This is a genomic window from Bradyrhizobium quebecense (assembly GCF_013373795.3).
GTDB classification, from domain to species: domain Bacteria; phylum Pseudomonadota; class Alphaproteobacteria; order Rhizobiales; family Xanthobacteraceae; genus Bradyrhizobium; species Bradyrhizobium quebecense.
In genome coordinates this window covers 1,365,710-1,421,701 of sequence record NZ_CP088022.1, presented here as the reverse complement: position 1 = coordinate 1,421,701, position 55,992 = coordinate 1,365,710, and the positions used below count along the sequence as shown (strand labels likewise).

Genomic DNA, 55,992 nt, shown 5'->3' with positions numbered 1-55,992 from the left:
CCTGCGATCGACCCCGGCTCAAAGGGTTTGGCCATCTGATGTCGGGCAACGGCGAGTGACCGTTCAAAATGAGCTTTGGCTTGCGGGACGTTCGGCGGTTCAAGGGCCAGCGTCACCTCTCCGGCTATGCGGTGGGCTTCCGCCTCCTGCCAAGCCTCGCCGCTTTCCCTGACTTTCAGCAAAGCGTCTTCGGTGCATCGCCGTGCATCATCGAGCCGTCCGATCCGCGCAAATGCCGCACCCAGAATGCTGAGATACCAAGGAGCGTACGCTGTTGCTCCGGTGGATCGCATCGCCGAAATACCTGCCTCAATCATCTCTGCGGCAGCGTGGTCCTGTCCCTCGAGTGAGAGCACCCGGCCGCGCAACAGGACGCCATAGGAATTCCAGAACACGGATCCCTTGTCGCCTGCCAGCCGTATGAGCTCGTCAGCGAGCCCGGCTGCCGCGGCGAGCTCACCCCTGTAGATCAACGTAAGCGAAACGTGAGAGAGCGCATACATCAACGTAGCGGCATGGCCGAACTCGCGGGCTTCGCGGAGCGCGCGTTCCGCGTCAGCCGCCGCGGCCTCGCTGCGACCAAGCGCCCACTGCGAAAAGGCTCGCCATGACAACGCAGACACAAGAACATCATGGCCAAATCGCATCGCGAGCGGGCGGTGCTCGACGCCATCATACAGGGCAACGGCGCGATCGAGTTCGACGGAGCCGACGGCGAGGTCCCCGGCGAGGACCAGGGAAATTCCCATCAATAGATGCCCGATCATGACGGGCGTTTTTTCCTGCCGCTGGCTGGCGAGTGCCTGGAATTGCGCGGCGAGCTCTCGCGTCACATCGGCGCGGAATGACATGCGACTTGCAACCCAGAAGCCATAGAGCACAGCAAACAGCAGCAGAGGATCGTCCGTCGTCTCTCCCAACTTCTCCGCATGCTCCATCAAGGCGCGCGCCTGATCGAATGCCGCCCTTGTCTCGGCGGCTGCGTGGCCTTTGGTGTGGATCAGAGCATTGGCGAGCTCGATTTGCAGCGTGATCTGTTCGCGGCGCAGCGCCGCGGTCACAGGCAACGCAGCCAGCGAGCTCAGCGCGCGAGCGAGTTGCTCCGCCGCTTCGACCAATGCCGATCGTGAAAGAGAGCGCCGCCCCGCCTTGCTCCACAGCCAGGCGGCCTTGTCGAACAGGCCGGCTTCGGTGCAATGCCGGGCCAGTACTTCCGGCCGGCTATCGGCCAGCTCTGCGAAATCAAGTTCGATGGACTGGGCAAGGGTGGCATGAAGAGCGCGACGCTTCTCGCGCAACAGCGTCCCATAGGCAGCTTCCTGAACCAGTGCGTGGTTGAAGAGGTAGTTTGCATCGGGTGGCTCGCCCTGGCGAAACAGCAAGCCCGCGCCGACGAGACGAGCAAGCGAATGGCTCAACTCCGGATCGGTCAACGGCACGATCGAGGCCAGCAACGCATGGCTGAATTCGCGGCCGATCACGGCCGCCATTTGCGCTACTTCCTTGGCCGGACCGAGCCGGTCCAGCCGGGCCATTAGCGATGCGTGCAGGGTAGCTGGCACCGAGCTCGCTGCGGCCGGTACCGCTCCGACGATTCCTGCTTCCGTGCCCGCCTCCAGCACCGCTTTGGTCATCTCTTGCACAAACAACGGTACCCTATCGGCACGATCGACGATTTCCTTGCGGATATGCGCAGGAAGGAGCCTTTCTCCGACCACGTCGTTGATGATCGCCTCTGTTTCCTGCGCACTTAGCCGTGCGATCGTCATCGCCGCGACGTGAGATCGCGAGGTCCAGGGCGGCACGAATTCGGTTCTAAATGTTGCAACCAGCAGCACTGGAAGCGCGGCAATTGCGTCAACGAGCCGGCCAAGCAATTCAAGGCTGGTCGGATCGATCCAGTGCAAGTCCTCGAAAACGATAAGGACGGGTCCGGAGCGCGCCAGACTCTGGATTTCCGTCACAATGGCTTCGAGCGTATTTTGACGGCGCTGCGGTGGCGTCAGGTCATGGGCGGGATAGCGGCCGTCATTGGCGAGTTCAAGCAGGTCGGCAAGCAGCGCCTTATGCAAGATGGACGCGGAGCCAAGCATGGCGCCGAGCTTGTCAAGCTTGGCCTCCAGACCATCATCGCGCATGAAGTTCGCGCGCCGCTCCGTCTGCCTGACGATCGGGTAAAGTTCAGTGCTGGTGTGCTGTGGAGAGCAGTAGTAGCGCAGCTGTGTTGGCGCGCCTGCGGCGACCTGCTCCAGAATGGCCGTTACCAGCCGCGATTTACCGATGCCCGCCTCACCGGAAACGAGAACGACTTGGCCCTGGCCTGTCCTCGCCTTGGACCAGCTCCGCTGCAGCGACGCGCATTCGGACTCACGTGCGATGAGGGCTCCCAGGCCGCGACCATGCAACGCTTCGAAGCGGCCATCGATCGCATTCCTGCCGTCGACGGCCCAGGCCTGGACCGGGCCGGCGAGGCCCTTGAGATGTTGTGCCCCGAGGCTGGTCAGCAGGAACAGGTCACCGACCAATCGCCGCGTCGCGTCGGCGATCACTACCATTCCGGGCCCGGCCACCGCCTGCAGGCGCGCCGCTAGGTTGGGAGTTTCGCCGACGACCCCGCGCTCTTGCGACTCTCCGGATCCGACAATATCCCCAACAACGACCAGTCCCGTTGCGATCCCGACGCGCACCTCCAACCGACCCGGCGCCGCCGTGTCGAGTTTCGCGACCGCGTCAACCAGGGCAAGTGCGGCCTGCACGGCGTGTTCGGCATCATGCTCGTGGGCATGTGGGTAGCCGAAATAGACCAGCACGCCATCGCCCATATATTTTGCGACGAACCCGCCGTTCTGTTCGACGACTGCTGCGCAGGTCCGGTGGTATGCGCCGATAATCTTCCGCAAGTCCTCCGGATCGAGCTGCGTGGATAGCGCCGTCGAGCCGACGAGATCGCAGAACATGACGGTCAACTGGCGCCGCTCGGCGGCATCGATGGGTTCCGGCGAGGCGGCAGGGGATACGAGGCTCCCAGGGACGTGGAGTTCGCGAATCGCACGCAGCATCTTCTTGCGATCGCCAAGGACGACGCCGAGCTCCCTGAGGTCTTGATCGTTCAGATCCCCCAAGACGGTGAGATCGATGCGATTGTCAAGAAACCGCTGGGCGTAGGCAGGCATGCCCAACTTCTCAAGCCATTCTTCGATGCGCTGCATTCGATCCTCAACCCGCGACACAGTTTGGCTTGGCGTTGCGGGGGGATCAAGCGGGGAGTGACGAAGGGCAAGTTGAGACTTTCAGCGAGGGAAGCCCACCGCTGCTCCCGCGAAAGCCACTGCTGGTTACGAGACTTCTGCCTTGGGGCCGCGAGTGGAAGGCGATCGCCCGGGAGGCCGGGATCGAGGTCAAATAGCGGGGTTCAGCCATGCGGTTCCGCGCTTGAATCCGCCTCCACGGGCGGGCATAAGGGCTGCCATCTCCCTTAAAAAGCGCCCGTAGCCCAAGGATTTGAGAAGGATTTACGATGCCCGCCTATCGCTCCCGCACAACCACCCACGGCCGCAACATGGCGGGTGCTCGCGGCCTGTGGCGCGCCACCGGCATGAAGAACGAGGATTTCGGCAAGCCGATCATCGCGGTGGTCAACTCCTTCACCCAGTTCGTACCCGGGCATGTGCATCTGCAGAACCTCGGCCAGCTCGTCGCGCGCGAGATCGAGAAGGCCGGCGGCGTCGCCAAGGAATTCAACACCATTGCGGTCGATGACGGCATCGCGATGGGCCATGACGGCATGCTCTACAGCCTCCCCTCGCGCGAATTGATCGCCGACAGCGTCGAATACATGGTCAACGCGCATTGCGCCGACGCGATGGTCTGTATCTCCAACTGCGACAAGATCACCCCCGGCATGCTGATGGCGACGCTGCGCCTCAACATCCCGACCGTGTTCGTCTCGGGCGGCCCGATGGAATCCGGCAAGATCCTGCTCAAGGGCAAGAAGCGGGCGGTCGACCTGATCGATGCGATGGTGGCCGCCGCCGACTCCAACGTGTCGGACGAAGAGGTCGAGGTGATCGAGCGCTCGGCCTGCCCGACCTGCGGCTCCTGCTCCGGCATGTTCACCGCGAATTCGATGAACTGCCTGACCGAGGCGCTCGGCCTCGCGCTGCCCGGCAACGGCTCGGTGCTGGCGACGCATGCCGACCGTAAGAGCCTGTTCGTTGAGGCCGGCCATCTGATCGTCGATCTCGCCCGCCGCTACTATGAGCAGGACGACGCCAAGGTGCTGCCGCGCAACATCGCGAACTTCAAGTCGTTCGAGAACGCGATGACGCTCGACATCGCGATGGGCGGCTCCACCAACACCGTGCTGCATCTGCTCGCCGCCGCGCGCGAGGGCGAGGTGCCGTTCACGATGGCCGATATCGACCGGCTGTCGCGCAAGGTCCCGGTGCTGTGCAAGGTGGCGCCGTCGGTGCAGGACGTCCACATGGAGGACGTGCATCACGCCGGCGGCATCATGGCGATCCTCGGCGAACTCGACCGCGCCAGGCTGCTCACGACCGACGGACCGACCGTGCATGCCGCGACGCTCGACGACGCGCTGAACCGCTGGGACGTGGTGCGGACATCAAGCGACAAGGTGCGCAACTTCTACCGCGCCGCGCCGGGCGGCGTGCCGACCCAGGAAGCCTTCAGCCAGGACCGCCGCTTCGACGACGTCGATGTCGATCGCGCCGAGGGCGTCATCCGCAACGCCGAGCACGCCTATTCCAAGGACGGCGGTCTCGCGGTGCTGTTCGGCAACCTCGCCGAGGACGGCTGCATCGTGAAGACCGCCGGCGTCGATCAGAGCATCCTGAAGTTCTCGGGCCCGGCCCGCATCTTCGAGAGCCAGGATGCTTCGGTCGAAGCCATCCTCGGCAACAAGGTCAAGGCCGGCGATGTCGTGCTGATCCGCTATGAAGGTCCGCGCGGCGGCCCGGGCATGCAGGAGATGCTCTATCCGACCAGCTATCTGAAGTCGAAGGGCCTCGGCAAGGCCTGCGCGCTGATCACCGACGGCCGCTTCTCCGGCGGATCGTCCGGCCTGTCGATTGGCCATGTCTCGCCGGAAGCCGCCGAAGGCGGCCTGATCGGCCTCGTCGAGGAAGGCGACATCATCGAGTTCGACATCCCGAACCGCAAAGTCAACCTCAAGGTCGACGATGCCGAGCTCAAGCGCCGCCGCGCGGAGATGGAAGCCAAGGGCAATGCGGCGTGGAAGCCGGCCGCGCCGCGCAAGCGCGCCGTCTCGACCGCGCTGAAGGCCTATGCGGCGTTCGCAAGCAGCGCGGCGAAGGGTGCCGTGCGCATCCTGCCGGAGTAGTCGGCCCAAGCGTTTTCGAGCGAAAACGCCTCAAAACAAAAGTCCAGAGTCCCGTTGCGATTCAACTGGAACGGGGCTCTGGACACATCAGGTCACTTGCAAGTCGGCCGCTTCGATCCGGATGCGGTCGGCGTGCAGTGACCAGTCGCAGAGCGCCTGTTCCTGACAGAATTTGAGCTTGGCCATTTCGGTGGCCTGGCCTTCGCTTGAGGCGTCGACCTCGAGTTCGCCCTGGCAAACCTCGCGCTGGCGGCCGTTGCCGCCGAGCACGTCCTTCATGAACTGAACGACGAAACGTGACATGGAACCCTCCCCTGCTGCGCCGGCAGAGCCTGGGGGTACCACGTTAGCACTAACGCGAAATGGGAGTGAGTTAATTTCGCGCGCACGGATGCGGCGCTTCGCTGCGGGTGGAAAACTACGCGCCGGCCTGCGGCAGGCTGGCGGCAGCGATCGCGACGATCTGCGCAAGACGGCGGCCGATCCGGGCGGGCGCGTTGCGGAGCAGTGACTGGACCTGTCGCATGACACTTCTTCCTTCCGTGCCCGGAATGGTCGGGCACACACGGAAGATGGCGATTTCGAGCTAAGCCGTCGATATCCCAGGGGAAATAACAACGGACGCGTTGCCGGACAGTCGCTTGGCAGTGGATTTGTTGCCGCAATCGGGCTGACGGCGAAGGAGATTTTCTTCGGTGTTTTTGCGCACGCAACAACACTCGCACAACTGGCCATTTGCGTGAGGCGCGCACCGGCGGACAGTTCCCTCCGCCCTTGCGGTATCTCTCCCCGCAAGGCCTGGCGCTTCCACGATTTCTGAATATTGGAAATGTACCCCTGAATTGCCCGACGCGTCAAGTTGCCTGGTCGAACCGCCGGCAAGCCGTCAGCTTCTTTGCATGGGGTTGTTTTCGATATTTTGGCCGCGCTCAGCCGCGGCCCCCGCAAGGGGGGCCTGACCAGCGTGCTCACCTCACCTGGCTGACTTCATCGTTGACAGCAATGATCGTCGACCTACCCCGGCATGAACCCGAACGCCCTCTCGAACCTTCTGGCGTAAACCGGCCAGACCTCGGGATTGATGATGCGCGGCGGGCGCCTGCCGTCGAGGGCGTCGAGGATCTGCTCGGCCGCGATCCGGCCCATGTTGATGCGCGCCTCGCGGGTGACGCCGGCGGTGTGCGGGCTCGCCAGCACGTTGTCGAACTGCAGCAGCGGATGATCCGGCGGCGGCGGTTCCTTGGCCCAGACATCGAGGCCGGCGCCGGCGATGCGTTTTTCGCGCAATGCCTCTTCCAATGCCTTCTCGTCGTGGATGAAGCCGCGCGCGGTGGTGACGAAATAGGCGTGCGGCTGCATCAGCGCGAATTCGCGTGCGCCGATCATGCCCCGGCTGTTGCCGTCCAGCGGACACGAGATCGAGACGAAGTCCGCGCGACGCAGGAGATCGTCGAGCTCGACCTTCTCCCCGCCCCGCTTCGCCATCTCCTCCGCCGTGAGATAGGGATCGTAGGCGATCACCTTCATGTGCAGGAGGCCCTTGCACAGCTCGGCGATGCGGCGGCCGACATTGCCGAGGCCGACGATGCCGACGGTCTTCTCGTTCAGCTCGTTGCCGATCAGGTCGTTGCGGTTGACGTTGGCCTCGCGCCGCAGCCTGCGATCGGACTAAATGATGCGTTTCGACAGCGTCAGCATCATGCCGAGCGCGTGCTCGGCGACCGAGTTGGCGTTGCCGCCGGACTGGTTGACCACGAGCACGCCCGCCGCCGTGCAGGCATCGACGTCGACCGGATCGAAGCCGGCACCGTTCGAGGAGACGATCAACAGGTTCGGCGCGCGCTTCAACAGCTCGGCATGGGCATGGAAATGCGGCGCCAGCTCATCGCGGGCGGCGCCGATCTGGTAGGCATGCGCATCGGCGAGAACCGGCGCGAACGCCGCTTCCGGCGTCTCGTTCTCCAGACGGTCGAGCCGGACATCCGGCCGTTTCTTCAGGATGTCGACGTAGATCTCGTGGGCGAGGTATTTGACGTAGAACACGCGCTTGTTGTTGACGGTCATGTCTTCGGGCAGCTTTCAGTTTGGGAAGCCATAGAGTCGTGCGGGATTGTCGACGAGGATGCGGTGGCGGGTCGCGGCGTCCGGCGTCCATTCCTGGAACAGTGTCAGCAGATGACCGGCGTCGGGCATTTCGCCCTCGACGCGCGGATGCGGCCAGTCGCCGCCCCACACCAGCTGTTCGGAGTTGGCTGATACCAGCGCCTCGTGGAACGGCCGCGCGTCCGGATAATCGGGCGCCCGCCGGCTCAGGCGATGCGCGCCCGAGAGCTTGGCCCAGCACCAGCCCTCGCCGACCGCGCGCAGCAGGCTCTGAAAGCCCGCGGTGTTGATCCCGGCGGCGGCATCCGTGCGGCCCATGTGGTCGACCACGATCGGCAGGCCCAGCGCCTTCAGTGTCGGGAGCGTGTCAGGCAAATCCTTCACGTCGATCCAGAGCTGCAGATGCCAGCCGAGTTCGGCCATCACGCCCGCGTGCGTCTCGGCGACGCCGAGCGGAATGCCGCCGCGATAGTGCAACTGTCCGCCGCGGAAGAAATGGTTGAAGCGCAAGCCGCGGACGCCGAGCACATGCCATTGCCGCAGCGTGCCCGCCGCCACATCGGCATCGGCCACCGCGACGCCGCGCAGCCGCGCCGGCTCGCGCTGCAACGCATCCAGCATCGCCGAATTGTCGTGGCCATGCGCACTGCCCTGCACCAGCACGCCGCGGGTGAAACCCAGCGCATCGAGCATGCCGAGATAGGTCGCGAGCGGCGCGTCCGGCGGCGTGTAGCTGCGATCGCCGGCATAGGGGAAGCGGTCCGCCGGGCCGAATACATGCGCATGCGTATCGCAGGCCTTTGGCGGCAGCTTCTCTCGCGGCGGCGTCACCGGACGCGGCGGCAGGCAGGCGGGGATCTCGGACGCAGCCATCTTCCTACTCCGCCTTCATGCCGGCGGCCTTGATGATCGGCCCCCATTTATCGTAGTCGGCCTTGATCTTGGCCGCGAACTGGTCCGGCGCTGAGCCGATCGGAATCGCGCCGAGCTTGCCGAGACGCTCCTTCACGGCATCCATATTCACCGCCGCGACGAAATCATGCGAGATCTTTGCGACGAGATCGGCGGGCATGTTGCCGGGTCCGAGCAGGCCCCACCACACCTCGGTGTCGTAGCCCGGCACGGCCTCCGACATGCTGGGCACGTCCGGCAAGAACGGCGCACGCGAGCCCGTCGTCACCGCCAGCGCGCGGACCGTGCCGGCCTGCAACTGCCCGACCGATTCCGGCCCGTTGTTGAACGACATCGGAATCTGTCCACCGAGCAGATCGTTGATCGCGGGCGCGCCGCCCTTGTAGGGGATGGCGTTGAGATCGATCTTCGCGAGGCTGTTGAGCAGCTCGCCGGCCAGATGGGTCGAGGTGCCGTTGCCAGCATGGGCGAACGACAGGCTGCCGGGTTTCGCCTTCGCCTCGGCGATGACGTCGCTGACCGACTTGTACGGCGAGTCCGCGCGCACCAGCAGCACGTTAGGCGATGACGCCAGCAGCGAGATCGGCGAAAAATCCTTGAACGTGTCGTACGGCAGCTTGGGATAGAGGAACGGATTGGTGGCGTGGCCGCTCGCCACCATGATCAGATTGTAGCCATCGGGCGCGGAGCTCACGATCGCCTGCGAGGCGATCACCCCGCCGGCGCCCGGCCGGTTCTCGACCACGATCGACTGCGTCCAGGCTTTCGACACGGCTTCGGCCAGCGTCCGCGTCAGCACGTCGACGCCGCCGCCGGGCGGATATGGGACGAGAATATGAACGGCCTTTGCCGGGTATGGCTGCGCGGACGCAAGGCCGGCCACGACCGTGGCCGCTGCCGCAATGGCGGTCCGCCAGACCCATCCGGCCATCGACGCCTCCCGTCCCTTGATCGTTCCGTCCCTCGATCGTTACCGCCTGTATCGCACGCCGGTTCGGCGCTGCGATGGCCGAATTGCGCAGATCGCGTTGCGGCCGCGACATGTTGACAATCACATGCACCGCGTCAAGTTTCATGGCGCAAGCGATCATCAGCGTCGCGCGAGAGGGAGAACAGGATGGCGGCCGCGGAACAAGCCTCGTCCAAGGATAAAGCCAAGGAAAAGTCCCAGGATGCGGCGACCACCTGGCACGGCATCGTGCTGCAGACGCTGAAGCGGAACGAGATCAAGCTGGTGCCCTATGTGCCCGACCGGGTGCTGACCACGCTGATCAAGGACCTGCACGCCGATCCGTATTTCACGACGTTTCCGACCGCGCGCGAGGAAGAGGCCGTCGGCATCGTCTCGGGCGCCTGGATGGCGGGCACGCGCGGCGCGGTGCTGATGCAGACCTCGGGCTTTGCCACGCTCGCCAACGTGCTGGCCTCGCTCGCGGTGCCCTACCAGATCCCGTTGATTATGTTCGTCTCCGAGCGCGGCACGCTCGGAGAGTTCAATTACGGCCAGGCGCTGGTCTGCCGCACCATGCGCCCGGTGCTGGATTCGCTGGCGATGGAACATCACACCATCACCCGGCTCGACGAGCTCGAATTCATCGCCGACCGCTCGATCAAGCAGGCGATCACCACCCAAGCGCCGGTGGCGCTGATCCTCTCGCCGCTGCTGACCGGCGGCAAGACCTTCGACAAGTGAGATCAGCCATGACCAGCACACAAGCGCGCAACACCAAGGTGATGAACCGCTTCGATCTCACCCAGCGCCTCGTCGCCGGGCTGAAGGACGAGGCCGTGATCGGCGGCATCGGCAACACCAATTTCGATCTCTGGGCCGCCGGCCACCGCCCGCAGAACTTCTACATGCTGGGCAGCATGGGGCTGGCGTTCCCGATCGCGCTCGGCGTCGCACTGGCGCAGCCGAAGCGCCGCGTGTTCGCGCTGGAAGGCGACGGCTCGCTGCTGATGCAGCTCGGCTGTCTCTCGACCATCGCGACCTTGGCGCCGAAGAATCTCACCATGGTGGTGATGGACAACGGCATCTACCAGATCACGGGCGCGCAGCCGACGCCGGCGGCTGTTCATACCGACATCGTCGCGGTCGCGCTCGCCAGCGGGATCGCGAACAGCTCATGGGCCGCCGACGAGGACGATTTCGAGCGGCTGATCGAGCAGTCGAAACAGGCCGCCGGCCCGACCCTGATCGGCGTCCGCATCGACGACAAGCCCGGCACCGGCACCACCCGCCGTGACCCCGTGCAGATCCGCGAGCGATTCATGCACGGGATGGGAGTCAGGCAGCTGCTATAGGGCAATCTGCCGCGACATCCCCGCCCGTCATTGCGAGCGTAGCGAAGCAATCCATCTCTCCGCATGCGCCGAAAGATGGATTGCTTCGTCGCTTCGCTCCTCGCAATGACGGCAATCGACCCTAAGGCGTTCGCCCTCAATTCAGCCGCAACTCGGTGATGTGCCGGGGATCCGGCGCAAGCTCGCCGCGCTCGACGCGCTTGACGATGTCGGTCAGCGCGGCGTTGGCATTGCAGGCGAGGCCGAGCTTCTGGCCCTCGCGCACCACAAAGCCGTTGAGGAATTCGATCTCGGTGCGGCGGCCCTTCTGCATGTCCTGGCCCATCGAGGGGCGCTGCGCCGATGAGGTGCGTTTGGCATCCTTGAAGCGCTGCTCGTCGCAGGCGCGCGCCGCGGCCTCGTCGCCCTCGCCGGCGCGCGCGATCGTCTCCGGCGGCAGATGCAGGATCTCTTCCAGCTGATAGCCCTGCGCCTGGCCGACGCGGATCGCCTCGCTGCCGAGCCGCGTCGAGAAGCGGCGCAGCGGTTCGCTTTGCAGCACCTCGCCGCCGGCTAGGCCCGTGCAGGCCGAGAGCCCGTTGCCTATCACGTTGGCGACGAGCTTGGACCAGCGCTCGCCCCAGAGATTGCCAGTCACCTTGGCGCTGTCGGAATAGCCGACGAGCCGGCAAACCTCCTCCGCCCGCGCGGTGATACGGCCATGCACCTCGCCGGCGCGAAACACGGTATGCGCCGCCCCACCCTTGCCGGCGCCGCGGTGGATATGGCCGGGCTCGGGCAGATTGACGGTGATGCTGCTCGCGATGCAGCCGAGCGTCTTGCCCCAGCCGACGATGCCGGCGATGGTTTCCTCATTCATGCAGTTCTGCAGCGACACGACGTAGCCGTCAGCCGCCAGATATTGCCGGATCAGCATGGTCGCCCAAGCCGTGTCGTAGGACTTCATGCAGACGAAGGCGATGTCGACCGGCTTCTCTTTCGCCAGCTGCTGCGCGTCGGTGACATCAAGCGCGCGCACCGGCACCGAGAACTCGGGGACATCCATCGCGTGCGTGACGCGCAATCCGTGCTTGCGCATGTGCGCGACATGCTCGGGCCAGGGATCGATGAAGGTGACGTCCTCACCCGCCTGCACCATATGCGCTCCGGCATAGCCGCCGACCGCACCCGCGCCGACGATCGCGATCTTCCGACCCATGTTTCCACCCTGCTCTTGATTGAGGCGGCCGCTGGCTGCGCCCGCTTATTGCGGACCAGTCTAGGGGATCGGGCCGGCAGGCCAACCAGGCACCTCATGAAAAAAGCGGGCCCGTGCCATGCGAAAATCCCCGCGAGCGATGAGCCCGCGAGGATTTTTGCAGTTGGAAATATCAGCGCGATTAGTCGATGATCTTGACGACCCGGCGGGTGCGCGGCTCGACGATCACGCGGCGATCATTGACGACCGCGTAGCGATATTCGGTGTAGCGCGGCACCGGACGAAGCACGACGGTGTCGGGCAGCGGCTCGCCGACCACGACGCGCTCGCGCACCACGACCGACGGCTCGTCGCGCGGGATCGACGTGATCACCGCGTTCGGAATCTCGAGGCCGGCGCCGACCGCAGCACCAACCGTGCCGCCGACGATCTCGCCAACCGGACCGGCGATCTCGCCACCGGTCCGCGCACCGTTCGCGGCGCCCGCCGCGGTCGTTGACTGCGCGAACGCCGAGCCGGACGCGAGCAGCGACGCAGCGGCGACAAGGGACACGGCAAAACGCTTGTTCATGATTCTCCTCCTCCGAGCTATGAGACGCCCCTTCAACATCGCAGGGAACGAGACGTTCCAGTTCCAACGCGGCAACTTGCGCGCAAATTCCAGTTCCGCAGCAACTCGCTGCGGTTCCAGCACAAGCGAAAACGCTGCTCCGGATCATGCCCGAAGTCGTATTCATCATTGGTTCAGATTCAGGGATGGTTCAGGGCAGGAGCGCGCTGCGCGCCGTTCATTCCGGCGGCTTTTGATCGGCTCGTCGTCTTGGCGTTCGCCGTCTTGGCGGCGGTGCAGCCACCTGCTTGATGCGGATTCGCGTCGTCCCGCCCTTGGGCTGTTCGATCTCGAACGCATTCGTCCTGCGCACCAGCTCGCTCAGGGTGCGGAAGCCGTACGTCCTTTGATCGAAATCCGACGCCAGATTGGCCAGCTGCCGTCCGACCTCGCCAAGCGTCACCCAGCCGTCCTCGCTGGCCATCTGGCCGATCACCTTCTTGAGGATGGGCGTGGCGGCGTCCGGCGGCTGCAACGGCTGGGCGCGTACCGCGGCGTCCTGATTGCTCGTCACCCCGCCGCGCAAATTCTCGGTATAGACGAACCTGCGGCAGGCCTGCCGAAAACTCTCCGGCGTCTTCTGCTCGCCGAACCCGAACACGTCGATGCCGTGCTCGCGGATGCGGGCGGCAAGCCGGGTGAAATCGCTGTCCGACGACACCAGGCAAAAGCCATCGAACCGGCCGCTGTGCAGCAGGTCCATCGCGTCGATCACCAGGGTGATGTCGGATGCATTCTTGCCGGTCGTATAGGCGAATTGCTGCTGCGGGATGATGGCGTGCTTGGACAGAATGTCGGCCCAGCCCTTGGACCTCGGATTGGAGAAGTCGCCATAGATGCGGCGTACGCTGGCCTCGCCGATCTTGGCGATCTCCTCGAACAGCCCATCGGCGATCCTTGCAGATGCATTGTCGGCGTCGATCAGGACCGCCAGACGGGGCGAACGGAGTTCGGAAGGCATGGCTTCTCTCTGCTGGGATGGGATGGATCAAGATTCCGCTGACGGCTCCGGAACCGACGCAGCCGTCGCATCGGAGCACATCGCGCGTCCCAAGCATAGGGTCGGTGGCATCGCCGGGACTTTCGCGGCGAAAGCACCCTCGGGCGGTGTGGTCAGAGCACCTCGCCCAAATCGATCGCGCGCCTCGCGAACTCGATGGCCTTCTCCGCGGTGATCGCATCCGCTGTCGTCGTTGCCTCGTCGCGCACCGACGGCGGAGACGCGATCCGGATCTTCTTGCCGTTCGACCGGCGGATGGTCGCGCGCCAGCGATCGACATCGCGCCGGTAGGCATCGATCACAAAATCCCGATAGGTGACGCCGCTCATGAGCGGCTGAAGGGACGCCGCTTCGAGACCGGCCGGCCGGCTTGCGACATCGCGCACCATCTCGACAATCATCTCGACGGCATGCTCACGCGCGGCACCGGTCGCGTCCCTGAGCAGATAGCTCACCGCCGCGCCGATCTGCGCCCGTGCGCGATCGTCGCTCGCAAAATCCAAATCGACCTGAACTGACATGATGGGGAAAACGCCTCCTCCGGACCCAATATCGGATACCTCCAGGCATCCGGTACGTCGCAACCAAAGACCTTTAGTCGGCCCCCATTAAAGCCGGATTATCGGACACGCCCCGATTTCTCGGATGCCGTTAACCGGGCTTTGATGCCGCTTCGGAAGATGTCCGAAGCGGCATCGAACGTCGATCGGATCACAGCAGGCCCGCGCCGCGCGCCGATTTGTCCCCGGCCCTGTCCGGCGCGGAGGCCGGCTCGCTCCCGCCAGTTCGCACGTGATCATCAATTGACATATCACTGCTATCCGTGTGACATTTTATGAAACAGGGCCGACAAGAGCCCGGCAACGTCCATCTGGGGAGGACAGCAATGACCATTTCCGACGTCACCGCAGCGGCCGGAAGCCGGGCTCCGGCCGCCGTCGCGCGCACCGCGCAGGCGCAGCAGGTCGCCGACATCGCGGCACGGCTCGAACGCCTGCCGCTGACCTCCTATCAGCGATGGATCTTCGGTATCATCGCAACCGCATGGTTCTTCGACAGCATGGACCTGGCCGCGCTGACTTTCGTGCTCGGCTCGATCCGCCAGACCTTCGGCCTGTCGACGGCGGAAGCCGGGCTGCTGTCCAGCATGAGCTTCCTCGGCATGTTCATAGGCGCCGCGTCCGCGGGCCTGCTGGCCGACCGTTTCGGCCGCGCCCGCGTCTTCCAGGTCAGCATGATCTTCTGGGGCTTGGGCAGCCTGTGCTGCGGTCTCTCGACGACGGCGACCGCGCTAGGCGCTTCCCGCCTACTGCTCGGCTTCGGCATGGGCATGGAGTTTCCTGTCGCGCAGTCGATGGTCTCGGAGATCATGCCGGCCCGCAACCGCGGCCGCTACATCGCGTTCCTCGAAGGGTTCTGGCCGCTCGGCTTCATCGCGTCGGGCCTGTTGACCTACTTCGTGCTGCAGGCCGCCGACTGGCGCTGGGTCTTCATCATGCAGGCGATCCCGGCCGTCTTCGTGCTCGTGGTGCGACGCTACGTTCCGGAATCGCCGCGCTGGCTCGCTTCCCACGGCTATTCCGAGCGGGCCGAAGCGACCGTGCGCGACATCGAAAGCAGGGTCCGCGATCGTCTCGGCAGCAAGGAGCTGCCGCCGGTGGTGCGCCAGGCGGCCGCACCCGCGTCGGAAGTGACCGGCCTGAGGACGCTGTTTTCGGGCATTTACGCCAAGCGGACCGCGATGTTGTGGACCTTGTGGTTCTTCGCCCTGCTCGGCTTCTACGGTCTGACCACCTGGCTCGGCGCGCTGCTGCAGGCCAAGGGATTCCCGATCACCAAGTCGGTGTTCTACACCATCCTGATCTCGCTCGCGGGCATCCCCAGCTTCCTGGTCTCGGCGTGGCTCGTCGAATCCTGGGGTCGAAAGGCGACGCTGGTGATGAACCTGCTCTGCGGCGCGATCGCCTGCCACTTCTACGGCTCGGCGGCGGACCAGACCCAGCTCATCATTGCCGGCCTCTGCATGCAGTTCTTCCTGTTCGGCATGTGGTCGGCGCTCTACGCCTATACGCCTGAACTGTACCCGACCCATGTCCGCGCCACCGGAACCGGTTTTGCCTCCGCGATCGGCCGAATCGGTTCGCTGATCGGCCCCTATGTGATCGGCGTGATCCTGCCTGCGGCAGGGCAGAGCGGCGTGTTCGCGCTGGGCGCCGGCGCGTTCGTGGTGGCGGCGCTGGCGGTGCTGTTGCTCGGCGAGGAAACCCGCGGCCGGACGCTGGAGAGCATTTCGCACTGATGATGCGCCGCTGTTCGCTGCACGCGGCCGGATTCGGTGTAGCGCCCGTCGAGCGGCCTTGTCACTGCCAGCGGGGCGTGTGAGATATCTGCTGTACAGCAGCACTCAAGATCCCGATGGCAGATTCGAACAAGCGATCCAGCACGGTGCGCGCCCGCGCAGCAGGAAACCGCCGGCCGGCGCGGCCATCGTCCGCCGCCGCCAAGCCGCGCGCTGCCGCGCAGGCCCGTCTCCCGCAAGGCGACGTCACCCTCACCGATCGCGCCTATGCCGAGCTGGAAGAGCTGATCGTGACGCTGCAACTGCCGCCCGGCACCGCGCTGTCCGAGCTCGTGCTCGCCAAGCGGCTCGACATCGGCCGCACCCCGATCCGCGAGGCGCTGCAGCGGCTGTCGCGCGATGGCCTCGTCAACATCCTGGCCCGTCGCGGCGTGCTGGTGTCCGAGATCGACCTGCGGGCCCAGCTCCGCCTGCTCGAAGTCCGCCGCGAGCTGGAACGGCTGATGGCGCGCGGCGCCGCCGAGCGCGCCACCAGCGAGCAGCGCGCGCAATTCTCCGAGATCGCCGCCGGCATGCGCCGCGCGGCGGAAAAATCCGACGATCTGCTGTTCATGCGGCTGGATCACCAGTTCAACACATTGATCTCGGCCGCGTCGCGCAACGAGTTCGCCACCCGCGCCATGGGCCTGATGCACGGCCTGTCGCGCCGATTCTGGTACCAGCATTACAAGGAGGCGGCCGACCTGCCGCTCGCGGCGCGGCTGCATGCCGACGTCGCCGAAGCCGTCGCGGAGCGCCGCGTCGACGCCGCCGGCGCGGCCTCCGACAGCCTGATCGACTACATCGAAAGCTTTGCGCGTTCGACGCTGTAATCCCTCAAAGTTCGACGACCGTGCGGATCGAGCGGCCGCCCCGCAACGCCTCGAAGCCGTCATTGATGCCGTCGAGGCTGCAGCGGCCGGTGATCAGCTCGTCGAGCTTGAGCTGGCCGTCGAGATAGGCCTGCGCCAGCAACGGGAAGTCGCGCCGTGGCCGCGCGCCGCCGTAGCTCGAGCGGCGAAATCGCTTCTCCCCCATCAACGCGCCCCAGCGGAAACCCACGTCCTGCGTGACGTCGATCTTGCCGAGCCAGATCACCTCGCCGCCCGGCCGCACCGCCTCCGCGGTCTGCCGAAACGCCTTGGGATGGCCCGCCGCCTCGAGGATGACGTCGGCGCCCCGCCCGCGCGTCGCCTCCTTGGCGAACTGGACCGGGTCCTCGCGCGCCGCGTTGACGACTTGCGTCGCGCCGACTTGCCGCGCCAGCGCAAGCTTTGCATCGTCGAGGTCGACCGCGATGATCGCACCGGCGCCAGCGAGCCGGGCGCCCTGCACCGCTGCCAGCCCAACCGCGCCGCAGCCGGTGACCATCACGGTATCGCCATGGCCGATGGCGGCGACGTTCAGCGCGGCCCCAACGCCGGTCATGACGCCGCAGCCGATCAGGCACGCACGATCGAACGGAATGTCCCTGGGCACGACGATCGCCTGCTGCGCCGGCAGCACGAGGTATTCCGAGAACGCGCCGAGGAACATCAGGTGGGCCAGGCTGCCGCCGCCCGCGAGCTGCGCCTTCGACGCGCCGTCGAAATGCACGCCCTCCGCGCCCCTGGCGAGATAGCTCTCGCACAGGATCGGCTGCGCGCGATCGCAGTGAAAGCAGTGCCCGCAATGCGGATTCCAGGACAGGATCACGTGGTCGCCGGCGCGCACGTCGTGCACCGCGCTGCCGACCTGCTCGACCACGCCGGCCGCCTCGTGCCCTAGGATCATCGGCAAGGGATAGCGCAGCGATCCGTCGATTACCTCCAGATCGGTGTGGCAGAGCCCCGCGGCACGCACCTTCACCACGACGTCGGTCGGCATCGGTGCAGCAAGCGAAATGCGCTCGATGGAGAGCGGCGTTCCGCTTCGATGCAGCACCGCCGCGCGACAGGTCAGGGTCATCTCAAAGAATTCTCCGGCGGAGAAATCCGCGTGGGGTCAGCCCGTTCGTCCGGATCGCAGTGCCGTGACCGCCTCGTCGAGATCGGCCGAGGAGAGCTCCCATTCATTGCCGAAATTGGCGACGATGCGCCGCATGAAGCTCTCGTACAGCGCCTTCGCCGCGGCCGCGTCGTGCAGATGATCATAGAGCAGCGCGAAGGCCAGTTGTGCCGGCTCGGGCCCCTCGTAGCTCCATTCAAAGCCGTGCTCGGTGAGCCGAAGCTGGTCGTAATGCGGTGACAGCGGCTCGCCGTCGACCAGCACGGAAATGCCGTCGATGGTGCGGTCCCCGGCATAGCTCGCCATCGGAGTCTCCCTGTGCTGCAGCATCATATCAGGATCCCGGCGGACGCATCTTGAGGTCCTTCTTGACGACCTCGGGGAAGATCCACATCGCGACCGTGGCGAATACGCCAAGGAAGGCGACCGCGTAGCTCGGTCCCTGCTGTCCGAGATAGACCATGAAAAAATATCCGCAGGCCGCCGTGGCGAGGCACGCCAGCGACAGCATGAGCTTGATGTGGCTTGGCATCGAGACCTCCCTTCAGGTCATCCAGATGTGAAACGACGGTGCAGCCACGCCGACCAGCAGCGCCAGCGCCGCGATCATGGCGCAGCAGGACAGCCGCAATCCCGCGCGTCCGTCGCGCCACCAGTCCGGCAGCGCTTGAAACAGCCCAGGCAGGAACAGGAACAGCACACCGCCCACCACAACGACGGTGGTCCAGCGCAGCTCGATCAGGGCGAATGCCAGCGTGCCGGCGAGCAACATCGCCCATAATGCGGTCGTCATCGTCACCGGCAGAACGGCGCGTCCGCGCAGCGGATACATCCCGGCCAGCTGCAGGAAGCCGATGCAGCACACGCTCCACAGCAGGCCGAACCAGGCGAGGCCGGCGAGATTGGGTTCAAGCTGCGGCATGCGGCACCGATTGCTCCTTCACCACGACCCGCGGCGTCCGCGCCGTGCGCCGCATGTCGGTCTTCACATAGCGCGTGCTGTAGCCGTTGAAGATGTGGCCAAGCAGGCCGCGATTGAGATCGGAGGTGCCGAACACATAGTCCATCACCGGAAAGGTCAGGTTCATGTTCCGCTCCATCATGATCGACTGGTTGTGATGGGCGCTATGATGCCGGCGGATGGTGTTGACGAACGGCATGTTGCGCACGAAGGCATTTTCCTCGACGTGGCAGCAGAAGTGCATGAATTCGTAGATCAGGTACATCGACGTCGTCGTGGTGATCAGCAGCCAGCCGGTATTGGCCGAGATCACGAGACCGGCGACGATCGCCGGCGGGATCGACATCAGGGTGAACACGACGAGCGCATAGGGCGGGAAGAAGGTGACGCGCCAGTCGTGATGGTCGGCGAAGCGCATTTCCTCCTCGGTGAAGAACTGATGGTGCATCAGGGTGTGGCGGCTGTAGATCGCGCGCAGCAAGGGCACGTTCGAGGGCCGGTGCATGACGAAGCGATGCACCGCCCATTCGAAGAAATTCGCAATCAGGAACACCGCCGGAATGGTGAGGTATTCCCACCATTTCACGTCGTGCACATTGGCCAGGTAGACGTACAGCGCCGTGAAGCCGATCGTGTAGATCAGCACGACGTGCAGCCAGCCATTGTACCAGCCCACCACGCGCTCGCGGTAGGTCGCGCGATATTTGCGCTGGCGGTCGGTCATCCCTGTTGCAGCCAACTCCATCGCAGCGTCCTCCGTCATTATCTGACATATCAGTAGCACATCAGTCGCGAAAGGCAAGCTGCCTTGACGGGCAAGACGCGGTCGAGAAAAAAGGGATGGCGCGCGGAACCGGCGCAAGGCGGAGCAGGAAAGCCCGGGCTGATTCCGAACGATCGGGCTGATGCCGCCCTTCCCCCTCCATCACCGGCAAAGGCCCAGATGGGAGCGCCCCAATAAAAAGCCGCCCCGGACAATGTCCGAGGCGGCCTCTGGTGTTCGGCAGATCAGACGATCAGAGCAGTCCCGCGCCGCGGGCCCATTTGTACTTGGCGCCCAGCACCTCGACCGGCAGCTCGGTCGAATAGGCGTAGGCCGGAATGCCGTTCTGGTAGAGATACTCGGCGGCTTCCTCGACCTCGACGTCGCCGGCGAGCGAGGCGACGATCGGCTTCACGAAGCCCTTGGCCTCCATCTCCTTCTTCACTTCGACCATGTTGCGCGCGAACACCATCGGCGGCGTCACGATGGTGTGCCAGTAGCCGAGGATCAGCGCGTGGATGCGCTCGTCGGAGAGACCGAGCTTCACGGTGTTGACGTAGGTGATCGGCGGCTCGCCGCCGGTGATATCCACAGGATTTCCAGCCGCGCCGAACGGCGGGATGAACTTGCGGAACGCCGCATCGAGATCCGGCGGCATCTGCATCAGCGACAGGCCGTTGTCGACGACAGAGTCGGAGAGCAGCACGCCGGAGCCGCCGGCGCCGGTGATGATCAGGACGTTCTCGCCCTTCGGCGTCGGCAGCACCGGCACGCCGCGGGCGAACTCGAGCAGCTGCCGGAGCGAGCGCGCGCGGATCACGCCGGACTGCTTGAACACGTCCTCGTAGATCTTGTCGTTGCCGGCGAGCGCGCCGGTGTGCGACGACGCCGCTTTCGCGCCGGCCGAAGTGCGGCCGGCCTTCAGCACGACCACCGGCTTCTTCTTGGAGACGCGTTTGGCGGCCTCGGCGAAGGCACGGCCGTCCTTCAGGTCCTCGCAGTGCTGTGCGATCAAATTGGTGTTGGGATCCTGCTCGAAGAAGGCGAGCAGATCGTCCTCGTCGATGTCGGACTTGTTGCCGAGGCCGACGATCGCCGACACGCCCATCTTGGCCGAGCGCGAGAAGCCGATGATCGCCATGCCGATGCCGCCCGACTGCGACGACAGCGCCGCGTGGCCCTTGACGTCATAGGCGGTGCAGAATGTGGCGCAGAGGTTGGCCGGGGTATAGTAGAAGCCGTAGATGTTCGGCCCCATCAGGCGGATGTTGTATTTCTTGCCGACCTCGACGATCTCGGCCTGCAATTCGGGCGCGCCGGCTTCGGCAAAGCCCGAGGGAATCAGCACCGCGCCGGGGATTTTCTTCTCGCCGCATTCGACGAGCGCGCCGGCGACGAATTTCGCCGGGATCGCAAACACCGCCGTGTCGATCACGCCGGGCACGTCCTTGACGCTCTTGTAGGCCTTGTAGCCGAGGATCTCCTCGGCCTTCGGGTGGATCGGATAGATCTCGCCCTTGTAGCCGCCGTTGATGAGGTTCTTCATCACGGAGTTGCCGATCTTGCCGTCCTCGGCGGAGGCGCCGATCACCGCAACGCCCTTCGGCTGCATGATGCGGCTCATTGCGGCGACGATTTCCTCGGTCGGGCGCGGGGCTGGACGCGGCTTGTAGTCGAAGTCGACGACGATTCGGACGTCGGCGGCGATCGCGTTCTTGCTGGTCGCGAACACCGGATTGAGGTCGAGCTCGACGATCTCGGGGAAATCGCTGACCAGCTGCGACACCTTGACGATGACATCGGCGAGCGCCTCGCGGTTGACCGGCTCGCCGCCGCGGACGCCCTTCAGCATCTCATGCGCCTGGATGCCGTCGAGCATCGACAGCGCATCGTCCTTGGTCGCGGGCGCGAGGCGGAAGGTGATGTCCTTGAGGATTTCGACCAGCACGCCGCCGAGGCCGAAGGCGACCAGCTTGCCGAACGAACCATCGGTGATCGAACCGACGATCACCTCGGTGCCGCCGCCCAGCATCTGCTGGACCTGGATGCCCTCGATCTTGGCATCGGCCTTGTACTTCTTGGCGTTGGCCAGAATCGTCTCGTAGCTCTTCTCGGCGTCCGCGGCGCTCTTGACGCCGACCACGACGCCGCCGGCCTCGGTCTTGTGGAGGATGTCGGGCGAGACGATCTTCATCACCACCGGGAAGCCCATGTCGGTGGCGATCCGGGCGGCCTCGGCGGCCGACTTGGCGACGCCTTCCTTCGGCACCGGAATGCCGTAGGCGTCGCAGACCACCTTGCCTTCGGGCGCGGTGAGGCTCGTGCGCTTGTCGGCCCTGACCGCATCGAGAATTTTGCGGACCGCATCCTTCGAATTTGACATTGGCTTCCTCCTGGGACAGATTTCGTGGCATTTGGTATGCCAAAAACGTAATTGTCAAGGTCGGTCGACGTGCAAAAATACCGAAAAATATGGGCAGCTTGACATTATGGTATTTGGCATGCCAAAAATCTAAGGTACTTTCTTCTGCTAAGAAGACGTCTCCAAGAGGAGGAGACGAGTCGTGCCAGAACCGAAACAGACCAAGGCGTCACCCACCATGGCTGACACAGATATCGCCATCGTCCGGATCGCGCCGGAGACGAGCTTCAAGAACAAGGCCTATGAGGCCTTGAAAGAAGCGATTCTGAAGATGGACATCTACGCGACGCCGGAGCCGGTGATGCTCGACGAGCGCGCATTGTCCGAGCGTCTCGGCGTCAGCCGCACGCCGATCCGCGAAGCGATCGCGATGCTCGAGCAGGACGGATTCGTAAAGACCGTGCCGCGCCGCGGCATCGTCGTGGTCCGCCGCACCAAGGCGGAGATCGTCGACATGATCCGCGCCTGGGCAGCGCTGGAGAGCATGGCGGCGCGCCTGATCACGACCACCGCGCGCAAGAAGGACATCTCGGCGCTGCGCGACTTCTTCAAGGACTTCAGCGACGACCGCCTGCCGCAGGATCACGTCGAGGAATATTCCAAGGCCAACATCGCCTTCCACCAGGCGCTGATCTCGCTGTCGGAATCACCTGTCCTGGTCGATCTCACCAATGACCTGCTGCTGCATGTGCGCGGCTATCGCCAGCTCACGATCGGCCGCAAGGACCGCACCGCGACCTCGCTGCCCGAGCATCTCGGGATCATCGAGGCACTGGAAGCGCGCGACACCGAGCTCGCCGAAAAGCGTGCCCGCGATCACACGCTCGGCCTCGCCGCCTATGTCGAGGCGCACGGCCAAGAATTATTCACGTAGAACCGATCACGTAAGTTTGAGAGTCCACACCCGCTTCAGACGACGATCAGATCGTCCGAACAAAGAACGATCAGGGAGACGATGCCGATGCTGAATACCGCTACGAAGTCCGAGGCACCGGGCACCGAGCAAGAATTGACCGATGGCTTCCACCTCGTCATCGATGCGCTCAAGCTCAACAGCATCGACACCGTCTATGGCGTGCCGGGTATCCCGATCACGGACCTGGGCCGCATGGCCCAGGCGGCGGGCATTCGCGTGCTCTCGTTCCGCCATGAGCAGAATGCCGGCTATGCGGCCTCGATCGCCGGCTTCCTGACCAAGCGTCCCGGCGTCTGCCTCACGGTGTCGGCGCCCGGCTTCCTCAACGGCCTCACGGCGCTGGCCCACGCCACCACCAACTGCTTCCCTATGATCCTGATCTCGGGCTCGTCCGAGCGCGAGATCGTCGATTTGCAGCAGGGCGACTATGAGGAGATGGACCAGCTCGCGATCGCCAAGCCGCTGTGCAAGGCGGCGTTCCGCGTGTTGCACGCCCAGGACATCGGCATCGGCCTTGCCCGCGCGATCCGCGCCGCGGTGTCGGGCCGTCCGGGCGGCGTCTATCTCGACCTGCCCGCAAAGCTGTTTGGCCAGGTCATGGACGCGGCGGCCGGCGAGAAGTCGCTGGTCAAGGTGATCGATGCTGCGCCGGCGCAGCTCCCTGCCCCGTCGGCGGTCAAGCGTGCACTCGACGTGCTGAAGAACGCAAAGCGCCCGCTGATCATCCTCGGCAAGGGCGCGGCCTACGCGCAGGCCGACGAGGCGATCAAGAATTTCGTCGAGAAGAGCGGCGTACCGTTCCTGCCGATGAGCATGGCCAAGGGCCTGCTGCCCGATCTGCATCCGCAATGCGCGGGTGCGGCGCGCTCGACCGTGCTGAAGGAAGCCGACGTCGTCATGCTGATCGGCGCCCGCCTCAACTGGCTGCTCTCGCACGGCAAGGGCAAGACCTGGGGTGAAGCTCCGAAGAAGTTCATCCAGGTCGACATCGAGCCGAAGGAAATGGATTCCAACGTCGAGATCGTCGCCCCCTTGGTCGGCGATATCGGCTCCTGCGTGTCCGCCTTGCTCGACGCCATGGGCGCCAACTGGTCGGCCGCACCGGGCGACTGGCTCGCCACCGTGGCGAAGAAGCGCGACGACAACGTCGCCAAGATGGCGCCGAAGCTGATGAACAACGCCTCGCCGATGGATTATCACGGCGCGCTCGGCGCGCTGCGCACGATCATCGCGGAACGTCCGGACACCATCTTCGTCAACGAAGGCGCCAACACGCTCGACCTCGCCCGCGGCGTCGTCGACATGCACAAGCCGCGCAAGCGGCTCGACGTCGGCACCTGGGGCGTGATGGGCATCGGCATGGGCTATTCGATCGCGGCCGCGGTCGAGACCGGCCTGCCCGTGCTCGCGGTCGAAGGCGACAGCGCGTTCGGCTTCTCCGGCATGGAGGTCGAGACCATCTGCCGCTACAAGCTGCCGATCTGCGTCGTGATCTTCAACAATGACGGCATTTATCGCGGCACCGACGTCAACAGCGAGGGCGAGGATCCGGCAACCACCGTGTTCGTCAAGGGCTCGCGCTACGACAAGATGATGGAAGCCTTCGGCGGCGTCGGCGTCAACGCCACCTCGCCCGACGAGCTGAAGCGCGCGGTCAATGCGGCGCTGGATTCCGGCAAGCCGACCTTGATCAACGCCGTCATCGACCCGGCGGCGGGCTCGGAGAGCGGCCGCATCGGCAACCTCAATCCGCAAAGCGCACTGAACAAGAAGAAGTAACCCCCCTAACCCCAATCACTCCCTGCGGGTGCAGGGGCAGACAGAGTACGGAGCAATAGATATGACCAAGGCGCTCAAGGGCGTTCGCATTCTCGATTTCACCCACGTCCAGTCGGGTCCGACCTGCACGCAATTGCTGGCCTGGTTCGGCGCCGACGTGATCAAGGTCGAGCGTCCCGGCGTCGGCGATATTACGCGCGGCCAGCTGCAGGACATCCCGAACGTGGACAGCCTGTATTTCACCATGCTGAACCACAACAAGCGCTCGATCACGCTCGACACCAAGAACCCGAAGGGCAAGGAAGTGCTGACCGCGCTGATCAAGCAGTGCGACGTGCTGGTCGAGAATTTCGGCCCCGGCGTGCTCGATCGCATGGGCTTCCCCTGGGAGAAGATCCAGAGCATCAACCCGAAGATGATCGTCGCCTCGATCAAGGGTTTCGGCCCCGGCCCGTATGAGGATTGCAAGGTCTACGAGAACGTCGCGCAGTGCACCGGCGGCGCCGCTTCGACCACCGGGTTCCGCGACGGCTTGCCGCTCGTCACCGGCGCGCAGATCGGCGACAGCGGCACCGGGTTGCACCTCGCGCTCGGTATCGTCACCGCGCTCTATCACCGCACCCACTCCGGCAAGGGCCAGCGCGTCACCGCGGCGATGCAGGACGGCGTGCTCAACCTCGCCCGCGTCAAACTGCGCGACCAGCAGCGCCTCGCCCACGGCCCGCTCAAGGAATACAGCCAGTACGGCGAAGGCATCCCGTTCGGCGACGCGGTGCCGCGCGCCGGCAACGATTCCGGCGGCGGCCAGCCCGGCCGCATCCTGAAGTGCAAGGGCTGGGAGACCGATCCCAACGCTTACCTCTACTTCATCACCCAGGCGCCGGTCTGGGAGAAGATCTGCGACGTGATCGGCGAGCCGACCTGGAAGACCGATCCGAACTACGCCAAGCCGCCGGCCCGCCTGTCGCGCCTGAACGAGATTTTCGCGCGCATCGAAAAGTGGACGATGACGAAGACCAAGTTCGAGGCCATGGAGATCCTGAACAGGGACGACATCCCCTGCGGCCCGATCCTGTCGATGAAGGAGATCATCGAGGACCAGTCGCTGCGTGCGACCGGCACGGTAGTCGAGGTCGACCACCCGACCCGCGGCAAGTACATCTCGGTCGGCAACCCGATCAAGCTGTCGGATTCGCCGAGCGAAGTCGCCCGCTCGCCGCTGCTCGGCGAGCACACCGACGAGATCCTGCGCGAGGTGCTCGGCTTCAGCGATCACCAGGTCGCCGAGATCCACGACTCCGGCGCGCTCGATCCGCCGCGCAAGCAGGCGGCCGAATAACGGCCTGCGCTCAATCAAAACGACAAATGGCCGCGGACAACCGCGGCCATTTTTGTTCCGGCTGCTCGTCTGACCTCCGCATCAATGGCGGACATTGATGAGCTCGAGCCACATGTCTGCCCAGGGCGAGATGCGGATAACCCATTCAGCTTTTGCGACAATAGCCTGTTCGATCACTGCAGTACCGCCGAGCAATGCCCGCAATGGTGCGACCGGTCAACTCCTGCGCACCGCGTCGGCGGTGCTTGACGCCAAGGGTGCGCCGGATGATCGTGTCGATCTCGGAGGCGCAAGATCCTGGATAAAATCTCTCAGTGCCTCGGTATCGAACGGCTTGCGGAGTATTCTTAGACTTGGCGGAGCTGCTTTTGCGGCATCGCTGTAACCGGTTGTAAGGGCTATGGGCAAACCGGGGTATCGCGACCGAACTTCTCTCGCGAGCCCGACGCCATCGATGGTCCCTGGCATGACGATATCGCTGAAGACGAGATCGATCTTTGTACCCGTATCGAGCAACTTCAATGCCGCTTCGGCCGAGTCTCGGTAGATGGTTTCATAACCCAGATGCTCGAACAGCGAGGATGTCACATCCGCCACTTCGGGGCTGTCGTCGACAACGAGAACCGTCTGCCGCGGCGGCTGGCTTGGCCTTGCCCGGGCAGCGGCGAGCTCTTTGCTGGTGATCTGCTCGTCCGCACAGGACGGCAGATAGATTGTAATCGTTGTTCCCTGTCCGACCTTGCTGTCTGCCGTCACGGTTCCGCCCGCCTGGTGCGCAAAACCATAAACCTGGGACAAACCGAGCCCGGTCCCCTTGCCGACCTCCTTGGTCGTGAAAAACGGATCGAACATCTTGGACAGCAGATTTGGCGGAATACCGGTGCCCGTATCGCCAAGTGTGATCGCAAAGAAGGCCTTCCCACGGCGATCGCCGCCGGTTTCCTGATTGGCGGTGACCGCGTGGACGGACAACGTGAATGTGCCGCCGCTTGTCATTGCATCTCGCGCATTGACGGCGATGTTGACGATCGCAAGTTCAAGTTCGGCGAGGTCAACCTTTACCGGCGCAACACCGTCGCCAACATTCTCGTTGTACACGATGTTCCCGCGCAGCGAGCTCTCAATCATGGTCCGCATGTTCTTGATGGACGCATTCAGATCAACGACCGTCGGGCTGAGATGCTGGTGACGAGAGAACGTCAACAATTGGCGCGTGAGACTCTCGCCGCGTTTGGCCGCGGTTTGAATGGCTTCGATGGCCTTTGGCAGTTTTGGATCAAGCAGGCGTTGAAATATCTGGGCACTTCCTCCGATGATCATCAATAGATTGTTGAAGTCGTGTGCGATCCCGCCAGTCAGCTTGCCGATTGCCTCCATCTTCTGAGACATCGCGAGCTGTTCGCGCGCCTGGACCAGCTTCTCCTCCGCGTCGCGCCGCTCCGTCGCGTCGCGCAGGATACTGATAAAGCCGATCAGATTTCCTGCGTCGTCACGGCTCGAAGAGACTGAGCCCGTGATGAAAAACGGCGTACCATTCTTTCTGATACGCCAACCCTCTACGTCGTACTTGCCGCCTTCGATTGCTGACTCCAGCGCGTGTGTCGGTGAACCCGCGCGGCGTTCATCCGGCCGATAGAATATCCCGAAGTGCTTGCCTATGATTTCTTCCGAGGTGTAGCCGATGATCTTTTGAGCAGTGCTATTCCAGCTCGTGACGTGCCCTTCCCGATCAAGCGCAAAAATTGCATAGTCGACAACGCCTTCGATGAGGGTCTGGAAGTGCCGTCTGATGCTGTCGAGTGCCAAACCTTTCCGTTCAAGTTGACTGTTCAGCTGGTCCTGGACGGAAAGCAAATGGGCTTCCCTGGCCTGGCGCGTCGCGCTTGCCGCGGCGAGGGCAAGAGGAGGCGCCGACACGATGATCGAAAGCACGAACAAGGATAACAGCGCTCCGTTCGGATCGATTTTCGGAAATGGATCATTTCCCACCGAGAACCCCCACACGGCAGTTCCGATGAAAATCAAGGCGGCCGTCGCCACGGTGCATCGATCGCCGCGCAGGCCGGCCCAGATCAAGGGCAGCAGAACCAGAAAGCCCAGAAGGCTGCGATGTGGCAGCGACACGTCGAGCCCGTTGCTGACGAGATCGCTACCGATCAGCGGGCTGTAAGCAGCGAGCCCGATGATACCAGCGAGAGCAGCGACCGTGATCGATTCCAACAGAGCCCATTTGGAAGCAATGCGTAAGGGCATCGTCGCCCAGAGCACGATGACCGGAGCAATCACCAGGGCCTCAGCAGCGTCCGCAAGCCACCAGGTCAACCCGGCGACGACGGAATCGGAAAAGCTTGCTTCGTTGATGAGCGTGAAGCCGGCCAAGGCGATGGCTGAACTGATGATCGTGGTCGGCGCAAAGGAAATGATTGCAAACTTTGCGACACCGGACGGTGTGGCAAACGCCCGCCGACCGTTCGACCAGCGGCCGATCAGCCATGTCCCGGCACATGCGGCAAGGAGGCTGCCGATCCCGGCGGCGCCGATCTCCAGGAGCGATCGGTCGGCCATGAGGTAAGGTGAGAGAGCCCCTACCAGGATCGCGGGCCAGATCCGGTAGCCGCGCAGCAGGACCAGCGCGAGCGCAAGCCCGGTTGGTGGCCATAGCGGTGTCGCGGCTGGATTTATTGCGGGAAGCAATCGCGCGGATTCGGCAAGACCAGCGTAAATTGTGGCAACTATCAGGATTTCGACCGCGTAGGTCGCAACGCTCCGAGCGTCGCCAAACGCGAAAATCCTGGCCTTGGCGAACCTTGCCCTTTCCATCGCGAGCCTTTGCAGTGGGCATCTCAAGAATGCGGACGCAGTTTTGACCAAAACATGGCCACACGATCGTGAGTAGAGAGGCGCTAGCCAACTTCGGAACGAGGGGCCATCGGGCAGCACCATTGACCTAACAGCGATGGTACACTACGCGCGGCAGCATCCGGAATACGAATCGGTCCGATCCCGCCGCGTGTCGGTGAGATCATCAGCAATCATTTTCCCTGTTGGCGCAAGAACTCTCGCTGTCGCCCTGATGATCGCTTCGGGTTAAGAGCTGACGTGAGGTTCAATTACTCCGCTCGCTTCCAAATCACGTCGACTACGTCTCCAGCCGGAGGACGAACGGTCAGCGTCAGTCGGTCTCCCGCAATCGCAACGAAGCGCTTCTGATCAGTGCCATTCCAGTTTGGAAAGGAACTGCCTTCGACGTTGATTGCGATGCTGCTATCTGCCTCGTTTATTGAATACGTTCCGAAGTAGGTTATCGTGCCGTCGGCCGTTTCTTTGTTTTCCTCAGGGGTGCCTTGCCACAAGGCATTGCTCGCGTATTTGGCTCGATCTGGTCGCATCACCGTGATGATGTACCGGCCACCCGCATCAAAGAAGGCGATGCCCCTCGGGCTGGTCCCATAACGCTCGACCTTGGTGCCGTCGCCTTTCTTCTGCTCCCACGAAAGCAGCGTCCAAGTGCCCACCAATTGCTCTTTGAACGATGTCTGGCCCAGCGCGTCGAATGTCATCGTGAACGATCCAAAAGCCGCAATGGCGCATGCGGCAAGAGCCACTCGCAAATGCACTTTTCTCTCCCAAGAGAAGGATTGATAGGGTCGGTCGAGCACCGCAATCCCCGGATATTTTACCACGCTCGGTCGAAGCAAGTAAGACAAGGTCGGCATGTCCGTTGGGTCACAAGCGGACTTGAAGGCATCCGAGAAGCCAAATCCGCTTCGCCGCCGGGCATCGCACGCTGCCGGATTCGCCGAGCGAGGTCGCCCATTCGCCGCTGCTCGGCGAGCACAGATCAGCCGATTTTGGCGGCCGGTCCAACCTCGGTGCTCGCGCAATCAGCAAGCCATTAGCCCCCCTCGCCGCCTTCGGCCTCACCCTCATCGCCCGGCACATATTCCAGAATGTCCCCCGGGCGGCAGTCCAGTTCGCGGCAGATCGCCGACAGCGTCGAGAAGCGCATCGCCTTGGCCTTGCCGGTTTTCAGGATCGACAGGTTCTGGATCGAGATGCCGATCGCGTCCGCAAGATCTCCGAGGCGGCGCTTGCGCTTTGCGAGCATGACATCGAGGTTCACCACGATGGGCACGAGCATCACCCTCAGATCGTCAGATCGTTTTCGGACTGCAACAGGATGGCGTGCTCGAGCACGAACTTCAGCGCCATCAGGAACACACCGCCGGCGATGGTGCCGACATCGAGGTTGTAGTTCAGCAGCAGGAACCTGATGTCTCCGATCCGATACAGGACATAGATCACCGCGTTGGTCGTGATCGTATCGACGAACGGCCAGACCACCAGAAAGATCCCCATCCACCAGACGCCCTGCAGTGTCTCGGAGACAAAAATCCGGCCGTTCGCGAATCGGTTCACCATGCGATGAAGCATGCCGATCAGCACGGCGTAAAACGATACCCCAAGCGCAAACAGCGACCAGAACAGCAGCTGGCCCATGGTCGACATGGTGAGCGGGTTGGCGACGATGCTGGCGCACTTCGCCTGCTCGCCGCTCAAGCTTTCCGCAATCGTGACCGGAGCCGTCGTGGTGCGGTAATAGGCCAGCCACAGCACGACCGGCAGCGCGGCCCAGATCACCCAGAACGCCCGATCGAGCCGGCGAAACCAAAGCTGGCGCTGCTCGCGAACCGATTTCCTCATCACATCCATCCGATAATTTTTTTGCCCATACAGGCCGTTACGGCCGGCCGCATCATGCTGCGGTAATGTTGTTGACTCAACCTTAAACGTGATTTATTTCATGTTTATCATGAAATTTTTCATGAAGAAGGTGGATGATGACGTTACCCCCAGATATTGACGGCCTCCGCAGCGCCCTGAAACAGCTGATCCACGCGCACCTCACGCGCCGCCTGATCGTGGCAGCGTTCCACATTCCGCTGCTCGGCAGCGCCGCCGATGCCGCCAAAGCCGCCGACAAGGCCAACGATCCGGCCGGCGTCTGGCTCACCCAGTCCGGCGACGCTAGGATCAAGGTCCAGCGCTGCGGCAGCGCGCTGTGCGGCCGCGTCGTCTGGCTGAAGGAGCCGACCGACAAGGCCACCGGCAAGCCGCAACGCGACGACAAGAATGCCGATCCCGCGCAGCGGACCCGGCCGGTGATGGGCATTTCGCTCTTCATCAACATGCACCCCGCAGGCCCGAACAAATGGGCCGGCAGGATCTACAACGCCGATGACGGCAAGACCTATGAGAGCTCGGTGACGCTGGTGTCGTCGGGCACGCTGAACGTTCGCGGCTGCATGGGAACGCTGTGCGCCGGCGAAGACTGGACGCGGTGAAGGGATCTGGCCCCGACCCTTCATCGGCCAAGAAGAAAAGCAAACCCAGTCACTCAAGGCCGCCCCGTCAGGCGGCCTTCTTTATGACGGCAGCGACGACGTCGGTCGGCCACATTGAAATGCGGCGCACACGAGCGGCACGATTCCCGGGCTTGGTGAAGACCCGCGCTTACCTGGACTTGGCCGTGGTTTCAATGCGCTCCCCCCTTCAATCTGGGATGCCAACCCACCAGTCTTGTTGCATTGCACAATCCGCCATGCTGCTATGCAAACAAGCCCGTTGTCTCTGGCATCTGGTATACATAATTTGGCTGCAGATGATGAGCCGGCCCGTTGCTGGCCCTCCAGCCAAAGGGGACACCAATGTCCAAGACCACTGCCCTCACGCTCGCGCCCTCCTCCACGCTGTTCGGCCGCCTGATGGCCTCGATCGACCGCCTGCTGATGAAGAGCGCGGAGATCTCCAACCGCAATGGCGACCTGCCGCACTTCGGCCTCTGAAGCTAGATGATTCCGCGCGCGCGGCACCAAGACCGTTTCGTCGCAAGATGCGACCTGATATTGAACCTTCGACCAATGGCCCCGATTTTCGGGGCCATTTTTTTGCGCGCTGAATTACTCTCATTGCGGTAACCGCCCGAGTTCTCTGCGGCATAAGCGCACGCAACCTCCGCGACAGCTTGAACCTTGGCATATCAAATACCAATATGACCCAGCCGCGCCACAAGCAGAATGACAAAGCGCGCACTGGGAGGATCAATGTCGGACATGGTTCAGGCAACTGCGGCGCCCGCGGCCGCGCGTGTCAGCGATACCTATCGCTGGACGCAACTTGCGATCGGCGTCGCCGCGATGGTGATGATCGCAAACTATCAATACGGGTGGACGTTCTTCGTCCCCGACATCCAGAAGAAGTTCGGATGGGATCGTGCATCGATCCAGTGGGCCTTCACGCTATTCGTGCTGTTCGAGACCTGGCTGGTGCCGGTCGAGGGCTGGTTCGTCGATAAATACGGTCCGCGCCTCGTCGTGCTGATCGGCGGCATCCTCTGCGCGATCGGGTGGGCGATCAACGCGCAGGCGACCTCGCTGAACGGCTACTATCTCGGCATGATCATCGCCGGCATCGGCGCCGGCGGCGTCTACGGCACCTGCGTCGGCAATGCGCTGAAATGGTTTCCCGACAAGCGCGGCCTTGCGGCGGGCATCACCGCAGCCGGCTTCGGCGCGGGCTCCGCACTCACGGTCGCGCCGATCCAGGCGATGATCAAGGACTCCGGCTTCCAGACCACCTTCCTCTATTTCGGTCTCGGCCAGGGCATCATCATCGTACTGCTCGCCTTCTTCCTGCTCTCGCCGAAGGCCGGTCAGGTGCCGGCCGTCGTGGCGAACGCCAACATCATCCAGACCCGGCGCAACTATCAGCCGACCGAAGTGCTGCGGCAGCCGATCTTCTGGCTGATGTACTTCATGTTCGTGATCGTCGGCGCCGGCGGCCTGATGGTGACGGCGAACCTGAAGCCGATCGCGGTCGACTGGAAGGTCGACAGCGTGCCGGTCACGCTGATGGCGGTGACGATGACGGCCGTGACCTTCGCGGCCACCATCGACCGCGTCCTCAACGGTCTGACGCGTCCGTTCTTCGGCTGGATCTCCGACATGATCGGCCGCGAGAACACGATGTTCATCGCCTTCGGCATGGAAGGCTTCGGCATCTGGATGCTCTACCTCTGGGGCCACGACCCGGTCTGGTTCGTGCTGCTCTCGGGCTTCGTGTTCTTTGCCTGGGGCGAGATCTATTCGCTGTTCCCCTCGACCTGCACCGACACGTTCGGCGCCAAGTTCGCGACCACGAATGCGGGCCTGCTCTACACCGCGAAAGGCACCGCCGCGCTGTTGGTGCCGATCGCCAACTACATGCAGCAGTCGTCGGGCCATTGGGACAACGTGTTCATCATCGCAGCCGGCGCCAACATCCTTGCCTCTCTGCTCGCGATCGCCGTGCTCAAGCCGTGGCGGAAAATCGTGGTCGCGAAATCGGCGGCGATGGCTTAAGCAACGCGCCAATCTTCCGCTGACGAGAGCGCCCGGCCAACGCCGGGCGTTTCATTTTCGGCGTTCACGAGCAGTCCGAATGGGCGCGTCGTATGCCAGTTTTGCTGCAATGCAGCAGAAAGATGGGCTTGCTTTCTGGAATATAGTATACCAATCTCCCGTTAAGCGCTTGCGACGATACGCCACAAGAATTGCGACACTGGGTCACAACAAGACCAGGCGCGCTCGGGAGGATTTGATGGTTTCCAGCAATGCTGCCGCAACACAAGCACAACCTTCGTCCAGTGGCTTCCGCTGGCTGCAGCTCGTCATGGGCATCGTCTGCATGGCGATGATCGCGAACCTGCAATATGGCTGGACGCTGTTCGTCGATCCGATCGACGGCGCGCATCACTGGGGCCGCGCGGCGATCCAGTTCGCCTTCACGATCTTCGTGGTGACCGAGACCTGGCTGGTGCCGGTCGAAGCCTGGTTCGTCGACAAATACGGCCCGCGGATCGTCATCATGTTCGGCGGCGTCATGATCACGCTGTCCTGGGTGCTGAACTCCTACGCGGATTCACTCACTTTGCTCTACGCCGCGGCGGTCATCGGCGGCATCGGCGCCGGCTCGGTGTACGGCACCTGCGTCGGCAATGCGCTGAAATGGTTTCCCGATCGCCGCGGCCTCGCCGCCGGCGCAACCGCCGCGGGCTTCGGCGCTGGCGCGGCGCTCACCGTGGTGCCGATTGCCAACATGATCGCCTCGAGCGGCTATCAGACCGCGTTCTTCGATTTCGGCATCGGGCAAGGCCTGATCGTGTTCCTGCTCGCCTTCTTCATCCAGAAGCCTGCGGTCACGATCCCGCCGAAGAAAAAGCAGCTCAACCTGCCGCAGACCAAGATCGACTTCACGCCGCCGCAGGTGCTGCGCAGCCCGATCTTCTGGGTGATGTATCTGGTGTTCGTGATGGTCGCCTCCGGCGGCCTGATGGCGGCAGCGCAGATCGCGCCGATCGCGCACGACTACAAGATCGCCACTACGCCGGTCTCGCTCGCCGGCTTCCAGATGGCCGCGCTGACCTTTGCGATCTCGCTCGACCGCATCTTCGACGGGTTCGGACGGCCGTTCTTCGGCTGGGTCTCCGACAATATCGGCCGCGAGCACACCATGTTCATCGCGTTCGGCACCGGCGCGCTGATGCTGCTGACCCTATCGACCTGGGGCCACAACCCGCTGGTGTTCGTGCTGGCGACCGCGGTCTATTTCGGCGTGTTCGGCGAGATCTACTCGTTGTTCCCCGCGACCTCCGGCGACACCTTCGGCTCGAAGTTCGCGACCACCAACAACGGCATGCTCTACACCGCGAAGGGCACCGCCGCGCTCTTGGTGCCGGCCGCCAGCATCGTTGCCGCCAGCTATGGCTGGCAGGCGGTGTTCGTGATCGCGGTCGCGCTCAACGCCACCGCGGCGCTGATGGCGCTGTTCGTGATCAAGCCGATGCGCCGCGCCTTCATCAACGGGAACGAGGCTGCCGCGGCCGCTGCCGAGACCACGACGAATGCCAAGACGGCCTGAAATGTCGGCTTGAAATGCCGGCCTGATTTCGGGACTTCCTGGTGAACTGATAGAGGCGCACTTCGGTGCGCCTCTTTCGTTTGGGGAGCACAGGGATGCCAGATACCAGATACGCCAAGCACGGCAGATGGCCAACCCGCTCACACCAGGTCACAATCGTCTGAAACGTCAGCGACTCTGCCTATTTCGGCGGTTTCCTGGTGGTAGATTTCCCTAACGGCCGCGTTGACAATTGGTATTTTGTATACCAGAATCCGATCAACGATAACCAAGGAGGTTGCCATGCAAGTCGGAGATATCCTGCGCAAGAAGACCCCTCGCGTTGCCACGGTTCGCATGAACGAGACGGTCGCGATCGCCGCGCAATTGATGCGGGCCAGCAATATCAGCGCGCTCGTGGTCAAGGATGTCGTTCGCACCGAGGGCAACACCGCCGTCGGCATGTTCACCGAGCGCGACGTGGTGCGCGCGATTGCCGAGCACGGTGCGGCCGGCGCCAGCATGAAGGTCTCGCAGTTCGTCTCGGTACAGCAGCTGGTGTCGTGCACCTCGAGCGATACGCTCGAGCACATCCGTCATCTCATGACCAAGCACCACATTCGCCACGTGCCCGTGATCGACAATTACAGCCTGATCGGCGTCATCAGCATGCGCGACATCGCGGCCGCGTTCGACGAGGAAACTTCGGCGTCGAAGAAGGACGCGGTGCCGGCGTAACAAGCATCTCGCTTGTCATTGCTCTCGGCCAGGCGCTGCGTGCCGATCACCGGCGCCTGGAGCAAACAACCAAAGACTTCGCCCTCGCCTGACTGCCGCGCCCCGTCATTTCCGCATGGGCGCGCCGCAGGTCGCCGGTAGACATTTGCCGGACAGGACTGCATCCTTCCCTCGACATCCAAAAACAACACCGTGCGCGGCCGTCCGCGTCGCGGAAAATTCTGATGGAAACGAGGGCAGAATGATCAAGACACGCTTCACCGAAATGTTCGGCGTCGACCACCCGATCGTGCAGGGCGGCATGCAATGGGTCGGGCGCGCGGAGCTGGTTGCCGCCGTCGCCAATGCCGGCGCGCTCGGCATGATCACGGCGCTGACGCAGCCGACGCCGGACGATCTTCGCAAGGAAATCGCGCGCTGCCGCGAGCTGACCGACAAGCCGTTCGGCGTGAACCTGACCATCCTGCCCGCGATCAAGCCGCCGCCTTATGCCGAATACCGCCAGGTCATCATCGAGAGCGGCATCAAGATCGTCGAGACCGCCGGCAACAAGCCGCAGGAACATGTCGACGAGTTCAAGAGGCACGGCATCAAGGTGCTGCACAAATGCACCAGCGTGCGCCACGCGCTGTCCGCCGAGCGGATGGGCGCCGACGCGATCTCGATCGACGGCTTTGAATGCGCCGGACACCCGGGCGAGGACGACACCCCCGGCCTAATTTTGATTCCGGCCGCTGCCGACAAGGTGAAGATCCCGATGATCGCCTCGGGCGGCTTCGGCGATGCCCGCGGCCTCGTCGCAGCGCTGGCGCTCGGCGCCGAAGGCATCAACATGGGCACGCGTTTCATGTGCACCAAGGAAAGCCCGATCCATCAGCTGGTGAAGGAACGCATCGTCGCCAACGACGAGCGCGAGACCGAGCTGATCTTCCGCACCATGCGCAACACCTCGCGCGTCGCCAGGAATGCGATCTCGACCAAGGTCGTGCAGATGGAGAAGGAAGGCGCCAAGTTCGAGGACGTCCGCGAGCTGGTCGCCGGCGCCCGCGGCAAGATGGTCTACGCCACCGGCGATGCCGACGAAGGCATCTGGTCGGCCGGCCAGGTGCAGGGCCTGATCCACGACATTCCGTCCTGCGCCGAACTGATCTCGCGCATCGTGAGCGAGGCGGAAGCGATCATCCGCGAACGTCTGGAAGCGATGATGTCCGGCGGCAAGCGCCTGGCTGCGGAATAGGCCCGACTGGCGCACAAAATGTTATCCGTCACCCTGAGGAGCGCGAAGCGCGTCTCGAAGGGTCGACGGCCCGACTGGGGCCGTGCATCCTTCGAGGCTCGCAAGCGCTCGCACCTCCAGCGACAAAGGCGAAGCCTTTGCGCGGGGATGACGGAACACATACCCTTGCGTTCAACGACCCAAACGAGAAGAAGCCCATGAAAGCCTATGTGTACGGAGCCAACGGCCCTGAAATCACTGACGTTGCGAAGCCCACGCCGAAGGGCACGCAGGTGCTGGTCAAGGTTCACGCCTGCGGGCTGAACCGCGCCGATCTCGGCATGACCAAGGGCCACGCCCACGGCGCGGCCGGCGGCGTCGGCACCGTGCTCGGCATGGAATGGGCCGGCGAGGTTGCCGAGCTCGGCCCCGATGCCAAGGGTGTCAAGGTCGGCGACAAGATCATGGGCTCGGGCGGCGCGGCGTTCGCCGAGTACACGCTCGCCGATCACGGCAGGCTGTTCCGCAGCCCATCGAACATGAACTTCGACGAGGCCGCCACCCTGCCCGTCGCGCTCGCTACCATGCACAATGCCGTCGTCACCAACGGCGCGCTGCAGGCGGGCCAGACCGTGCTGATCCAGGGGGCAAGTTCCGGCGTCGGCCTGATGGCGATGCAGATCGCAAAGCTGAAGGGCGCGAAGCTCGTGGTGGGATCCTCGACCGATGCGATGCGCCGTGGGCGCTTAAAGGAATTCGGCGCCGATCTCGCGGTGGATTCCAAGGATCCCGGCTGGGTCGATCAGGTGTTGCAGGCGACCAATGGCGAAGGCGTCGATCTGATCGTCGATCAGATCTCGGGACCCGTCGCGAACCAGAACCTCAAGGCGACCAAGGTCAAGGGCCGCATCGTCAATGTCGGCCGGCTCGGCGGCACCCATGGCGATTTCAACTTCGACCTGCACGCGGCGCGCCGCATCCAGTACATCGGCGTCACCTTCCGCACCCGCTCGATCGAGGAGATCCGCGAGATCTTTAACGAAGTGCGCAAGGACATCTGGCCCGCGGTCGAGGCGCGCAAGCTGCAGCTGCCGATCGACCAGGTCTACAAATTCGCCGACATCGGCAAGGCATTCGAACACATGGAAGCCAACAAGCACCTCGGCAAGATCGTGGTGACGCTGTAGCCGTGCACGCCGCTCCGTAGAATTGGTAGAGCGGAGTGCGGTGGACCACCTCTCCTTTCGTCATTCCGGGCTCGCGAAGCGAGAGCCCAGAATCCATTCCACCACTTGTTTCGCGGCTCAATGGATTCCGGGCTGTTCAGCCGACCGGTCCGGGAATCCAATAATCTCCCGCAAGCGGGCTGACCTTTACGCCACCAATGACTCCGAGCTCCAGGCTTGGATCGAAATAGCGCATCGTCCGCTCATTGAGGTCAATGATGCGGCCAGGCCGTAGTGGCCCCACGTCATTTATCTTCACGATGACCTTCTTGCCTACAGCCTCGACGAGGGCATATTTCGGCCTCGCGCCAAATTGGACCCCACCAAACTTCCGACGCAAACTCGTTTTGATGGCAGCCGCCCAGACCGAGCGATCATAGCGCTCGCCGGAGGCAGTGCTCGGACCGCCCTCCTCCTTGCCGGGCTTGAACGGATTGTACATGGATGCCGCGCCAACGATCGCATCCTCACACGCGGCGTTGACGACGGCGCTTGAATGAACCGCACCGTTTTCACTTCGAGCAGCGGTGCCAGAAATGGCGAGCGCAACCAGCGCGCCGCAAATCGCGGCGCTCGAGCCAAACAGCATCATAACTCCTTGATTGATTTTTTTCGATCGTCCGGTTCCCGATGCCGCAAAACATCGTCAAACGAACGCGGAGGCGTTAACGCGTGCCAATTCTTTGCGGATTCGCGCCAGTTCCGGCGACGGAACCATTATGAGAACCGGGGCGGTCCTCACACCGTGTCTTCAGTTTCGTACCCGTCTAAGACAGAGAATGCGTCAGCAAAATGACTGAGTGGAGCGGTCTTCGACAGCGCGTGAAGAGCATCTCGGCGGCACCTTCCGCACCCGCTCGATCGAGGAGGTCAGAGAAATCGTCGACGAGGTGCGCAAGGACATCTGGCCCGCGGTCGAGGCGCGCAAGCTGCAGCTGTCGAGCGACCATGCCTACAAATTCGCCGATATCGGCAAGGTGTTCGAACACATGCCAACAAGCACCTCGGCAAGATCGTGGTGACGCTGTAGCGGCGAGGCGTAGGGCGAATTAGCGAAACGTCATCCGCCGTTCTTTCTTCGGATGCAACGGCGGATTGCGCCGGAGCCCGTCATCGGGCCGTGCTTCGCGCGGACCCGGTCGGCTAATCTGCCCTACGCAGTTGCGCCGGTCTTACCTGTGTAATGGCGACGCCGGAGATTGCGAGCAGCCCGCCGACAATCAATTTCGGGGTCACGCGCTCGCCAAGGAACATCACGCTCGAGATCAGGGCGAACACCGGAAGCAGCAGACCGAACGGGGCGACGCGGCCCATCGAGCAACGCCCGATCAGCCAGAACCACAGGCCAAACCCGACGATGCCTCCGATGAAGATCGTGTAGGCGAGCGCCAGCCAGCCACGTCCATCAGCCGTGACAAGGCTGGCCGCTTGTCCATATTCGAGCAGCAACGACATCAACATCACCTGCGGCACCGTGAGCAGCGACGACCATCCCATCAGCATCAGGGGATCAAACGGGCCGTAGCGTTTCGTCAGGACGTTGGACACCGCGAACGCGAAGGCTGCCCCGACCACAAGCAGCAGCGGAAGCGCGTTTGCGGACAGCCCCGGCCCCGCTGCCAACACCACCACGCCAGCGAATGCAAGCACCACTCCGGCTGACGTGACGAGAGACGGCCTCTCCGCGAGCAGCGGCCAGGCCAGCAGGACGGTGAAAGGCGGCGCGAGTTGATATGCGACAGCCGATATGCTTCCCGAGCCGAGCCCAAGACCAACATAGAACAGCCCGAAGTTCAGTCCACCTAGGAAGATCGAAATAGCTGCGATAGGGCCGAACTGTTGACGCGTGGGTTTTTTGACGAACGGAACAAGCAGCAGCGCGATCGCCAGGAAGCGCAGTGCGAGGAAGAACAGCGGCGGAAACTCCGTGACGCCCACCTTGATGGCCACGAACTGAAAACCCCAGAGCAGGGGAACGGCCACTGCGCAGACGATCTGGATGGCAGTCATGGCATCATTCCTTTCAAGACCGATCAGTCTAGATATGGGCGCGCCAATAGCGAGGGCGTCCATGGCTTATTGTTTATCTGATGAAGCGATCGAGAAGCGCGTCAGCGGTGGCTTGCCATGTGATCCGTGTCTGTGCCGTTTTGGCGACCACCCGTAACCCCCAAACGAAACAGACGAGAATTCGGGCGGCACTTGCAGGCTCGACGCCGTCGGCCAATCTGCCCGCTGCCTCCGCGCGAGACAGTACGTCTGCCACCCTGGCCTCCATGGTTTTGAAAAAACCCGCGACGCGACGGCCAACCTCGGCATCATGGCCGGCCAGTTCCATGGCTGTCGCCACCAGCAGGCATCCGCGCCGACCATTAGCGCCGCTGGCGCGCTCGACGTAACCGGCAAGGTAGGCCCGCAGGCCGGCGACCGGTTCCTTGCGGGGGTCGAGTTCGACATCCATCCGAGTCAGCGCATCGGCAATGTAGCGATCGAGCGCGCGCAGGAAGAGCGAGTGCTTGTCGCCAAAAGCGGCGTAAAGACTGCCACGCGAGAGCTTCGTCGCACGCAGCAGGTCCGGCAGCGCCGTGGCGTGATAGCCGCGCGACCAGAACACATCCATGGCGCGTTCGACGGCGGCTTCGATGTCGAAGCTTCGCGGGCGACCACGGAGCGATTGCACTGGGGCTTGGCGGCTCATTGCCGATATATAGACCAATTGGTCTGGATATGGCAAGCGATCGCTTTGGTCACGAGTCGGCGAGCCGCGGCAGGGCTGGCGGAATTCGTGGGTGCTTTGGCGACATCGCGAAGCGCCCGCTCGCCATCACGACCTGCAAACCCGCCGGACGGATCAGCACAGCGCATTCGCCGTCTCGTTGAGCTGCCGCGGCGGATTGTGTTGCGCTGGTCCGTCCTGCGCGGTGCTCCCTATGCAAAAGGAAGAGACGCCCGCGTCTCGCTCAGGATTTCCGTTGAGAGTTTCTCATCGTCGACCAAACGGGCAAGCACCATCGCGCCGACCATGGCCGACCAAGCGGAGATCGCTGCGCGCCGCTTCCCCCGCGGCGTGTCGCCCCCTGCATCAACAGTGAGATGATCGATCCGGCTGCGGACGGCTGCGGTCATTTTTTGCCGGAGATCAGCGGAGCCTCGCGCGGCTTCCGTTCCCAGACTTGAGAACAGGCAAGCGGTGGCGCGGTTGTCGCGGTGCTTGACGCTGAGATAACCGTTGGCAAATTCCGCCGCCCGGCGGCGCGGCTCGGCCGTGTCAGGCGCCACGGGCAGCGCTTGCCCGACTGCTTCCGCGACCAGCGCCTCCTTGGACGGGAAGTGCCCGTAAAAAGCGCCGTGCGTCAGGCCCGCCTCCTTCATCACCTCAGCTACAGTGACGTCGTCGAAGCCTCGCTGCCGAAACAGGCTGGCGGCGACAGCCAATATCCGTGCGCGATGTTCTGCGACCTGTTCCCTGCTCACTTTCATGTGCGCGTCTCCGAACCCGCTTGACTCTATACATGACAATCATCATGAATGCAATCATGATATACATCATCAATAAGGGCTCGCACCATGCCTAGCAACCTCTCGGCCTTCATGCGCCATCGCTCGGTCAGCACCGCATTTCTCCTTATAGCATTGGCGATCGCCGCGGGCGGGCGAGTATCCGCCGCCGCCGGTGAAGCCGAGGCGCGCGGGTTCTTTGCCAAATTCGTCGCCGCGCAAAATGCCCATGACGTCACCGGCGTGAAGGCGATGCTGTGGAATTCACCCGACATGCTTTGGTACGGGCGAGGCGTCGAGACCAGAGGGCCCGATGCCGTCGCCGATCGGTTCAAGGAATACTACCAGGGCACATGGCATCTCGAGCCCGACATGTCGCAATTCCGTGCCACGGTGATCTCAAGCGACGTCATGCAGATCCTTGTTCCGATCGTTTTCACGCGGGGCCTTCCGGGCCAGCCGTCGCAAGACAACAAGTTCCTGATCAGCCAGACGTTGGTTCACGATGCAAACGGCTGGCACGTCGCGTCGATCATGCCGATCGCAAACACACAACTGAAATAGTCGCATCCGACGAGTGGAGCGACTGGTGCGCCATAGCTCGAAGAACGAGGGCGGAAGCGATACGCTTCAAGTGGCCGCGCGGACGGACCACGGGTTTCGCTGCGCTCGACCATCCTACGGCGCGGCACCGCCTCAAAAGGCAGCGTCCATGATGAGCCATCCAGCCGCGACAAGCAGCGCCGCATAAGTCAAGAGCATTCCGAAGCCGCGCACCGGTGCCGATCCGCCAAGCATGCCGATTGCATGCAGCAGCCGCCCAGATGCGAGCGTTGCTCCGATGGCGACGACGATCCAGGCCGGAACGGCATGCGCCTCGACCAGCCCCAGCGAGATAATCCCGAGAGCCACGTATTCGATAAAGTTGCCTTGGGCGCGGATGCGTCGGCGCGGCGTCTCATCGGCACCGCCGCCGACCATCTGCCCTACCTTTGCGCGGCGAAGCGAAACTGGCAATGACAGCGCGACAAGGCTCACCGCGAAGACCGCCCCAAAGATCGACCTCGCCTACGCCGGAATGTTCTATAAGGAAATGTTGACGGCCTGAAGGTCGTCCTGCGACGAGTGTTGTTCATTCGACACGACGGGCAACTCACCAAAACCTGTCAATCCTCAAGCCCTAAAATATTTCGCTTTATCAGAAGTTCAACTCATGGTCTGCCCGTCTCACCCGATCGAGGGACGCTTCGCGATCGTCACGGGTGTTGCGGTGAGATGCGGTGGCCGCCGCGCGCGTGACTGACGAGCATGCATGAGGCGGACGGTGAAGTCGTGTGGACTTGACGTCAAGGCCATTTTCCCGAGGATTTTGCAGTTTTTCAGCGGCCGGGCCCGGATAGGCCCTAGTGCCAGCACCGGGCTGGACTGAAACACGGTGAGATACGGCTGCCCGGCCTAAACCGTGTTGTGATCGAGACGGAGTCGGGATAGAGTTATTGTACTCCCTCGCACCCAAGCGGTGCTGCACTCGCCCGCCCCGGCCCTCGGCACTCAGAGCGTGTCCGGAATCAAAATCAAAAAGCGCAGGCGCTGCCGGGCATCTCCAGAAACTCGCCGCCCGGATTGTTGGACCCACAACAAGCGGGAGAGTTCGCCTATGGCCGGACTTCGAAAAATGCTGATGGAGGATCAGGTCCTCGACATCGTCCCGTTCTCGCGCACAACCTTATGGCGACTAGAACGATCGGGAAAATTTCCGCGCGCAACCTATGTTTCCGCGAATAAGCGTTGCTGGTTCGAAGATCAACTCATCGAATGGCAAGCCACCGTTGATGAGCGCCAGCCGAACCGGAGACGCGGCAAGGGGCGCAAGCCCGCCGCCGAGCGCGAGAAGGAAGCAGCAAAACACGCGGAAGAAAGCCCGGCTTAAAGCTGGGCTTTTTTGTCGCGCCAGTTTTGTTGACGGCACGCGCGAGCGTGCTGCTGCAGAACCATGAAGCAGAAGAGAGGAGAAGCAAGATGACCACCTACTACCAATCCCACGAGTCCCTTTATCTGTGCATCTCTGAGATCAAGCAAATCTTGCTGAAGCGGCTAGACGAAATTCCCGTCGAGCAATGGCCTGAGTTGTTCGATGCGATGCGCGATGAACTTGATTACGCCGAAACTGCCTACGGGTTCAACGGGCTCAGTTTCGAAATGGTAATGGCCTGTGGTGTCGCTCCATGATGCAGCAACAGCCCATCACCGAACAGATCGCCGCGATTGAACGCCGCCTGATGTTCGAGGCTGGCCGAGACGATCGCGCCACCATGATCCGGCAATGGATGAGTGACCACGCGTGCAATGAAGAGACCGCCGCGCTGCTCTGGCAGACCGTGCAAAAGCTGCGGTTTCCCGTCGCAGCGTCGAACGACTGAAAGTGTGAAGTGCAAACCCCAGAAAGGAGACTGCGATGAATATCAAGAAAGCGTTGATCTGCACCGAGACCCCAAAGACCGACAATGAGTTAAGGGCCATCGTGGCGACGCACCCGTGGGCACCGTTGATGACTCACGGCTTCTACAGAAAGAACCCTGAATCCGAAACGTGGGAGGATCGGGAAAGCTACAGCTACGGCGACAGCTATGGCGCGATCTACGTCGATGCAGGTATCGCATACAAACTCGGCAGCTGGTTAGTCGAGAGCTACCATGCTCCCCATCCCCAGCATCCTTGTTCGCGCTTCTTGGACGATGAGCGTTTTCGGCAACGGTTTTCGTTACACAAGGCGTGGTGGAAGGCGACCTCAGACCTGATCCTCAATGATATCCCCGACGACTATCGTGTTCATGTCATCTACTACGCCGAGATCACAGACGAGTTCGATGACACCGAGACGGTTTGGCGCAGGAACCTGCTGGAGTATTTCAACTACGCGCCAGAGTTGAAGGCCGCGCTCGGCATCACCGAGACCGCCGACGCGTGAAAAGCGCGATGCCACCAGCGGGGGCACTGGTGGCATCTCATCAACGCTTGTGTGTGTGCGAAATGGGATTTTCGCGATGGACAATTACCACGAAGCCGAGCCCGGCGCAATTCAAGGCGACAAGAAGTACCACGTCACCTTCTTCAAAAACGCCGCCGCTAAGACGTTGACTACCGAGCAGCTGACGTTGGAGGAATTGGCCGAGCGCGTCCGCAACGCCTCGTCTCGCAAGAAATCCAAGTTGCCGTGGCTGAAGATGGCGCGGTTCGGCAGCATGCCATCAGACAAGGGGTGCCTGCGCCATGATGGCAACGTCATCGAGGTCAGCGGCGGCGAACTTGACTACGATTTCGAGAAGATCGCTTTCGATGCTGCCGTCTTCGCCATCACGGAGTTGCGGATTTGCGCGGTCTTGTACACGTCAGCGTCGCATACCCCGGCGACGCCGCGCTGGCGCGTGCTGACACCTTACTCAAAGATGCAGCCGCCCGCGATGCGCAAGCAACTGGTGGCCCGGCTCAACGGCGCATTGAAAGCCAAGCTCGGCGACGCCGAGATCGCCAGAGCCGAGACGTTCGCACTGAGCCAGAGCTACTATTTCGGCTGGTTGAGCGACAGCCCGAAGCCTGACCATCGCGCTGTTGTCGTTGCTGGCGATTTCATCGACCTGCGCGACGACTTGCAGCAGTACGAAGCGAACGGAGGCCCGCCTGCGGGCAAGAGCGACGACACCAGGCCGAACAACAACAACGACAGCAGGCAAGATCGCGTTCACGGCTTCGATGCGATCCTGTCCGAGATCGGCGACGGCATCGGCAAGCGCGGCTTCAACGATGTGCTGACGCGCGCCGCTGCATCCTACGTTTCGCTGCATCGAGGCAATCCGTTCGACCGGGGCAAGTTGAAGGCGTTGCTGCGCGACGCGATCAACGCCGCACCGAAGAACCCGACGCGCAACGTGGTCGATATGACCCGCTACATATCCGACAAATACCTGGACGATGCGATTGCCAGCGCCGAGCGAAAATACGTAGAGGTGCGATCCATCACAGTGGATGACTTCGTCTCGGTGATGTCGGCCGGTGATTATCTGTTCATCCCGACACGCGAGATGTGGCCTGGCAAGTCGGTCAATGCCTGCATCCCGCCGATGCCTTTGACCAAGCGCGACGGCTCGCCGCTGCTCGACAAGAAGACCAAGGAGCCGATCCTGATGGCAGCCAGTGCGTGGCTAGATCGAAACAGGCGGGTCGAGCAATTGTCATGGGTGCCGGGGTTCGCAGAAGTCATTCGCGACCGGCTGGTGTGCGACGGAGGCTGGCTCGACAGGGTCGGCGCGTCGATCTTCAATCTCTATCGTCCATCGGCACTCGACAGTAGCGCTCTGGCAAGCGCCAACGTCATCCCCGACATCCGGCCGTGGTACGATCACCTCAAGGCGATCTATCCCGATGACGCTGAACATATCCTCAAGTTTCTGGCGCACCGCTGCCAGAAGCCGTTCGACAAGATCAACCACAATCTCTTGCTGGGCGGCGCGCAGGGCATCGGCAAGGATAGCCTGTTGGAGCCGATCCGGTACGCCGTTGGCCCGTGGAATTTTCAGGAGATCAGCCCGACCAGTATGCTCGGCCAGTTCAATGGCTACCTGCGCGCGGTCGTGCTGCGCATCAGCGAGGCCCGCGATCTCGGTGATGTCAACAGGTATCAGCTTTACGAACACATGAAGACGATCTGCGCTGCGCCACCACCGACACATCGCATCAACGAAAAGAACCTGCGCGAGCATTACATCTTCAATTGCTGCGCCGTCATCACGACGACCAATCACAAGACCGGAGGCATCTATCTGCCTGCCGATGATCGACGTACTTATGTGGCGTGGTCGCATCGCACCAAGGACGACTTCACCGAACAATATTGGATCAAGCTGTGGGATTGGCTGGTCGAAAAGGGCGGCATCCGCAACGTCGCCGTGTTCCTGCGCGGCTTCGATCTGAAGAACTTCAACCCCAAGGCACCGCCGCCGAAGACAGTGGCGTTTCACGAGATCGTCGCCAGCGGCGTTCCGTCCGAAGAGATCGAGCTGACTGATCTGATCGAGCGCATGGGCAATCCCGACGCGCTGACGCTGGCGCAATTGACCGAGCACGTGGGCAAGCAGGCCGGGCTTTCCGAGCTGGAGGATTGGATCAACAAGCGCGACAACAAGAAGGTGCTGCCGCATCGGCTGGAGATGTGTGGTTATGCGCGCACGCCCAATCCGGACAACAAGCAAGGGCTCTGGATCATTGAAAGCTGGATGTGCGGCCGTTGGGAGAACGGCAAACCCGTCGGCGAAAAGATTAAGCAGCGGCAACAGGTCTACGCCAAGGCGGCGCTCAGTTACTCCGACCAGATTAAGGCGGTGAGGACCATGATCAAGCAAATCGAGAGCAAAGCGGACGGCGAGCGGGAGGCGGAAATGGCGGCGCGAGCCAAGGCTTTCGACTTCAACAGCCCCTCGTTCTGAACACCCAAAACACCGAAAACACTGATTTAGCTCTATGAGATTCTAGACCCGTCAAAACACCGAAAAACACCTTTCTGTAAGACTTATTTTGGTGCGTCCCGTGCTGGTTATAAGTTCCTGAAACCCTGAGCCCGCCTCTTGGCGCGGCTTAGAATCTCATAAAGCTAAATCAGTGTTATGGGTGTTTTGAGTGTTTGCCAGAGCGAGGTGTCTCGGTATCGATCACAACCACTACAGCCCAAACTCGAGAGTTCGCAAATGGCCGGACACCGCATCGATCCGAAGGCCGTAGAGGCGCATCACGTTCGCAACGCCGCCGACGTTTGCGCATGGAAGGCCTCCAAGCTGGGCAGCAGCGGCCCGGCGAGCGCGTGCGTGAGGCTCGACCCGGTGACCGGTCAGGCCAGCCTGTTCATGCGGGCCGCCGGTATCGCGACCGCGCGACCGGGCGGCAGCAGGCCGATGCTACGCATCCATCCGGTGAGCCTGGCCGCAAGCACCATCGCGACCGAGCGGCCGAGCATCGGCCAGCCGAAGTGCTTCGAGGAACTGAAACAGAAGTCCGTCGTGAAGCGGGTCTCCCGGCCGCGCCGCAGGGTCGGTGGTGCGGTCCCGCGCATTCGGCTGACCGACATCAATCAGCCCGTCAATGCCTCGACAGCGCGGTCACGCAAGAAGCGCAGGATCGACCGGCTAAGCCGCAGCGACCCGCTTAGCTGCTATCGGGTCTGGCTGCCGAATTCGACCGTGGCCAAGATCATCGTTGGTTTGGAGCCGGTCCGGCCGGAGGACCGCAATCTGGAGATTACCGAAGCCGCGTGGAACCAACAGTTCTCGCGAGTGCTGCGACGACTCATCGAGGATGCAATCAAGACCAAAAAATAGATGCAACGCGTTGCGTCATCAGCGCCCTAATCCGGGCTACGATCGGGACCGGAGTGCGAACCATGCGTGCGGTTGCAGTATTGATCGACGGTGAAGTCTACAGTGCGAACGGGACGCGGATCGGCGGCGGAGATCGCATCAGTGAGACCCGCGCGGTTACGACCATGTCCGCCAGCCCCGTGGTCAATCCGGCCTCGATGGGTGGAGTGGAAGAGATCGTCTCGATGCTGGCGAGGATCGTGAAGATGGCTCAAGGCCTGAGCGCGGACGATAAGCGTAGGGTGCGCGAGTTTGTGGAGGCCGCTCGCTCCACACTGTTCGCGACAACGCGCCTAGACGCAACCGATCAGCGGGTTTTTGAAATGGCCCTTTGTAGCGTCGCAAGAGACTGGGAGTGAGGGATTGAGCCATGTCGGTCGTTCGCAAAACCATCGCGCAGGACAACGATAGCCCGTTAGAGTTTATTTTCAGCGATGCCAGTGTTGACGCTTACGACGATTCAATCGATCCATCCGGTTGGGTTCTCGATGACTTCAAACGTAATCCGATTGCGTTGCTCGGCCACAATCCAGATTTTCCGATTGGCCGATGGGTCAATGTCCGGGTCGAGGGCGGCAAGCTGCGCGGTCATCTGCAACTCGCACCAGAAGGAACATCGAACAGGATCGACGAAGTTCGCAAGTTAGTTTTTGCAGGCATTCTGAAATCGTGTTCTGTCGGATTTCATCCGATCGATTCGATGCCTCGCCCCGGCTCGAAGCGTGGCGGCACCCGGTACCTGCAGCAGCGGCTCGTCGAGTGCAGCGTTTGCAGTGTTCCAGCAAATGCAAACGCCCTGATGTTGGAAGCTCGCGGTCTTGGTGTCTCCGCTGGCGTGATCAGGGCAATATTCAAACAGTCGACGGATGCCTCGTTGGCCGAGAGGCAGGCACATGCGCGCGCGTCTCTGGCCCGTGCGAGAGCGCTGCTCGCGAGACCGTCGGCCACATCGAAAACCAAGCCGCCCGTCGGGCTGATCGGCATGAGCGCGGAAACCAAAGCCTTGTATGCGCGGGCCAAAGGCTCACGGCAGCGTGCAGCAGCTGTCTTGAAGGGGCATAAGCCGCGTGCGCAACGTTGGTCGGCTGATCTAGACCTAGACCTCCAGTTCGGTGGACGGCCGATCTTTCGTAAAAAGGGTCCGTACGGTTGGTAGTTTGAAGACCGCAGGGACAACAGCGAATATGAGGATCGCATCGGCGTTGTTCTCGCCGATACGTTGCGGTGGTGGTGTCGGAGGATGGGCACGAGCACGTGCGAGAAGTCTTCTACACCATCACCGCAGATTTGTATGCTCCCTCCGCCGACTCACGCAACGTCAATGGGGGCCGGGGGGGACTACTTCAAGTCCAACTCGTTCGCTTGACCGACCGGCCTTGAGCCTTGTTTTGCTAATCGTCCAGATTCTCTAGGGGTCACCTAAATGCGGCAACGCGGTCGAAAATCTCCTGAAGGCGTCTCCGCCATGCGCCTGGTAGGATCACGGATACCGGTGCCGTCGTCGCTGAATGTCAACGAGAGGTCGGCGTTTGCCGCTCTGGTGCGGTGCTGCGATCCTACGCACTTCCGCGAGAGCGACACGCCGTTACTCGTATCGTATATTCAGGCAACGTTGCTGGCGCGATCTGCCGCGTATGACGCCGAAAAGGTGGCGACGTGGGTGCAAGCGGTCAAAGTTCAGGCGATGCTGGCGACGAGGTTGAGGCTAGCACCGCAAGCTCGAACTGACCCAAAATCGCTGGCCCGTCAGCAGCCTCTTCTGCGAAAACCTTGGGACGCCGCTCCATGGCATCGCGATGCGGACGATCACGATAATTCTAGTGAATTGCGTGCCAATGGCTGAGCGCGCCAAGTTGGCGGACTTACACCACCGTTATTGTCGGCTACTCGCAATGTTGCCGACGAATGTGGACGAACTCGATGAACTCGATATCAGCCAGATTGCCGATTTGGAGATGATCGCAAGCGAAATGTCGGCAGTTACCAACCAGCAGTTGGCGATCCTGCATGGACTTATGCAAGACCACCCACTCTAGCGCCGAATCCGGCCCCAGCGACATCGGCCCGACGGATCATGACCGTCATGCAAGACCAGCGCTCAGGTCAACGCAGCGAACATCACTGGCGTTCAGGGTAGCGTAGACACAACAAGATCGAGCATTTCCGTCAACTCGCGCTGCCCACACAGAGAGGGATGGCGGCTTCTTGAGGGTAAAGCTTGACCTGCCGCGGACATCATCAATGCACACGCCTAGCCATTAACGGGAAAGAGAGAGTTAAAGGCGCCCCCGAGTTCGTGCCAGCACTTCAGACGGAAGCTCGCCGAATAATTTGCGGAAGTCGCTCGCGAAATGGCCAAGATTTCCGAAACCGCATTTAAAAGCGATTTCAGAGACGGAAGTCCGTTGATTTGCTTCCTGGAGCATCTTTTTCGCGCGTTGCAAACGCACCATTTTAGCAAATGCCATCGGAGTGTATCCACGGCTTCTTCTGAAAGCCGCATAGAGACTGCGGATGCTGGTACTCGTTTGCGATGCCAGATCCTCAATCGTAATAGCGCGTGTCCAATTTGCTTCTATGTATTCTTCCGCCATGCGGACCACGAGCGGAGATGGCTCCTTGGCCGGGCTTTCCAAAACATCGGTGAAGTTATGCCGGTGAGCCGAGAGGAGCGTGACGATTAGCGCTTGCTCAAGCTCAAGGAGCATCGGTTTAAGCAAGTGCGCAGCCGTCGAATTCAACTGGCTGGCTAGGAACAAGGTCAGCTCGCGTAACAGCTGAGCGCTTGGCTGCGTAGGAGCAGCTGTCGGGTCAAACACCAGCGTCGTCCGGGGTTTTGCGCCCAGCAGGGTTGTTAAGGCGTTCTCCAGCGCTGCAGCTTTGATGCGAAGGATCAACTGCTCGAACTCGGGTTCAAATATTATGGTTGTCGGCTGTCCGGGTGACGTAATGACCACGTGCTGCTGATTGACCGGCATCGTCGTCTTATTGCCCAGAATGACGCCCGCCTCACCCTTGAGGCCGATTTGTAATCTTGCGAAATCGGCCTCAGGAAATTCGACGACTGTCTTCGCGCCATACCCGCAAAAGCCAAGGCCGACATTTGAGAGTCGAAGGTAGTTTGCCACACCTTCGAAGTCGTCGGGATCAGGGACTTCAAATCCGCTCGCGCCATAGACCGTAAACAGCGCATGTCGCATCTCTTCCGGATCACCTGTCCGAATGACGGGAGACCGACTCAACAGGCTTTCACGGTCATCCAACATGGTGGAAAGGATCTAGCGCTACCGATTCTAATCTAATCGAAGTAGTCAATCTTACAAAAATGCCTCCGGGACTGATCTAGATCAACTGCTTCGGATCAATTGCTCAAATCTTGCCAAGAATATCTCCAGATCGTGACGTTCTGAATTGAGCAAAGTTTGCAAGTTTTGGTGCAAGAAAACTCTTCAGGCCTCGCTCCGTTTGCAGTAGCGATTTTTTGAAACGTAGCTCCAAGGTACGCGCGTTTGCTGCGTTTTTGACTTCCCGCCGCTGATGGAGAGGGGGCGATCGATGGCTGATGCGATGGAAAGATTCATCGCGGATCAAAACATGACCCGGTACCAGTTGTTATTGCAAAAGGAAACGCATCCGGATCGCCGCAGAATGTTGCTTCAGTTGCTTGCTGACGAAGCCAAGACACTGCCAGAGCCTATCAGGCGAGTAGCAATGCTCAGGATAAATCGAATTTCAATTACCTAATTATATTCGTCAGTATGGCGCAAACTTCCCCATCAGCCATACTGGCCAACATAGGGGCCGTCGAACGCCGCATTCGACGGCCCCAGTTCATTCAAGAATAGAACCGACAGCCTTCCTAGCGGCTTCAAGGTGTTTACGGATGAGCGTGGCAGCGAGTTCCAATGCATCCGCCATTTCGCCCCTAAAGGTGACACCAGTGGCCGAGCCTCTGTGCGAGGTGTGCGCACGCACCTTGACTTATGTTGCCACGATGAGAGGGACTGGTCTGCGTCCGAAGGTCACGGTGTACCGTTGCGACCACTGCAAGCGGGTCGAGACCGAAGAATGAGATGTCGCACAACGACACGTCCCGCGACCTCGATCCTAGCTTGTCGATAACGGAACGTCCGACCGGACGCCAATCACCAGGTTCTGAAGCCGAACCAGCCGAACTGCCCTTGTCGTGCCGCCAGAAGCATCTGCGACTGGGCGCTTTGCCTCGGTCGAGCCGTAAGATGCGACTTCTTGTGTTGTCGCTTGCGATCGACGGTCGTAGCCGGGCGTGTATCCGGTTTGGGCAGCATCGCGAATGAATTCGCTATCACCGGGTTGTGTGCGACGGTAACGGCCTGTTTGGCTACATCCGACGAAGTTGCGACCTCGGTCGCCGCCTCCGTCACGGGCACGGCCGCAACGATCACCGGCGATCGGGTATCGAAGACAACACGCTCGGGCCATTTGCGATCTGAATGGATACGTATGGCAGGCCGGTCCGCAGCCGCTTGATCGACGGTCGGGGCCTTCGGCAGCCAATAATTCGCAACAAAGAGCAGTGCGAGCAACACTGCTCCAACCTTCCAAGAATATGCTGCTAGCGGCATGCTGGTTGCTCCTGTGCGCCCCCGAAACATTGTCCCTGGCCCAGACGCCCTGAAATTCATGTGTCGATTTCTGCGAGACCTTCTCGGTCAAGCAGCACGATTTTTCTGTTTGTCACCCCATTGAAGCAAAGCATCTTTCTGTCGCGCATCGTTGATAGCGCGCGCGATACAGTTTCCAGAGTCAGTCCGAGGTAATCGGCTATATCGCGACGGCTCATCGGCAGGGTCAGTTCTTTCGGGTGAGCGAGCCGCTCGTGCATTTCAAGCAGGAACGCGGCCACTTTCTCCAGCGCATTCTTTCGGCCTAGAAGAAGCATGTGGTTCTCTGCGTGCTGAAGGTTACGGGTGAACAGAATGAGCAGTTTCGTTGCGCCCCCGCCTTCGTTTGTCATCGCATCAATAAGGCTGCGCCGTCGCATTATGCGAACGTTTGTTTCAACGATCGCCTCTGCGGTGAAGCGATGGATTGTGCCATTCTCCAGCCCGAACATGTCTCCGGCCAGGTGGAATGAGTTGATCTGTCGGCGACCGTCTGGGAGCAGCTTATAAGTCCGCACGGCTCCTGAGATGATTTGATAGACGTACTCAGCGTCCTCTCGCTCGCCGAAAACCTCAGCCCCTCTAGGATACTTGAACTGGCTGGAGAAGACCCGTTCGCCAGCAAGGACGGTTAGGTGTCCGTCAACTGAACGGCGGCTCGGTGCGTTGACTCTGACCAGCAAAATAGCCTCCTCGTTAACCAAGCGAAGGTAGGCCGTTGCCGGGTGAACCAATTTGATCCAGCACAACCCGGGTTGCGATGCATTGTCGTGAGACGCGCGCCGCGATATTCCGCGCGGGGACGATCTGGAGCGAGCTTCGGCCAAGAGAAAGCCGTCAGCCTTGGGGAAGCTGACGGCTTTAGGGTGGGGATGCGTAGGGGGTCTACGCATTCTCTGTTTAGACCCTCAGCAGCCGCTCCTGTTGACAGAGATCAAACTCGTAACCAAAGGAAGAATTTTGGTGAGGCTGCATGCCGTTTGGGTGCAATGGGTCCCAACGACATCCGATCAATCGTTACGACTCTGGCGGCTTCAAAGCCCAGGGGCCAGATGCCGACCCTCAATGAAATGCTAAATCCTATATTTGGCGGGGCGTGGTTGGACGTCTTCGCGGCGTTGGCGGGCTGAGGGAATGATCGATAGCTCGAAGCGCCTTGAACAAGGCACTTTCTTTCGAGGATGTCCTTCCCGTCCTGATAGGACCGGGGATTAGCTGGACGGTCCATCTCCAGCCTATCGGACAGCAGGTCTGAACGACTGAATACACCACGTCCTTATAGGAATGCATCGTCATTTCGACACCCCATTCTGGCCTAAAAACACGTCTGAGCGGCCCAACGTCGGTAAGCGTCGTTCTCAGGCCACAGCTTTGAGGTCTTGACGACAATAGGCCCACGGAAGCAGCTGATCGATGTCGCTGTTTGGATGGCCGTTGACGATCCTGGTGAGGGCGTCGGTCAGGTAAGCGAGCGGATCGACGTCGTTCAGCTTACAGGTTTCGACCAGGGAGGCGATGGTGGCCCAGTGCTCGGCGCCGCCGTCGGAGCCTGCGAACAGCGCATTTTTCCGGTTCAGCGTGATCGGACGGATCGAGCGCTCGACGACGTTGTTGTCGAGCTCGATGCGGCCGTCATTGATGAAGCGCGTCAGGCCCTCCCAGCGTGAGAGCGCATAGCGAATGGCGTCGGCCAACTTGCCCTTTTGGCTGATCAACGCGAGCTTTGCGCGGAGCCATCGCTCGAAGGCTTCCGCCAGCGGCCGGATTTTCTGCTGCCGAACGAGGCGACGCTCCTCGGCGCCGCGACCACGGATGTCCCTTTCGATGGCGTAGAACTCGGCGATATGCTTGAGCGCCTCGCTGGCAATGGGCGCGGGACCGGGTGTGGCAAGTTCGTAGAAGTTACGTCGCATGTGCGACCAGCAGAATGCAAGTTGGACATCGCCACGCTCGGCGAGCTTGCCATAGCCGGCATAGCCATCGACCTGCAGGATCCCTTCGAAGCCTGCGAGATGGGCGATCGGCCGATCGGCTTTGCGATCGGGGGCATAGACATAGGCAACGCCCGGCGGATCGGCACCGCCCCACGGCCGGTCGTCCGCTGCATAGGCCCAGAGCTGACCGGTCTTGGTGCGTCCGCGGCCGGGATCGAGCACCGGCATCGTCGTCTCGTCGGCGAACAGCTTTGGCCGTTGCCTGAGCTTGCCGAGCAGACGGTCATGCAGCGGACGCAGGTGGAAGGCAGCTTGTCCTACCCAGTCCGCCAGCGTCGAACGATCGAGCTCAATGCCCTGGCGGGCGTAAATCTGCGCCTGCCGGTAGAGCGGCAGGTGATCGGCATATTTGGAGACCAGGACGTGGGCGACGGTGGCCTCGGTCGGCAATCCGCCCTCGATCAGCCTAATCGGGGCCGGCGCCTGCATGACCCCGTCCTCGCAAGCCCGGCAGGCGTATTTGGGACGCCGGGTCACGAGGATCCGGAACTGCGCCGGGACCAGGTCCAGCCGCTCGCTTCTATCCTCGCCGATCCGGTGCAACTCGCCCTGGCAACAGGGACAGGTCTTGCCCTCGATGTCGACGACGACCTCGATCCGCGGCAGGTGCATCGGCAAGGCGCCACGGTTGCCGCGGCGCGTGCGAGCCCGCGCCTCACGGCCTTCAGGTGCGCTCACGTCCTGTGCCGTCTCGTTGTATGCGGCAACCTGCTCGACGTCTTCCAAGCCCAGCAGCATCTGATCTTCAGGCAGCGTCTCTGCCCGCCGGCCAAACCGATGCCGCTGCAATTCCTTGATGATCTGACGCAGCCGTTCGCTCTCGCATCGTTCGGCAAGCAGCATCGCTTTCAGCGTCTCGGGATCGTCAGGCAGGGCGTCGCTCACACCCAATTCAGAGCATATTCGCCGCCATCTGGCGACGCGTCCGACGCTCCTGATTCATTTCGCCGCAGCGCTGCCAACAGCTATCCGGCCTGCGTTGGCGTCGACGTCTCCCGCGCCTCATGCACAAGCCGCCAGTCGAGCCCTTCCAGCAGCGCCGACAATTGCGCCGCCGACAGGCGCATCACGCCGTCCTCGATCTTCGGCCAGCGGAAGATCCCATCCTCGAGCCTCTTGGCGAACAGGCACAGACCCGTTCCGTCCCAGAACACCAGCTTGATCCGATCCGCCCGCTTGGCCCGGAACACATAGACAGCTCCCGAGAATGGATCTGCCCGCATGCTCTCGCGCACCAGGGTCGCGAGCCCTTCCATCCCCTTACGGAAGTCCACCGGCTTGGTCGCCACCATCACCCGGACCGCACCCGACGGACCGATCACCGGCTCGCCTTCAGCGCCTGG

Annotated in this window: 55 protein-coding genes and 2 pseudogenes (2 of these 57 only partly in view); 27 read left to right on the top strand and 30 right to left on the bottom strand. The window is 62.3% G+C overall.

Going from position 1 to position 55,992, the window contains the following annotated elements:
* Positions 1 to 3,209, bottom strand: partial view of an adenylate/guanylate cyclase domain-containing protein gene (locus HU230_RS06610; RefSeq protein ID WP_176532396.1) — the 5' portion only. The gene continues 43 nt to the left of window position 1, outside the view; only the first 3,209 of its 3,252 coding nucleotides appear in the window; it begins with the start codon at positions 3,207 to 3,209; its stop codon lies off the left edge, out of view.
* Positions 3,210 to 3,517: 308 nt separating this feature from the next.
* On the opposite strand from HU230_RS06610, the gene ilvD reads away from it, so the two are divergent.
* Positions 3,518 to 5,362: a dihydroxy-acid dehydratase gene (gene ilvD / locus HU230_RS06605; protein WP_176532397.1), complete on the top strand. Its 1,845-nt coding sequence runs from the start codon at positions 3,518 to 3,520 to the stop codon at positions 5,360 to 5,362.
* Positions 5,363 to 5,449: 87 nt separating this feature from the next.
* Here the strand turns inward: ilvD and HU230_RS06600 are convergent, their stop codons facing one another.
* The 4 genes and pseudogenes from HU230_RS06600 to HU230_RS06585 form a co-directional block, all read right to left on the bottom strand.
* Complete coding sequence (locus HU230_RS06600) at positions 5,450 to 5,665, bottom strand: hypothetical protein (RefSeq protein ID WP_176532398.1); 216 nt, start codon at positions 5,663 to 5,665, stop codon at positions 5,450 to 5,452.
* A 711-nt stretch (positions 5,666 to 6,376) separates the two neighbouring features.
* A pseudogene (locus HU230_RS06595) lies at positions 6,377 to 7,426 on the bottom strand (hydroxyacid dehydrogenase).
* A gap of 15 nt (positions 7,427 to 7,441) precedes the next feature.
* Complete coding sequence (locus tag HU230_RS06590; RefSeq protein WP_176532399.1) at positions 7,442 to 8,338, bottom strand: amidohydrolase family protein; 897 nt, start codon at positions 8,336 to 8,338, stop codon at positions 7,442 to 7,444.
* A 4-nt stretch (positions 8,339 to 8,342) separates the two neighbouring features.
* Positions 8,343 to 9,308, bottom strand: coding sequence for a Bug family tripartite tricarboxylate transporter substrate binding protein (locus tag HU230_RS06585; RefSeq protein WP_176532400.1), 966 nt, complete (start codon positions 9,306 to 9,308; stop codon positions 8,343 to 8,345).
* A gap of 186 nt (positions 9,309 to 9,494) precedes the next feature.
* On the opposite strand from HU230_RS06585, the gene HU230_RS06580 reads away from it, so the two are divergent.
* Both HU230_RS06580 and HU230_RS06575 read left to right on the top strand, forming a co-directional pair.
* Positions 9,495 to 10,070 carry a thiamine pyrophosphate-binding protein gene (locus HU230_RS06580; RefSeq protein ID WP_176532401.1) on the top strand — a complete coding sequence of 192 codons (576 nt, stop codon included), beginning with the start codon at positions 9,495 to 9,497 and terminating at the stop codon, positions 10,068 to 10,070.
* 8 nt (positions 10,071 to 10,078) lie between these two features.
* Entirely contained in the window at positions 10,079 to 10,681 is a 603-nt protein-coding gene (locus HU230_RS06575) for a thiamine pyrophosphate-dependent enzyme (protein WP_176532402.1), read from the top strand.
* 136 nt (positions 10,682 to 10,817) lie between these two features.
* Here HU230_RS06575 and HU230_RS06570 read toward each other — a convergent pair whose 3' ends face one another.
* From HU230_RS06570 to HU230_RS06555, 4 genes are all read right to left on the bottom strand, one after another.
* A complete protein-coding gene (locus HU230_RS06570; RefSeq protein ID WP_176532403.1) occupies positions 10,818 to 11,879 on the bottom strand; it encodes a ketopantoate reductase family protein in 1,062 nt (353 codons plus the stop codon).
* A gap of 181 nt (positions 11,880 to 12,060) precedes the next feature.
* Positions 12,061 to 12,450, bottom strand: a complete 390-nt coding sequence (locus HU230_RS06565; RefSeq protein WP_163160259.1) for a DUF1236 domain-containing protein — start codon at positions 12,448 to 12,450, stop codon at positions 12,061 to 12,063.
* A 217-nt stretch (positions 12,451 to 12,667) separates the two neighbouring features.
* On the bottom strand, positions 12,668 to 13,450 hold the full coding sequence (locus HU230_RS06560) for an NYN domain-containing protein (RefSeq protein WP_092125288.1): 783 nt from the start codon (positions 13,448 to 13,450) through the stop codon (positions 12,668 to 12,670).
* Between the two features lie 152 nt (positions 13,451 to 13,602).
* Positions 13,603 to 14,010, bottom strand: a complete 408-nt coding sequence (locus HU230_RS06555) for a hypothetical protein (protein ID WP_176532404.1) — start codon at positions 14,008 to 14,010, stop codon at positions 13,603 to 13,605.
* Between the two features lie 365 nt (positions 14,011 to 14,375).
* Here HU230_RS06555 and HU230_RS06550 point away from each other — a divergent pair, with 365 nt between their 5' ends.
* Both HU230_RS06550 and HU230_RS06545 read left to right on the top strand, forming a co-directional pair.
* Positions 14,376 to 15,788, top strand: a complete 1,413-nt coding sequence (locus tag HU230_RS06550) for an MFS transporter (protein WP_176532405.1) — start codon at positions 14,376 to 14,378, stop codon at positions 15,786 to 15,788.
* A gap of 116 nt (positions 15,789 to 15,904) precedes the next feature.
* Positions 15,905 to 16,660, top strand: coding sequence for a GntR family transcriptional regulator (locus HU230_RS06545; RefSeq protein WP_176532406.1), 756 nt, complete (start codon positions 15,905 to 15,907; stop codon positions 16,658 to 16,660).
* Between the two features lie 4 nt (positions 16,661 to 16,664).
* Here the strand turns inward: HU230_RS06545 and HU230_RS06540 are convergent, their stop codons facing one another.
* From HU230_RS06540 to HU230_RS06515, 6 genes are all read right to left on the bottom strand, one after another.
* Positions 16,665 to 17,774 carry a Zn-dependent alcohol dehydrogenase gene (locus HU230_RS06540; protein WP_176532407.1) on the bottom strand — a complete coding sequence of 370 codons (1,110 nt, stop codon included), beginning with the start codon at positions 17,772 to 17,774 and terminating at the stop codon, positions 16,665 to 16,667.
* A gap of 36 nt (positions 17,775 to 17,810) precedes the next feature.
* Positions 17,811 to 18,119 carry a DUF6166 domain-containing protein gene (locus tag HU230_RS06535; RefSeq protein ID WP_224943065.1) on the bottom strand — a complete coding sequence of 103 codons (309 nt, stop codon included), beginning with the start codon at positions 18,117 to 18,119 and terminating at the stop codon, positions 17,811 to 17,813.
* A 28-nt stretch (positions 18,120 to 18,147) separates the two neighbouring features.
* Entirely contained in the window at positions 18,148 to 18,345 is a 198-nt protein-coding gene (locus HU230_RS06530) for a hypothetical protein (RefSeq protein WP_024579640.1), read from the bottom strand.
* 12 nt (positions 18,346 to 18,357) lie between these two features.
* Complete coding sequence (locus tag HU230_RS06525; protein ID WP_176532409.1) at positions 18,358 to 18,735, bottom strand: hypothetical protein; 378 nt, start codon at positions 18,733 to 18,735, stop codon at positions 18,358 to 18,360.
* A complete protein-coding gene (locus HU230_RS06520) occupies positions 18,722 to 19,519 on the bottom strand; it encodes a sterol desaturase family protein (RefSeq protein ID WP_176532410.1) in 798 nt (265 codons plus the stop codon). The genes HU230_RS06525 and HU230_RS06520 overlap by 14 nt, the downstream gene beginning before the upstream one ends.
* A gap of 271 nt (positions 19,520 to 19,790) precedes the next feature.
* On the bottom strand, positions 19,791 to 21,920 hold the full coding sequence (locus tag HU230_RS06515; protein ID WP_176532411.1) for an acetate--CoA ligase family protein: 2,130 nt from the start codon (positions 21,918 to 21,920) through the stop codon (positions 19,791 to 19,793).
* A gap of 217 nt (positions 21,921 to 22,137) precedes the next feature.
* On the opposite strand from HU230_RS06515, the gene HU230_RS06510 reads away from it, so the two are divergent.
* The 3 genes from HU230_RS06510 (at position 22,138) to frc (ending at position 25,993) form a co-directional block, all read left to right on the top strand.
* Positions 22,138 to 22,833 carry a GntR family transcriptional regulator gene (locus HU230_RS06510; RefSeq protein ID WP_050387017.1) on the top strand — a complete coding sequence of 232 codons (696 nt, stop codon included), beginning with the start codon at positions 22,138 to 22,140 and terminating at the stop codon, positions 22,831 to 22,833.
* Between the two features lie 87 nt (positions 22,834 to 22,920).
* The gene (gene oxc / locus HU230_RS06505) at positions 22,921 to 24,654 is read left to right on the top strand and encodes an oxalyl-CoA decarboxylase (protein ID WP_176532412.1); all 1,734 of its coding nucleotides are present in this window, start codon (positions 22,921 to 22,923) and stop codon (positions 24,652 to 24,654) included.
* 61 nt (positions 24,655 to 24,715) lie between these two features.
* Positions 24,716 to 25,993 carry a formyl-CoA transferase gene (gene frc / locus HU230_RS06500; RefSeq protein ID WP_176532413.1) on the top strand — a complete coding sequence of 426 codons (1,278 nt, stop codon included), beginning with the start codon at positions 24,716 to 24,718 and terminating at the stop codon, positions 25,991 to 25,993.
* A 216-nt stretch (positions 25,994 to 26,209) separates the two neighbouring features.
* On the opposite strand, the gene HU230_RS06495 is transcribed toward frc, so the two are convergent.
* From HU230_RS06495 to HU230_RS06480, 4 genes are all read right to left on the bottom strand, one after another.
* The gene (locus HU230_RS06495) at positions 26,210 to 28,813 is read right to left on the bottom strand and encodes an MASE1 domain-containing protein (protein ID WP_176532414.1); all 2,604 of its coding nucleotides are present in this window, start codon (positions 28,811 to 28,813) and stop codon (positions 26,210 to 26,212) included.
* Positions 28,814 to 29,103: 290 nt separating this feature from the next.
* Positions 29,104 to 29,709 carry a lipocalin-like domain-containing protein gene (locus HU230_RS06490; RefSeq protein ID WP_176532415.1) on the bottom strand — a complete coding sequence of 202 codons (606 nt, stop codon included), beginning with the start codon at positions 29,707 to 29,709 and terminating at the stop codon, positions 29,104 to 29,106.
* Between the two features lie 179 nt (positions 29,710 to 29,888).
* Positions 29,889 to 30,128, bottom strand: a complete 240-nt coding sequence (locus HU230_RS06485) for a helix-turn-helix domain-containing protein (protein ID WP_176535116.1) — start codon at positions 30,126 to 30,128, stop codon at positions 29,889 to 29,891.
* An 11-nt stretch (positions 30,129 to 30,139) separates the two neighbouring features.
* Positions 30,140 to 30,697 (bottom strand): DUF2975 domain-containing protein, encoded by a 558-nt coding sequence (locus HU230_RS06480; protein ID WP_176532416.1) that lies wholly within the window; start codon positions 30,695 to 30,697, stop codon positions 30,140 to 30,142.
* Between the two features lie 134 nt (positions 30,698 to 30,831).
* Between HU230_RS06480 and HU230_RS06475 the strand changes: the two genes are divergently transcribed.
* The 7 genes from HU230_RS06475 to HU230_RS06445 all read left to right on the top strand — a co-directional run bounded on the left by HU230_RS06475 (position 30,832) and on the right by HU230_RS06445 (position 38,071).
* Complete coding sequence (locus tag HU230_RS06475; protein WP_176532417.1) at positions 30,832 to 31,338, top strand: DUF2147 domain-containing protein; 507 nt, start codon at positions 30,832 to 30,834, stop codon at positions 31,336 to 31,338.
* A gap of 363 nt (positions 31,339 to 31,701) precedes the next feature.
* The gene (locus tag HU230_RS06470; protein ID WP_173641877.1) at positions 31,702 to 31,839 is read left to right on the top strand and encodes a hypothetical protein; all 138 of its coding nucleotides are present in this window, start codon (positions 31,702 to 31,704) and stop codon (positions 31,837 to 31,839) included.
* A 258-nt stretch (positions 31,840 to 32,097) separates the two neighbouring features.
* The gene (gene oxlT / locus HU230_RS06465) at positions 32,098 to 33,393 is read left to right on the top strand and encodes an oxalate/formate MFS antiporter (RefSeq protein WP_176532418.1); all 1,296 of its coding nucleotides are present in this window, start codon (positions 32,098 to 32,100) and stop codon (positions 33,391 to 33,393) included.
* Between the two features lie 238 nt (positions 33,394 to 33,631).
* The gene (gene oxlT / locus HU230_RS06460) at positions 33,632 to 34,951 is read left to right on the top strand and encodes an oxalate/formate MFS antiporter (protein ID WP_176532419.1); all 1,320 of its coding nucleotides are present in this window, start codon (positions 33,632 to 33,634) and stop codon (positions 34,949 to 34,951) included.
* Positions 34,952 to 35,233: 282 nt separating this feature from the next.
* Complete coding sequence (locus tag HU230_RS06455; RefSeq protein ID WP_173641874.1) at positions 35,234 to 35,668, top strand: CBS domain-containing protein; 435 nt, start codon at positions 35,234 to 35,236, stop codon at positions 35,666 to 35,668.
* Between the two features lie 241 nt (positions 35,669 to 35,909).
* The gene (locus tag HU230_RS06450; protein WP_176532420.1) at positions 35,910 to 36,905 is read left to right on the top strand and encodes an NAD(P)H-dependent flavin oxidoreductase; all 996 of its coding nucleotides are present in this window, start codon (positions 35,910 to 35,912) and stop codon (positions 36,903 to 36,905) included.
* A gap of 197 nt (positions 36,906 to 37,102) precedes the next feature.
* Complete coding sequence (locus tag HU230_RS06445; protein ID WP_176532421.1) at positions 37,103 to 38,071, top strand: zinc-binding dehydrogenase; 969 nt, start codon at positions 37,103 to 37,105, stop codon at positions 38,069 to 38,071.
* A 136-nt stretch (positions 38,072 to 38,207) separates the two neighbouring features.
* Here HU230_RS06445 and HU230_RS06440 read toward each other — a convergent pair whose 3' ends face one another.
* A complete protein-coding gene (locus HU230_RS06440; protein WP_176532422.1) occupies positions 38,208 to 38,702 on the bottom strand; it encodes an RlpA-like double-psi beta-barrel domain-containing protein in 495 nt (164 codons plus the stop codon).
* Between the two features lie 244 nt (positions 38,703 to 38,946).
* On the opposite strand from HU230_RS06440, the pseudogene HU230_RS06435 reads away from it, so the two are divergent.
* A pseudogene (locus tag HU230_RS06435) lies at positions 38,947 to 39,140 on the top strand (quinone oxidoreductase); the annotation flags it as partial.
* Between the two features lie 113 nt (positions 39,141 to 39,253).
* Here HU230_RS06435 and HU230_RS06430 read toward each other — a convergent pair.
* From HU230_RS06430 to HU230_RS06420, 3 genes are all read right to left on the bottom strand, one after another.
* Entirely contained in the window at positions 39,254 to 40,120 is an 867-nt protein-coding gene (locus HU230_RS06430; RefSeq protein WP_176532423.1) for a DMT family transporter, read from the bottom strand.
* A 73-nt stretch (positions 40,121 to 40,193) separates the two neighbouring features.
* Positions 40,194 to 40,808, bottom strand: coding sequence for a TetR/AcrR family transcriptional regulator (locus HU230_RS06425; RefSeq protein WP_176535117.1), 615 nt, complete (start codon positions 40,806 to 40,808; stop codon positions 40,194 to 40,196).
* A gap of 230 nt (positions 40,809 to 41,038) precedes the next feature.
* Positions 41,039 to 41,590, bottom strand: a complete 552-nt coding sequence (locus HU230_RS06420) for a TetR/AcrR family transcriptional regulator (protein WP_176532424.1) — start codon at positions 41,588 to 41,590, stop codon at positions 41,039 to 41,041.
* Between the two features lie 111 nt (positions 41,591 to 41,701).
* On the opposite strand from HU230_RS06420, the gene HU230_RS06415 reads away from it, so the two are divergent.
* Entirely contained in the window at positions 41,702 to 42,172 is a 471-nt protein-coding gene (locus tag HU230_RS06415; protein WP_176535118.1) for a nuclear transport factor 2 family protein, read from the top strand.
* 132 nt (positions 42,173 to 42,304) lie between these two features.
* Here the strand turns inward: HU230_RS06415 and HU230_RS06410 are convergent, their stop codons facing one another.
* Complete coding sequence (locus tag HU230_RS06410; protein WP_224943062.1) at positions 42,305 to 42,646, bottom strand: MAPEG family protein; 342 nt, start codon at positions 42,644 to 42,646, stop codon at positions 42,305 to 42,307.
* 619 nt (positions 42,647 to 43,265) lie between these two features.
* Here HU230_RS06410 and HU230_RS06405 point away from each other — a divergent pair.
* The 9 genes from HU230_RS06405 to HU230_RS06365 all read left to right on the top strand — a co-directional run bounded on the left by HU230_RS06405 (position 43,266) and on the right by HU230_RS06365 (position 50,048).
* The gene (locus tag HU230_RS06405) at positions 43,266 to 43,538 is read left to right on the top strand and encodes a helix-turn-helix transcriptional regulator (RefSeq protein ID WP_176532425.1); all 273 of its coding nucleotides are present in this window, start codon (positions 43,266 to 43,268) and stop codon (positions 43,536 to 43,538) included.
* 89 nt (positions 43,539 to 43,627) lie between these two features.
* Complete coding sequence (locus HU230_RS06400) at positions 43,628 to 43,837, top strand: hypothetical protein (RefSeq protein ID WP_176532426.1); 210 nt, start codon at positions 43,628 to 43,630, stop codon at positions 43,835 to 43,837.
* Positions 43,834 to 44,028, top strand: a complete 195-nt coding sequence (locus tag HU230_RS06395) for a hypothetical protein (protein WP_176532427.1) — start codon at positions 43,834 to 43,836, stop codon at positions 44,026 to 44,028. Before HU230_RS06400 ends, HU230_RS06395 begins: the two co-directional genes overlap by 4 nt.
* Before the next feature lie 35 nt (positions 44,029 to 44,063).
* The gene (locus HU230_RS06390; RefSeq protein ID WP_176532428.1) at positions 44,064 to 44,576 is read left to right on the top strand and encodes a hypothetical protein; all 513 of its coding nucleotides are present in this window, start codon (positions 44,064 to 44,066) and stop codon (positions 44,574 to 44,576) included.
* A gap of 76 nt (positions 44,577 to 44,652) precedes the next feature.
* Positions 44,653 to 47,088, top strand: a complete 2,436-nt coding sequence (locus HU230_RS06385) for a primase-helicase family protein (RefSeq protein WP_176532429.1) — start codon at positions 44,653 to 44,655, stop codon at positions 47,086 to 47,088.
* Positions 47,089 to 47,346: 258 nt separating this feature from the next.
* On the top strand, positions 47,347 to 47,973 hold the full coding sequence (locus tag HU230_RS06380; RefSeq protein WP_176532430.1) for a hypothetical protein: 627 nt from the start codon (positions 47,347 to 47,349) through the stop codon (positions 47,971 to 47,973).
* A 62-nt stretch (positions 47,974 to 48,035) separates the two neighbouring features.
* Positions 48,036 to 48,371 (top strand): hypothetical protein, encoded by a 336-nt coding sequence (locus tag HU230_RS06375; RefSeq protein ID WP_176532431.1) that lies wholly within the window; start codon positions 48,036 to 48,038, stop codon positions 48,369 to 48,371.
* An 11-nt stretch (positions 48,372 to 48,382) separates the two neighbouring features.
* A complete protein-coding gene (locus HU230_RS06370) occupies positions 48,383 to 49,168 on the top strand; it encodes an HK97 family phage prohead protease (protein WP_176532432.1) in 786 nt (261 codons plus the stop codon).
* A 679-nt stretch (positions 49,169 to 49,847) separates the two neighbouring features.
* Entirely contained in the window at positions 49,848 to 50,048 is a 201-nt protein-coding gene (locus HU230_RS06365) for a hypothetical protein (RefSeq protein WP_176532433.1), read from the top strand.
* A 240-nt stretch (positions 50,049 to 50,288) separates the two neighbouring features.
* On the opposite strand, the gene HU230_RS06360 is transcribed toward HU230_RS06365, so the two are convergent.
* On the bottom strand, positions 50,289 to 51,278 hold the full coding sequence (locus HU230_RS06360; protein WP_176532434.1) for an AraC family transcriptional regulator: 990 nt from the start codon (positions 51,276 to 51,278) through the stop codon (positions 50,289 to 50,291).
* Between the two features lie 289 nt (positions 51,279 to 51,567).
* Here HU230_RS06360 and HU230_RS06355 point away from each other — a divergent pair, with 289 nt between their 5' ends.
* The gene (locus tag HU230_RS06355) at positions 51,568 to 51,756 is read left to right on the top strand and encodes a hypothetical protein (RefSeq protein ID WP_173640767.1); all 189 of its coding nucleotides are present in this window, start codon (positions 51,568 to 51,570) and stop codon (positions 51,754 to 51,756) included.
* Positions 51,757 to 52,157: 401 nt separating this feature from the next.
* On the opposite strand, the gene HU230_RS06350 is transcribed toward HU230_RS06355, so the two are convergent.
* The 5 genes from HU230_RS06350 to tnpA form a co-directional block, all read right to left on the bottom strand.
* Entirely contained in the window at positions 52,158 to 52,577 is a 420-nt protein-coding gene (locus tag HU230_RS06350; RefSeq protein ID WP_176532435.1) for a hypothetical protein, read from the bottom strand.
* A gap of 95 nt (positions 52,578 to 52,672) precedes the next feature.
* Positions 52,673 to 53,338, bottom strand: a complete 666-nt coding sequence (locus HU230_RS06345) for a helix-turn-helix domain-containing protein (protein ID WP_224943061.1) — start codon at positions 53,336 to 53,338, stop codon at positions 52,673 to 52,675.
* Between the two features lie 675 nt (positions 53,339 to 54,013).
* Positions 54,014 to 55,492 carry an IS66 family transposase gene (gene tnpC / locus HU230_RS06340; RefSeq protein WP_176534836.1) on the bottom strand — a complete coding sequence of 493 codons (1,479 nt, stop codon included), beginning with the start codon at positions 55,490 to 55,492 and terminating at the stop codon, positions 54,014 to 54,016.
* Between the two features lie 122 nt (positions 55,493 to 55,614).
* Complete coding sequence (tnpB, locus tag HU230_RS06335; RefSeq protein WP_176529066.1) at positions 55,615 to 55,971, bottom strand: IS66 family insertion sequence element accessory protein TnpB; 357 nt, start codon at positions 55,969 to 55,971, stop codon at positions 55,615 to 55,617.
* Positions 55,968 to 55,992, bottom strand: partial view of an IS66-like element accessory protein TnpA gene (gene tnpA / locus HU230_RS06330; RefSeq protein ID WP_224924222.1) — the 3' portion only. The gene runs 401 nt beyond the window's last position; the window shows 25 of its 426 coding nt (coding positions 402-426); the start codon falls outside the window, past its right edge; the stop codon is at positions 55,968 to 55,970. Before tnpA ends, tnpB begins: the two co-directional genes overlap by 4 nt.

Bases quoted from the DNA above. Each gene is read 5' to 3' on its own strand.
- HU230_RS06570 (WP_176532403.1), bottom strand. From the start codon at position 11,879: ATGGGTCGGAAGATCGCGATCGTCGGCGCGGGTGCGGTCGGCGGCTAT.
- HU230_RS06400 (WP_176532426.1), top strand. From the start codon at position 43,628: ATGACCACCTACTACCAATCCCACGAGTCCCTTTATCTGTGCATCTCT.
- HU230_RS06415 (WP_176535118.1), top strand. From the start codon at position 41,702: ATGCGCCATCGCTCGGTCAGCACCGCATTTCTCCTTATAGCATTGGCG.
- HU230_RS06565 (WP_163160259.1), bottom strand. From the start codon at position 12,450: ATGAACAAGCGTTTTGCCGTGTCCCTTGTCGCCGCTGCGTCGCTGCTC.
- HU230_RS06440 (WP_176532422.1), bottom strand. From the start codon at position 38,702: ATGATGCTGTTTGGCTCGAGCGCCGCGATTTGCGGCGCGCTGGTTGCG.
- HU230_RS06470 (WP_173641877.1), top strand. From the start codon at position 31,702: ATGTCCAAGACCACTGCCCTCACGCTCGCGCCCTCCTCCACGCTGTTC.
- HU230_RS06380 (WP_176532430.1), top strand. From the start codon at position 47,347: ATGGCCGGACACCGCATCGATCCGAAGGCCGTAGAGGCGCATCACGTT.
- HU230_RS06365 (WP_176532433.1), top strand. From the start codon at position 49,848: ATGGCTGAGCGCGCCAAGTTGGCGGACTTACACCACCGTTATTGTCGG.
- HU230_RS06405 (WP_176532425.1), top strand. From the start codon at position 43,266: ATGGCCGGACTTCGAAAAATGCTGATGGAGGATCAGGTCCTCGACATC.
- HU230_RS06455 (WP_173641874.1), top strand. From the start codon at position 35,234: ATGCAAGTCGGAGATATCCTGCGCAAGAAGACCCCTCGCGTTGCCACG.
- HU230_RS06385 (WP_176532429.1), top strand. From the start codon at position 44,653: ATGGACAATTACCACGAAGCCGAGCCCGGCGCAATTCAAGGCGACAAG.
- HU230_RS06535 (WP_224943065.1), bottom strand. From the start codon at position 18,119: ATGGCGAGCTATGCCGGGGACCGCACCATCGACGGCATTTCCGTGCTG.
- HU230_RS06525 (WP_176532409.1), bottom strand. From the start codon at position 18,735: ATGCCGCAGCTTGAACCCAATCTCGCCGGCCTCGCCTGGTTCGGCCTG.
- HU230_RS06480 (WP_176532416.1), bottom strand. From the start codon at position 30,697: ATGAGGAAATCGGTTCGCGAGCAGCGCCAGCTTTGGTTTCGCCGGCTC.
- oxlT (WP_176532418.1), top strand. From the start codon at position 32,098: ATGTCGGACATGGTTCAGGCAACTGCGGCGCCCGCGGCCGCGCGTGTC.
- HU230_RS06590 (WP_176532399.1), bottom strand. From the start codon at position 8,338: ATGGCTGCGTCCGAGATCCCCGCCTGCCTGCCGCCGCGTCCGGTGACG.
- HU230_RS06450 (WP_176532420.1), top strand. From the start codon at position 35,910: ATGATCAAGACACGCTTCACCGAAATGTTCGGCGTCGACCACCCGATC.
- HU230_RS06425 (WP_176535117.1), bottom strand. From the start codon at position 40,808: ATGAGCCGCCAAGCCCCAGTGCAATCGCTCCGTGGTCGCCCGCGAAGC.
- HU230_RS06600 (WP_176532398.1), bottom strand. From the start codon at position 5,665: ATGTCACGTTTCGTCGTTCAGTTCATGAAGGACGTGCTCGGCGGCAAC.
- HU230_RS06390 (WP_176532428.1), top strand. From the start codon at position 44,064: ATGAATATCAAGAAAGCGTTGATCTGCACCGAGACCCCAAAGACCGAC.
- oxlT (WP_176532419.1), top strand. From the start codon at position 33,632: ATGGTTTCCAGCAATGCTGCCGCAACACAAGCACAACCTTCGTCCAGT.
- HU230_RS06540 (WP_176532407.1), bottom strand. From the start codon at position 17,774: ATGACCCTGACCTGTCGCGCGGCGGTGCTGCATCGAAGCGGAACGCCG.
- HU230_RS06555 (WP_176532404.1), bottom strand. From the start codon at position 14,010: ATGTCAGTTCAGGTCGATTTGGATTTTGCGAGCGACGATCGCGCACGG.
- tnpC (WP_176534836.1), bottom strand. From the start codon at position 55,492: ATGCTGCTTGCCGAACGATGCGAGAGCGAACGGCTGCGTCAGATCATC.
- HU230_RS06445 (WP_176532421.1), top strand. From the start codon at position 37,103: ATGAAAGCCTATGTGTACGGAGCCAACGGCCCTGAAATCACTGACGTT.
- HU230_RS06560 (WP_092125288.1), bottom strand. From the start codon at position 13,450: ATGCCTTCCGAACTCCGTTCGCCCCGTCTGGCGGTCCTGATCGACGCC.
- HU230_RS06550 (WP_176532405.1), top strand. From the start codon at position 14,376: ATGACCATTTCCGACGTCACCGCAGCGGCCGGAAGCCGGGCTCCGGCC.
- HU230_RS06475 (WP_176532417.1), top strand. From the start codon at position 30,832: ATGATGACGTTACCCCCAGATATTGACGGCCTCCGCAGCGCCCTGAAA.
- HU230_RS06515 (WP_176532411.1), bottom strand. From the start codon at position 21,920: ATGTCAAATTCGAAGGATGCGGTCCGCAAAATTCTCGATGCGGTCAGG.
- HU230_RS06490 (WP_176532415.1), bottom strand. From the start codon at position 29,709: ATGCCGACCTTGTCTTACTTGCTTCGACCGAGCGTGGTAAAATATCCG.
- ilvD (WP_176532397.1), top strand. From the start codon at position 3,518: ATGCCCGCCTATCGCTCCCGCACAACCACCCACGGCCGCAACATGGCG.
- HU230_RS06510 (WP_050387017.1), top strand. From the start codon at position 22,138: ATGGCTGACACAGATATCGCCATCGTCCGGATCGCGCCGGAGACGAGC.
- HU230_RS06430 (WP_176532423.1), bottom strand. From the start codon at position 40,120: ATGACTGCCATCCAGATCGTCTGCGCAGTGGCCGTTCCCCTGCTCTGG.
- HU230_RS06370 (WP_176532432.1), top strand. From the start codon at position 48,383: ATGTCGGTCGTTCGCAAAACCATCGCGCAGGACAACGATAGCCCGTTA.
- HU230_RS06580 (WP_176532401.1), top strand. From the start codon at position 9,495: ATGGCGGCCGCGGAACAAGCCTCGTCCAAGGATAAAGCCAAGGAAAAG.
- HU230_RS06575 (WP_176532402.1), top strand. From the start codon at position 10,079: ATGACCAGCACACAAGCGCGCAACACCAAGGTGATGAACCGCTTCGAT.
- HU230_RS06585 (WP_176532400.1), bottom strand. From the start codon at position 9,308: ATGGCCGGATGGGTCTGGCGGACCGCCATTGCGGCAGCGGCCACGGTC.
- HU230_RS06545 (WP_176532406.1), top strand. From the start codon at position 15,905: ATGGCAGATTCGAACAAGCGATCCAGCACGGTGCGCGCCCGCGCAGCA.
- HU230_RS06530 (WP_024579640.1), bottom strand. From the start codon at position 18,345: ATGCCAAGCCACATCAAGCTCATGCTGTCGCTGGCGTGCCTCGCCACG.
- HU230_RS06495 (WP_176532414.1), bottom strand. From the start codon at position 28,813: ATGGAAAGGGCAAGGTTCGCCAAGGCCAGGATTTTCGCGTTTGGCGAC.
- HU230_RS06420 (WP_176532424.1), bottom strand. From the start codon at position 41,590: ATGAAAGTGAGCAGGGAACAGGTCGCAGAACATCGCGCACGGATATTG.
- oxc (WP_176532412.1), top strand. From the start codon at position 22,921: ATGCTGAATACCGCTACGAAGTCCGAGGCACCGGGCACCGAGCAAGAA.
- HU230_RS06360 (WP_176532434.1), bottom strand. From the start codon at position 51,278: ATGTTGGATGACCGTGAAAGCCTGTTGAGTCGGTCTCCCGTCATTCGG.
- HU230_RS06375 (WP_176532431.1), top strand. From the start codon at position 48,036: ATGCGTGCGGTTGCAGTATTGATCGACGGTGAAGTCTACAGTGCGAAC.
- HU230_RS06520 (WP_176532410.1), bottom strand. From the start codon at position 19,519: ATGGAGTTGGCTGCAACAGGGATGACCGACCGCCAGCGCAAATATCGC.
- frc (WP_176532413.1), top strand. From the start codon at position 24,716: ATGACCAAGGCGCTCAAGGGCGTTCGCATTCTCGATTTCACCCACGTC.
- HU230_RS06395 (WP_176532427.1), top strand. From the start codon at position 43,834: ATGATGCAGCAACAGCCCATCACCGAACAGATCGCCGCGATTGAACGC.
- HU230_RS06355 (WP_173640767.1), top strand. From the start codon at position 51,568: ATGGCTGATGCGATGGAAAGATTCATCGCGGATCAAAACATGACCCGG.